Below are 57,671 nucleotides of genomic sequence, written 5' to 3' on the forward strand. Positions count from 1 at the left end.
TGGTTCCATTGATCGTAAGCCCTTCTCCTGTGGCAATGGTATTGTCGTTCTTACATAACTCTTGTTTCGAAAAATCCTTCTTATCAAATACAATCAAGTCATTTTCTTCGTGTCCGTCTTTTGTAAAATCTTTCCCAAATCCTGTTTTTTTTTTTTTTTAGGGTCGCGTGGGCTCGGACAAGTGACGAGGGCTCGTGGCGGACCCGATAGCTCGGAGGACCTGCAACTCTGGCTAACGGAGGACTCGGTAGCGAAGATGAGCCTCACTCGCGAAGGCTGATGTATCGAGGCGCTCAAGCTCGATGTGCCGCCCAAGGCCTGCGAACAGCGAGATGCCGTCGCCGAGCAGGACCGGCGCAACGTCCAGGTGGAGCTCGTCGACGAGACCGAGCCGCAGGCACTGTCGTGAGATGGTTCCTCCGAGCAGGCTGACCCAGCCGTCCCCGGCCGCTTGCGTGGCCAGCCTGACGGCCGCGATCCTCGGCGCCACCGCGCAGCTCTTCCTGGAGTTCGGGTACGACCGCACGCCACTGGCACGTGTCGCCGAGCGCGCAGGGGTGTCCAAGGCGACGCTCTTCAAGCAGTTCCCGACCAAGGCCGAGCTCTTCGAGGCAACGGTGCTCGCGGCAGGCGGATCGCCGGCTCCGGAACCGGTCGAGATCCCGACCGGCGACCTCTACGCGGGCTTGGTGGTGCTAGGTCGCGCGTATTCGGAACTGTTGACTCGTCCTCGCATGGTCGCCCTGATGCGAACCGTGATCGCCGAATCGCACCACTTCCCCGAACTGCGCGAGCGGACCTTCGACTTCGGCACGCTGCCTGTGCTGCAGGCGCGGGGGCGCTATCTGCGGGAGGCACACTCCGCAAGAAGCGCCGACATCGATGATCCGGATCTGGCATCCGAGTTCCTCGGCATGATCGCGTCCGCGATCTTCTGGCCGCGCCTCACGCACGGTACGTGGTCGATCACCAAGGAAGAGCAGTCGCGAGCGGTCGACGAAGCAGCCCGGACGATCGCCGCGCGCTTCGCAACTCCCTGACGTGATTTCCTGCGCATCGCCGGGGACGAGGTCGTCCGCCTGGCCCTCGTCTAACATACTTCTCGGGCATAGCAGACATCGGGCCATTGTGGCCCATCAGTCACGGGAGACACAGGCATACGACCTGGTTGCCGAGTTTGACTGAGATGGCATAGCCACGAACCGTAGTCACATCAGCACCGTCGGAGTGCCGCGACGCTCTCTTAGCGACCTCGAGGCGCTCTCCGCACGCCCGGCTCTTCTGGGGTCCGGGCCGTGCTTGGCCAACTTGGACTACGTGGAAGACGAGATCATCATCCTCTGACCTGCTGGAAGGGGCCTCCAACCCTAGATAACCATCGGCTCACCACTGTTCCAAGCAATTCACGTGAGCGCTACACCGGTGGTCGTGATGGTGCGGGTGCGGCCTGCAGGTAGGCCAGCACCGCCATGACGCGCCGGTTGTGGTCGTCGGACGGAGGAAGGCCGAGCTTGGCGAAGATGTTGTTCGTGTGTTTGCCGACCGCCTTGTCGGTGACCTGGAAGCGGGCGGCGATGGCCAGGTTGGACATGCCCTCCGCCATCAGCGCGAGCACCTCACGCTCCCGGAGGGTCAGTGCGGCCAGCGGCTCGTCGCGGCTGCGGCGGGTCAGCAGCTGGGAGACCACCTCCGGGTCCATCGCCGTGCCGCCCCCGGCGACCTGGCGGACCGCGTCGACGAACCGGTCGACGTCGCCCACCCGGTCCTTCAGCAGGTAACCCACCCCGCCGGAGCGGTCGGACAACAGCTCCCTGGCGTAGAGCTGCTCCACGTACTGCGAGAGGATCAGCACGGGCAGCCCCGGGATCCGGCTGCGCGCTTCCATCGCGGCGCTTAGTCCTTCGTCGGTGAAGCCGGGCGGCAGCCGCACGTCGATCACGGACACGTCCGGGCGGTGCCGGACCAGCGCCTCCAGCAGCATGGGACCGTTGTCCACGGCCTCCACGACGGTGAAGCCGTTCGCCGACAGCAGGCGGACCAGCCCGTCCCTCAGGAGTGTCAGGTCTTCGGCTATGACAACGCGCACGGGACCTCCATGGTCAGTACGGTAGGGCCGCCTTGAGGGCTGCTCACCGTGAGCGAGCCGTCGAAGGCGGACAGGCGGTCCTCGATGCCGCGCACTCCGGTGCCACCGTCACAACGCACCATGCCGCACCCGTTGTCGCCCACGGTCATGCGAAGCACGCCGGCGGTGTGCCGCAGCCGCACCCATGCGCGTGAGGCGCCGCTGTGCTTGGCCACGTTGACCAGCGCCTCTGCGACGGCGAAGTAGACAGCGGACTCCACGGGCGGTTGCGGGCGGCCGGGCAGATCGATGTCGACCTCGACCGGTATCGGGCACAGCAGCGCGGACGCCTCGATGGCGCCAGCCAGACCCCGGTCGGACAGCACCGGGGGATGCATGCCGCGCACCAGGTCACGCAGGTCCGTCAGCGCCTGGCCGGCGACCTCCCGCGCCTCGTCGATCATGCGGACCATCTCGCCCGGATCACGGGAGCCGCGGGCCAGCCCCAGGTGCATGCGGACGGCGATCAGCTTGGCCTGCGCGCCGTCGTGCAGGTCGCGTTCGATGCGCCGCAGTTCGGCGGCGCGCGCGTCGACCACCGCGGCCCGCGACGCGGTAAGCGACCGGATCCGCGCGTCCGTCGCTGTGCCGCCATCCAGCAGCCGTCGCGTCAGTCGTGCCTGCCCGATGCGGAACAGGGGCATGGCCATGAGGGCGACGGCCGCGATGGCCACGATGGAGAAGCTGAGGGCGAACGTGTTCAGCGTGCTCGTCTCCGCCGGCCGCAGCCGGAACCAGACGTAGTCCAGGGCGGCCAGCATCGCCCACACCGCCACCACCGGGACAGGGCCCGTGACGACGTGCACGGCCAGCCAGCCCAGTTCACGCAGCGTGCCGCGCCGGCGCGGTTCCGGCACCGCAGTGGCCCGCAATGGCCGGTCGGTTTCGCACCGGTGGCTCCCTGCGGCGCCGTCCCTGTCGAGCACCCGGCCCGCCCAGCGGCGCTGGTAGGCGGCCAGGCGGTGGACGAGAGCGAGCCCGAGGCCGAGCGGCGCCCGCCCGAAACCGGCCACCGGCACGAGGGCGGCGCTCACCAGCACCAGAGCGAGCACCACCAGCGCCGCAAGGCCGGTGACCGCGTTCAGCGCCAGCGCCGCCAGGCTGCTCACCCCGTTCCGCGCGTACCCCGCCAAAGCATTGACGGCCTGCCGCGCCGGCCCGCCGAACGCGGGTCGTATCCCCATCACAGGTGCAGTCTGCCCTGCCGGCGAGGAGAAGACGGTGGGGCTGGCCCTACCCCTTGAGGTGGCGATTTCCCACCCTGGCCGGTGGGCCGACGCCCATGGAGGCCAGAGCCCCGGACCGCGAGGCTGGTCCCGCCGATCGGACCGAGCTGATCGGCCTGACCTGGCGGACAAGGATGAGACGTGATCGAAGTGAGAGGGCTGAGCATGCGATACGGCCGCACGCTCGCAGTAGACGACCTGACCTTCACGGTCAAACCGGGCCTAGTGACCGGATTCTTGGGGCCGAACGGAGCTGGCAAGTCCACGACCATGCGGGCCGTACTCGGGCTGGAGATCCCCACCGCGGGTGAGACGCTGGTGGACGGGCGCCCGTACGCGTCGCTGCGCCAGCCCATGCGCACGATGGGAGCGCTGCTGGACGCCGGGGCGGTGCACGGCGGGCGTACGGCGCGCGACCATCTTGGCTGCCTGGCACGCAGCAACGGCATCGGCTTGAAGCGGGTGGCCGTCGTGCTCGACCAGGTCGGCTTGACCGACGTGGCGGACCGGCGGATCGGCGGGTTCTCCCTGGGCATGAAGCAGCGCCTCGGCATCGCGGGTGCGCTGCTCGGCGACCCGGCGGTGCTCATGTTCGACGAGCCACTCAACGGCCTCGACCCGGAGGGCATCCGCTGGATCCGCGACCTGCTGCGCTCACTGGCGGCCGAGGGCCGCACCGTCCTGCTGTCCAGCCATCTGATGAACGAGCTGGCCCTCACCGCCGACCACGTCGTCGTCATCGGGCGCGGCCGGCTGATCGCCGATACGACGACGGACGCGCTCGCCGCACGGTTCCAGCGCGACGTGCTGGTCCGCACGGCGCGCCCGGACCGGCTGGCGCAGACCCTGCGCGCGCACGGCGCGAGCGTGACCGCCGACGCCCTGGCACCCGGCGACCTGACGGTGCGGGGCATGGACGCGACCGAGATCGGCGAGCTGGCCCTGCGGGCGGGCATCGCGCTGCGGGAGCTGACGCCGCGCAGCGCCTCGCTGGAGGAGGCGTTCATGGAGCTGACCGAGGACAGCGTCCAGTACGGCGCCCGCCCTGCCACCACCGCAACCGTCTCGGAGGCGACCCGATGAGGGACGTGATCGCCTCAGAGTGGTACAAGCTCCGCTCGCTCCGCTCCAACGTCTACTTGCTGGCCGTCTCGGTCCTCGCCGTGCTGGTCTGCGCTGGGGTGGCGTACCTGGTGGGCCGGGGGTTCGACCGCCAGACGTTCGAAGAGCGGCTGCGCTTCGCCAGCAACGGCGCCGGGCTGGGCACCGGGCTGCCGGTCGCCTACTTTGTGCTGGGCACGCTGGGCGCGCTCTCGATCACCTCCGAGTACGCCACAGGGATGATCCGCACGAGCCTGGCGGCGGTGCCGCGGCGGCAGGTGTTCCTATTCGCCAAGATCCCCGGTCTGGCCGCGGTCACCCTGGTCGTCGGCCAGGTGCTGGCGTTCGCCATGCATCTGGCCGCCCAGGCCGTCCTCGGCGACCGCGCCGGTCAGATGCTGCTTGACGGGGGCACCCTTGGCACCCCGCTTTCGGAGCCGGGCGTGCTCGCCACGGTGGTCCTCGCGGGGCTGTCCATGACGGCCGCGGCGCTGATCGGGCTCGGTGTGGGCGCGGCGATCCGGTCCACCCCTGGCAGTCTGGTCGCGCTCGTCATGTTCTTCCTGGTGATCCCGATCGTCGCCCAGGCGCTGCCGTCGCCGCTGCGTTCGCAGGTGGGCTCGTACATGATGGAGAATCTGCCGTCGCAGATCGCCGGGGTGGGCGGCGGCCTGCTGCCTTCGGGGGCGGCGGCCGCGCTGCTCGTCGTCTACGTTGCCGCCGCGCTGACGGCGGGCGCGACGGTGACCGCGCCGAAGGGACGCCTAAAGGTGGCGGCCGTTGGAGCGGCCGCCACGCTCCTGACCGCTCTGGTGGCGGTGCCCGCCGCCGCAGACTCGGCCGGCTCCGGCCCGTCCTCGCTGGCCTGGGGGCCGTGTACCGACAAGGACGCCCCAAAGGACATGCGCTGTGCCTCCGTCCAGGTGCCCCTCGTCTGGACGGAGCCCGCGGGACGGAAGATCACCGTGCCAGTCGCGATGTTTCCCGCTTCCGGTGCGGCACGCCGGATCGGCACGGTGTTCTCCATCCCCGGCGGCCCCGGCGCGTCGGGCATCGATGAGCTGAAGCAGTTCCACGGGAGGTTCACCAAGCTACGTGACCGCTTCGACGTGGTCAGCTTCGACCCGCGCAACACCGTCAAGCCCGGCGGCGTGCTGCCGTACGAGTGCCTGGCCACCGGCCCTTACATCACCCTGCCGGACACCCGTGCCGAGTACGCCGCGCTCGCCCGGACCAACCGCGAACACGCGCAGCGGTGCCGGTCGGCAGACCCGGATTTCTTCGACCACATGGACTCGGCCTCCGTCGCCCGCGACATCGAGGCCGTCCGCACCGCGATGGGCGAGCAGCAGCTGAGTTTCCTCGCCACCTCCTACGGCGGACATCCCGCGATGGCCTACGCCCGCCTGTTCCCCTCCCGCATCCGCGCCATGGTCATGGACGGCACCGTCAGCCATGTTGAGGAGACGGCGGCCAGGGAGCCCTCCATGTATCAGAGGGCGGAGAAGCAACTAGAGCGGTTCGCCGCCTGGTGCCGTTCGGCCACGGCCTGCGCACTGCACGGCCCGGACGCCAGCGAGGTGTGGCGCCGGCTGGTGGTCGCCGCCGACCGCTCACCCGTGCCGGTGCACAACGACCCGACGGGGGCCGCCTACACGGGGTTCGACCTGAAGGTGACTGCTGCCCCCAACTTCACCTCGCCCGGCCCGGAACCGGACGTCCCGCGCTGGGTCGAGCTGGCCGAGACGATCAAGCAGGCCGCCGAGGGCGACGCCTCCGGCTTCGCCGAGTACGTTCGGCGAGCCACGGGCAGCCCCAAGCTCCCCTCGCTCGCCGGGCAGAACATGACCTCCTGCCTCGACGGCCGAGTGTATGAGAGCTACGCGGCCTACCGCAGGGCAGTGCGCAGGGCGCAAGAGCTGTCGCCGAACTTCGCGGGGCAGCGGGCGTGGTGGCCGCTGGGCTGCGTCGGCTGGCCCGCTCCCGTCACCAACCCGCCGGCGCCGCTGCCCCCCAGCGGCCTGGTGCCCTTCCTCGGAGTCGGCAGCTGGACCGACCACGACGAGGTCGCCAGCATCATCCGCCACGTGCCGGGCTCCTCGAGCGTCCGGTACGACGGACACGGCCACGCGCTCTACGTCTACGGCAAGGGCGGCTGCGTCACCGCCCACGTCAACCGCTACTTCACCAGCTTGAGGCTCCCGCCCCCGGGCACCACCTGCCAGGCCACCGGATGACGACCGGCCGTGCGACCTGGTTTCGCTAGTGCCGCACCCCTGGGGAATGCGGCCGCCGAACTGCCTGCTCTCCCCGCCGCCCCGCATCCCGGCCGTCAGCACCCCCACAACGACGTGCCACCGGACTTGCCTCGGCCTCGGCAGAAGTCACAGTGACCAGCCATCTTGGCCTGACGCGAACGGTCACCCCGAACGAGAGACAGAGCCCGGCCGTCGCGAGAGGCCGGGACTGTCCCACGGGTCAGGCAACTGCCTTGCTGCGGGTGGAAGCGCCGTTCTGGGCGATGATCGTCGGTTCACCGACAACAAGACCTGAACGACTCCAACCCGAGCCGCGCTCGGCGGACCTTGCCCCCTCGTTCCTGGCACCACCCGAAGCGGGCGCACCGTAGCGATTCGCCGCCGAGAACATGACGGCCGCCTACGGCACGCTCCAGCTCATCGTCCGGCTCACGCAGACCGGGCCGTAAGCACGACGATAGCCCGCGCCGCGGGGTCACACCGCAGCCGCAGTTGCCGGGCGCAGCGGTCTCCAGCCGCCGCCGTCCAGCTTGGCCAGCTCCGCCTCGACATCCACGGTGATGACGCCGAAGAAGTTGACGTTCTCGCTGTGCGCCGGAGAGATGTGGGCCAGCAGCGCGTCGTGAATGTCCCGGCCGGTCGCCCGCAGCTGCCGCACCGCCAGGGAGTAGTACTCGGTCGTCCAGTTGATGACGGCGTTGGTCAAAACGGTCAAGCACCACGCCTGGTCCGTCTGATCGGCCAAGGCCGGCTTGGTGACGGCTCCCTGCTGTGCGTAGTGCAGGTCCCGGCGCAGCGCGTGCAGGCTCTCACCTTTGTTCAGCTGGCGGGCGATCTTGCGGCGGTAGGCCGGATCCGACAGATACTTCGCCGCGTGCAGGGTACGGCGCAGCATGCCCCACTCCTTCAGCGCCGTGGCCAGGGTGTTCTGCCGGGAGGCGGCCGACCATTTGCCCACCACCAGCGAGGCGGTGGCCTGGCCGTATTTCAGCGACCCGGCCATGCGCAGCAGGTCCGGCCAGCACTCGGTGATGAGGTCTTCGTTCCAGCGGGCGCTCAGCAGGGGACCGGCGTTCGGGTAGCGCTTGACCGTGTCCGTGGGCGTCTCGTCCCGGATCAGGGTGATCTTGCCGAGGTCGCGGATGCGCGGGGACAGCAGCTTGCCCACCAGGTCGAACAGGGCAAAGTTGATTAAGGTGACGCCGTGGGTATCTGTCGCGTGTTCGAACAGCGGTAGGTCGGTGGCGTTGCCCAGGAAGTCGTCCAGCACGAAGTGCGCCTCGCGGGCGTTGGGGACGATGATTTTGGTGCCGAAGGTGGAGTGCTGGTCGGACACGTGCGTGTAGGACGACAGCACCTGGCCGCCGTGGATGGTCATGTCCCGGGCGGTCGTGCTCTTCCCACGAACCAGGAAACGCTGCCCGTCCGAGCTCGACATGGTGCCGCCGCCGAACACCTTGGCCAGGTCCAGCCCGTGGTGGTGGTTGACGATGACCGTGTTGGCCTCGCGCAGCGTCTCCTCACGCACGTACCACTCCTGCGTCCAGCGCAGCACGTCGTACGGTATGCCGCAGGCCTCCGCCATCCTGGACAACCCCAGATTCGTGGCGTTGGCGATGAGCACGCTGAGGATGTTGCGCTTGAGATCGGCCGACCGGGCTTGCTTGCGGCCGCCAGCGTGGGTGAAGCAGTCCAGGAAGTGCGTGCGCACGTCCAGCTCGATCAGCAGGGAGGCGATCGGCGCGAACGGCAGCATCCCGGCCAACTCGGCCTTCAGCTCCTTGGCCTCGGCGGGCACGTCCTCGGCCGACAGCGGCGGGATCACCAGCTTGTCGTCGTCGAGCCGGACCGCGCCGGTGTCCTCCGGCAGCGCCTGGGCCAGGGTGGCGTCCAGGTCGGTCAGCGCGGCGTGCAGCTCGGCTTTGCCCTGTTCGATCGCCTCGGCCGCATCCGCCGGCTTACGGACCAGCTTGCAGAAGTCCGCGCGCCGCGGCGCCCACTGCTCGGGCGTGTACAGGTAGGTGGCCGGGTCGGCGTAGCGTCGCGAGCCCGGCACGAACACGTCGCCGGAGCGCAGCCCGTCGCGCAGCGCCAGCACCACGCAGAGCTCCCAATAGTGACGGTAGGCGGTCTCATCACCGTCCTTGCGCGCCTTGGCCAGGTACTCGGCGTAGCGGGCCGGCACGAACGAGGTGGGGGCGCCTTCGGGCACTTTGCGGCCACCACTCTCGTTCAGCCGCTTCAAGATGGCCACCGCCTCCATCAGATCCGCGGTGCCGGTACTGCCTGGAAGGCGATCGCCGCCAGCACCTGAGGGGTGAACTGGCGCAGGTAGGTGTAGGAGGCGTGCAGCGCCGAGAGCCGGCCGTGATCGCGGGGCAGCTTCTTCCAGCCTTCGGTGACGACCTCGCGCAGCTTGCTTCCCGATCGTGTTGCGCAGCAGGCCGCCGATCTGTTCGTCGGGGATGGCTGGGTCGGCGAGCACCGGCAAGATCACGTCTAGGAGCAGCTGGCGGGCCTCACCGGCCTTGGCCCGTTCGATCAATGCCTCGTCGGTCTTGGACTTGGCTCGCGATTCCCGGGCGGACACGGCCTGGTCGAACAGCATCACCACCTCGTCGACCTGGTCGATCGCGGATTGGGTGACCACCGCCAGCAAGATCGGATAGCGGCGCTGCTCCTCGCGGCGTTCCAGCGCCTGGTTGGTTGAGCGGCGGCCCACCGAGGCTAAGAAGCGGCGCCGCTCGGCCGCCAGGACCGACATGTCCAGGATGTGGGCGTCCATGTTGCGCAAGTAGAGCAGCTTGTCGACGGCGGTCTTGACCGAGGTCGCGCTGGCGTCGGTGGCTGCCTTGATCAGCCAGGCCAGCCGGGTCATCTTCAGCCCGGCGTCATAGACCAGCAGCCGGTCCAGATCCCCGCGCCGTTCGTCGGTCAGCAGGTGCGCCACCTTCTCCCAGGTCAGCGCGGTGGCGCTGGTCCGGGCGGTGGCCACCATCTTGGCCAGCATCGTCACGCCCGGCCGGATCGTCTTGGCCGCCATCAGATATTCGGTGGCCAGGTTGAACAGCAACGTCGGCGAGTCGTGTTCCATCGCCCGGTCCAGCAGGAACTGCTCCAGTTCCTTCATCGCCGTGCTCCCGGCCGGAGCGCTCTTCCAGCCCAGATAGCCGGCCACCAACCGCAGATGATCGCTGCGTGTCTGCTCCCGCTGACCGTACACGGCGAGAACGGCCGGATCCACCCCCAGCCGCTCGGCCAACCTGGCCACGGCCACCTGCGGCGCCGAGCCCACCTCATCCGGCACGAACCCCAACCAGGGCAACGTGGCGAGCTGGACGGCAAGGCCTAATCGGTCGGTCGGGCCCCGGCCACGGCCCGGGTCGATGAAGGCGACGTCGGCAGGCGTCAGGGTGAAGTACCGGATCAGATCGTCCCGGCCGATATCAGGGTACGACCGCAACCGCTCCAGCTGGTCTTCGGAGAACATCCGGGTCGACATCGACCACCCCCACACCGCCACCGGTCAGGACCGTACGAACCGTAGCGGAAGTGATCAACAAACGGAACGGGCCCGTCAGTGCAGGTCAGGCAAATCCGTTGGAAATTTCCCCAGGACTACAGCGAGGCCAGCACGGCGCGAGGTTGTCAAATATATCGAGGGCTTCTATAATCGGCGCAGGCTTCATTCCGCAAATGGGTACCGGACTCCACTTGAGGTCCACAACGAGTACCTGAGCCGACAGCTCGCATCGTGAAGTGATCGTCAGGAAGCTGTCCGGAGGAGGCGGGGCACCTCATACTCCCTTTGAGGAACGCAGCACTAGCGATGGGCATGCGGCTGGGAGTACTGACCGCTCAGGACGCTGCCCAGAAGTACCAGCCCAGGTCATAAAAGCAGGGATGGGTCTGTGTCCCACCTGCCTGCACACCGTTCCTCCAGTATTCGCAAATTCCCTGAGTGGAGTAGGGGCCGTACCAGTGACCTGCCGTCTCCTTGGCCTGTGCGGGACTGACGGAGAGTAGAAGAGCCGTGAGGCCGCCGATGGCGGTAATGGCAATTCTTCCGGTGACGTTTCGCTTCATTTCTCCGCTTCCTTTAGTCGTTTGATCGTCATACGGCCGGCTACGTCAAGCGCGGAACCGGTATAGGCGACCACTACTTGCCCAGCAGAGAAGCGACCGCCAATTCGGTTCCACGCGATTGAGACAGACGTATGTCTGGAGGTGCCGAGAATTTCGTCACCCGTGTGTCATTCACGCTAATGTCCAAGAAGGCTTGGCGCCCAGGTAACCAGCAGGACATTCATAGGACATTTCGCCGCTGACAGGAGCAGTTCGTGAGAGCTCGTGTCGCGTACGGGTCGCAGCTTCGCCGTCGATCTGCCGGGCCATGGCCTCGACGCGCAGTACCCGCTCGCTTACCAGGCCCCCCAGGACCTCGAGGCGTGGGCGGCCGAGCCGTCCACGCTGGCCGGGGTCACCCTGCAGGACAACGTCGACATGGTCGCCGACGTGGTCCGGCGTGTGGCCGAGCACGGGCCCGTGGTGCTGGTGGCGGCCAGCCTCGGCGGCCTGACCATCACCGGTGCGGGCAACGCCATCCCCCAACTGGTGGATCGGCTCGTCTACATCTCCGCCTGGTCGTGCGTGCAGCGCGCCAACCCGATCGAGTACATGCAGGAACCCGAGTTCGCCGACAACCTGATGGGACCGCTGTACGCGTTCAACGTCGGCGACCCGTCCCAGCTCGGTGTCGGCCGGGCCAACTACCGCACCGCAGACAAGGACCTGCTCGACGCGCTCAAGGCCGCGACCCTGGCGGACGTCACCGACGAGCAGTTCCAGGCCTTCCTCAACATCCTGCAGCCCGACGAATCGATCGCGGTGATGACGGCCGACGCCCGCGTCGACGCCGGCACCTGGGGCACCATCGCCCGCACCTACATCCGCCTCGCCGGCGACCGAACCCTGCCGGTGGCCATGCAGGACAGGCTGATCGCCGAAGCGGACGCCCTGACGCCCGGTAACCCCTACGACGTGCACACCCTGGACACCTCACACGTAGGGTTCCTGTTCAGGGCCGATGAAGTGGCCGCCATTCTCGACAAGGCCGCGATCTAGCAACGGGCCGGGGACGGCCGCTACGTACGGCTCGGTGAGGAGGCCTCCGCGCGCATCACCGCCGAAACCGACCCCGCCCAGCGCCGCCGTCCCTGCTGACCTCCCCTTGCGCTGGAGTGCACCCGAGACCTCAGTAAGTACCCACCGGGACCGGTCCGCCTCCGACGACGTCGAGTTCGGCTGCCGGCCCTTCTGCGCGTTCGACCGGCCCTGCACGATGATGACGTCACCGGCGACGACGTCGACCGCGCGGCCGACGCGGTTGCCGTCGCCGCCGGCGGTGAGCGCGACAAGTTCCAGATCGGTCGACGTCAGCGCCACGGGCAGCGAGACGGTGAACGAGAACCGCGGCGCCGCCGGCGGCACGGTGGCCCGCTGGATCGTCTGCCGGCCGTCGCGGGTGGTCCGCAGCTCTACCGCGGTGACGGCCGGATCGGTTGCCACACCGCTGACCGGCACCGACACGCTGGTGGCGGTTCGGCCCGGGCGGGGGACCACCTGCCGCGAAATCGGGGCGGCGTCTACCCGGACCAGCGAGGGCCGGGCGTAGAAGGTGAGCCGACGGGCGGTGTAGTCGCCGGCGTTCTGGGCGGACGTCCAGTCGGGGATTTCGCGCGGGCCGGCGCCGATGCCGAGGTCCATCGTCTGAGGGCCGGCGGTGGTGAAGGCGTTGACGGCCAGCACCGGAGTCGCGGCAGGAGCGTCAGCGGCCTGCGGGCCGCCAGCGTCGCCCGCGTCGGCGAACGCGTGTACCTGGAACGAGCCGTACCCGTTCGCCCACGGGACCGCGTCGTCGGCATCGCGGGTGATCTCGGACGCTCCCGGGACTTGTCCGGAACCCGTCGCGTCGTACTGATGGGGCCACATCTCGACCCAGCCGGAGCCATCTTCGATCTGCTGCACGCCGGGCACGTTGGAGGCGACCGTCAGGTCGTCGACGAACTGGTGCCGCGCCTGCTCCATGCGGGGCGGCAGGCCGAGGTCGCCGGGGTCGGCGCTCAGCGCCTCCATCGACGCCCACACCCAGGTCGTACCCGCCTCGGTGGTGAGCTCCAGGCAGTAGCCGACCCGGTCGCCACCACCAGAGAGGCCGGCGGTGTCGTCGAATGTGTACGGCGGGATGGTCTCCCGCCAGTTCGCGGCGGTGGGCAGATCGAGCACGCGCATCAGCCGGTAGCCCGCAGCCTCGGCGTCGCAGGACGTCGGCCAGGCGCCTGTGGCGGCTGGTTCAGCGGCGGCGACACCGGGGGCGGCACCCGCGGCGGTGGGCTCGAGCGGACTGCCGGGTGAACCGGTGTTGTCGAAGCGCTGCTGGCCGGTGAGGAACACCAGCACAGTGGGGCCGTCGGGTGCCGTGGCGGGCCACTGATGACCTCCAGCCGTACGAGGTGTCACGGGGGGAGCTCGGCGAACGGTTCCGGTTGCCGGTTGCGTTCGGGTAGCAGCGCCTTGGTGTCGTCGAGCCAGCGTGACAGCGGTTCGCGCATCCGGGCGGCGAGCTCGGGGCGCTGCGCGGCGAGATCGATCTGCTCGCCGGGGTCGGCGACGATGTCGTACAGCCGGGCGGGGTCGCCCTCGAACGACACGATCAGCTTCCACCGGCCGTCGCGGATCGCGGCCGACGGACGCCCGCCCTGGTTGCTGTAGTGCGGGTAGTGCCAGAAGAGCGGGCCGCGTGCGAACGGCTCGCCGCGCAGGGCCGGTCCGAAGTCCACACCGTCGACGTGCTGGTCCGGTATGGGGGGCAGGCCGGTGGCGGCCAGGAGCGTCGGGTAGAAGTCGGGACTCGTGACCGGCTCGCTGATCCGCGTGCCGGCGGCCACCACCCCGGGCCACCGTACGATCAGCGGTACGCGGATACCGCCGTCCTCGGTCCAGCCCTTGCCCTGTTTCAGGGGGAGGTTGCTGGTCGATGAACCCTCCGCGGTGGACAATCCACCGTTGTCGGAGGTGAAGACGACGATGGTGTCCTCGGCGTCGCCGGTGCGATCGAGGGCGTCGAGCAGCCGGCCGATGTTGCCGTCGAGGTTCTCCACCATGGCGGCGTAGGCGGGGTCGGACTGCACCGACCGCCGCCTCACCCGCGCGTCACGCTTATCCCAGGTCGGGACAGGTTCCCCGGTCTCGAACGGGTCGATCTGCGCGAGGCCGGTGTCCCGCGCCTTCGCCTCGTACTTGGCGACCGGCTCGGGCGGCGCCTGGATCGGCACGTGTACCGCGTAGTGCCAGAGGTTCAGGAAGAACGGACGATCGCCGCGGGCCTCGATGAGGGCGATCGCTTCGTCGGTGAGCCGATCCGTGAGGTATTCGCCATCCGGCCCGTCCGGCAGGGTGGGGTTACCGTACGGGAGAACCAGCTCTGCGGGTGTCCCCGGTCGCAACCACCGATGTTGATGTCGAAACCGTGCCGGTCCGGCCAGGTGCGCCGGGGGCCCAGGTGCCACTTGCCGACATGCCAGGTCTGATAGCCGCCCGCCCGCAGCGCTCGGGCGAGGGACAGCTCGTTGACCGGCAGCCAGTGGTGGTACGGCACGTCGCCAGTTCGCCGACGCCATGCCCGCCGATGTACTGGGGGACGCCGACCCTGGCCGGGTAGCGGCCGGTGAGCAGGCTGGCCCTGGTGGGCGAACAGACCGGCGCCGCGGCGTAGGCGTCGGTGAACAGGGCTCCCTGGGCGGCCAGCGCGTCCAGGTGCGGCGTCTCGTAGAACGTGCTGCCGTAGCAGCAGAGGTCGCGCCAGCCCAGGTCATCGATGAGGATGAAGACGATGTTGGGCCGGCGCTCCGCACCACGCGCCGGCGTGGGCCGCCCGCTCACGTTGTCTCCGTGGTGGATTCCGTGGGCGGTGGCGCCTCTTCCTGCGGGTCCTCGGCGAGTTTGGACTCTATGCCGATGTAGTGGTCGTTGATCGCCGTTCGTGCCTGGTCCGGGTCGCCGGTGAGGATCGCGTCGAGGATGGTGGCGTGGCCGTGGTAGGCGTCCATCGGCGTGCGGCCTCGCGACGGTGGGACCGCCGCGTGGAACGCCAGCCAGAACTGGTCGAACAACCGCAGCAGCATCGCGTTGCCGAGATCGCGGAACAGCAGTTGGTGGAACTGCCGGTCGTACTCGGGGAAGCCCTCTCCCCCTTCGGCGAGTTCGCGCATCGTCTCCAGGGTCTCCCGCAGCGCGGTGACGCTCGCCGGCGACATGACCCGCATCGCGTCGGTGATGAGGGCGGATTCGAGGGTTTTCCGCAGCGCGGTCAGCTCGCGCAGGGTCGCCCGCTGGTCCTGGATGAGGCCGTACGGGAGGTGGTCGAGCAGCGGGGCGAAGGAGAAGTCGCGTACGAAGACGCCGCTGCCGCGGCGCGTCTCCAGGACGCCGGTGGACTCCAGCGCCTTGACCGCCTCGCGGACCGAGTTACGGCTGACTCCGAACAGCCGGGCCAGCTCGGACTCCGGCTTGAGCGGATCGCCGGGCCGCAGCCCCTGCCTGAGGATGTAGTTCCTGATCTCCTGCTGCACGATCTGGTACAGCGGAGCTGTGTTGCCGAGATGCCGGAACTCCGGCTCCACGTCGTCCTGTTGAGTCGCCACTTTCTTGATCAATCCCTCGCTCGCTCCAACTTGTAGGATATCTTGCCACTCTTGACACCCTTGATCCGCAAGCCTACGGTAACGAAATCTGTAGGACATCTTGCAGTAATGCGCAGGCCACACTAGCGCCAAGGAGGTCGTCAGGTGTCAGGTGGAGCCCTCGACGGCGTGGTCCGGGACGGGACCGCCCACAGTGGCGCCACGCCCGGCGTGCCGGATCGCGGTGCCGGGCAACCGGTGCTGAGCCTGCGCGACCTGGTCGTCGAGTTCACGACGTCGGCGGGCGTGGTGCGCGCGGTCGACGGGATGAGCTACGACGTCTTCGGCGGCGAAACGCTCAGTGTGGTGGGGGAGACCGGGTCCGGCAAGAGCGTGTCGGTGCTCGCCGCGCTGGGTCTGCTCCGGACGCCGAACCTGCGGCGGGTGTCCGGGAAGGCCATGCTCGGCGACGTCGACCTGCTCACCCTGCACGAACCGGACCTGCGGCGGAGGCTCGGGCGGGACGTTGCCATGATCTTCCAGGACGCGATTTCGGCGCTGAACCCGGTCCAACGGGTCGGGCACCAGATCGCCGAGGCGCTACGGGTGCACGACCGCACCCTGTCGGCCGCCGCGGCGCGGACCCGGGTCGTGGAGCTGCTCGACATGGTGGGCGTCCCCCATCCGGGGACACGTTATGACCAGTACCCCCACCAGTTCTCCGGCGGCATGTGCCAGCGCGTGATGATCGCGATGGCGATCGCCAACCGCCCGAAGGTCCTGATCGCGGACGAGCCCACGACCGCGCTGGACGTCAGCGTGCAGGCGCAGATCCTGGACCTGCTGCGGGTGGCGCGGCAGGAGACCGGCGCCGGCGTGGTGCTGATCACGCACGACCTGGGGGTGGTCGCGGAGACCGCCGACCGGGTCAGCGTGACGTACGGCGGCCGGATCGTGGAGGCCGGCGACGTCACCCAGATCTTCACCCGGCCGCGGCACCCCTACACGGCGGCACTGCTCGGCGCGCTGCCCCGGCTCGACACGGCGTCCGATCGCCTGCTCCCGATCCCGGGACAGCCGCCGGACCCGAGCGAACTGCCACCGGGATGCGCCTTCGCGCCCAGGTGCCCGATCTCCCGTGGCCGCGCGGTGTGCACCGAACTCAGGCCGGAGCCGGTGCCCGACGGCAGCGGCACCGGGGCGAGCGCCTGCCATTTCCCGGACGAGGCGGCGAGCCTGCTCACCGCCCGGCCGGACGGTGAGCAGGCCGAGCCGGCCGGCACGCAGGAAGGCGCCAGCGAACCAGAGGACGCCGGTGCTCCGGACGCCCCCGGCGAGCCGCCGGCCGCGCCGGTGCTCGACATCCGGGAGGCCATGGCACGCTTCCCGGTGCGTTCCGGCCTGCTCGCCCGCCCGTCCGCGTGGGTGCACGCGGTGGACGGCGTGTCGCTGCGGGTCCCGGCCGGGCGGACGCTGGGACTCGTCGGCGAGTCCGGGTGCGGCAAGACCACGCTCGCGCGGCTCGTCCTGCGCCTTGTCGAGCCGACGGGCGGCCAGATCATGGTCGACGGCGACGACGTCGGCAAGGCGGGCCGGTCCCAGCTGCGCCGGATCCGGCGGCGCGCGCAGATGGTGTTCCAGGACCCGTACGCCTCGCTGAATCCCCGGCTGAGCGTCGGCGACAACGTCGCCGAGCCGCTGCGGCTGCAGGGCGTGCCCCACGGCCGGCGCCGGCGTCAGGTCGCTGACCTGTTCACCCGGGTGGGGTTGCGGCCCGAGCACGCGGACCGCCTGCCGGCGCAGTTCTCCGGCGGCCAGCGCCAGCGGGTCGCGATCGCGCGGGCGCTGGCGTCCCGGCCGGGGCTGCTGATCCTCGACGAGCCGGTGTCCGCATTGGACGTATCGGTGCAGGCGCAGGTGTTGAACCTGCTCGCCGACCTGCAGCGGGCGTCCGCGATGGCGTACCTGTTCGTCAGCCACGACCTGGCGGTGATCCGCCAGGTCGCGGACGAGGTCGCGGTGATGTACCTAGGGAGGATCGTCGAGTCCGGGTCGGTGCGGCGGGTCTACGACGACCCGCGCCATCCGTACACGCGGGCGTTGCTCGCCTCGGTGCCGGTGCCGGACCCCGTCGGCCGCGCGGGCCGGCGGCGGGTGCCGCTGGGCGGTGACGTCCCCAGTCCGGTGGATCCGCCCTCGGGATGCCGGTTCCGGACCCGGTGCCCGATCGCGGCCGCCGTCTGCGCCGAGCAGGAACCACCGTTGCGGCTCATCGCCGGCGGCCACACCGCATGTCATTTCGCCGAGGAGACCCCTGACCTGGCCTCGGCCGAGCCGGCCGCGGGCCAGGGACCGGAGGTGCGCGGATGACCACGGCCCCGAACACCCCCGCGCCGACGCCCCGGCGGCGTCTGGCGTCGCTGCGCCGGTTCGCCCGGTCCCGGTCGGCCGTCGCCGGCGCGGCCGGGTTGCTGGTGCTGGCCGCGCTCGCGCTGTTCGCGCCGCTGATCGCCCCGTTCGACCCGGCCGCGCAGGACGGCGAGCCCCTGCTCGGCCCGTCCGGAGCGCACCTGCTCGGCACCGACCAGCTCGGCCGCGACATCCTGTCCCGGCTGATCCATGGCGCCCGCGCCTCCCTTATCGCCGCCGCCGGCGCCGCCGCGGTCGGCGCGGGCATCGGGGTGCCGCTGGGGCTGCTCGCCGGCTACCTCGGGCGGTGGGTGGACGCGGTCGCGATGCGCCTGGTCGACCTGCTGCTCGCGGTGCCGGGGATCCTCCTCGCGCTGGTCATCATCGTCGTGCTCGGCCCGGGCCGGCTCAACCTGATCCTCGCGATCGGGATCGGCGCGGTGCCGGAGTTCGCCCGGCTCACCCGGGTGGCCACGCTCGGCATCCGGGACCGCGACTTCGTGCTGGCCGCCCGGGGGATGGGCGCGAGCACGCCGGACACGATGGTGCGTACGGTGCTGCCGAACGTGCTCGCTCCGATCGTCATCCAGGTCGTCGTCACCGCGTCGATGGCGGTCGTGGTCGAGGCGGGCCTGACCTTCCTCGGCCTGGGCACCCCACCGCCGGCGCCGTCCTGGGGCGGCATGCTCCAGGACGCCCGCTCGTACCTCTATCAGAGCCCGAGCTACGGGCTATTCCCCGGGCTCTGCCTGGCCGCCACGGTGTTGTGCCTCGACAGGATCGGGCGCGGCCTGCAGCTCGCGGTGAGCGGCAGCGGCCCGAACGTGGCGACGCGCGTCACTACCGGAGGTGCGGTCTAGATGTACGGCTACCTGATCCGGCGGCTGCTGCAGTTCGCTGTGGTGCTGCTGCTCGGCTCGATCGCGGTGTGGGGCTTCACGTTCGCCCTGCCCGGCGATCCCGCGACGGTGCTGCTCGGCCCGGACGCGAGCGAGGCGGAGCTGGCCGCGACCCGCGACCGGCTCGGCCTGAGCGGGTCCATCGTGGAGCAGTACGTGTCCTGGATCGGCCACGCCGTCGCCGGCGATCTGGGCTCCTCGTACTACTCGGGCCGGCCGGTGGTCAGCGAGCTGCTCGACCGGATCCCGGCGACGGTTCAGCTGGCCGGCTTCGCGATGGCCCTGACCCTGCTCATCGCGGTGCCGGTCGGCATCGCCGTGGCGCTGTGGCCGCACTCGGTGGTCGGCCGGGCGCTGCAGGGTTACCTCACCGCGGGCCTGGCGGTGCCGGCGTTCTGGCTCGGCCTGCTGCTGATCATCGTGCTGGCCGTGCAGCTGCGGTGGCTGCCCGCCTCCAGCGACTTCGTACCGCTGTGGCGGGATCCGGGCGGCGCGCTGACCGCCACGATCCTGCCGGCGAGCGCCATCGCCGTGCACACCTCCAGCGTCACCGCCCGCTTCCTCGCCACCTCCCTCGGCGAGGTCATGGGCAAGGACTACATCCGCACCGCCCGCGCCAAGGGTGTGCCGGAACGGGAGGTGATCCGCCGCCACGCGCTGCGGAACGCGTCTCTGCCCACCGTCACCATCGTCGGGCTCCAGCTCGGCGGCTTCCTCGGCGGGACCGTCGTCATCGAGGCCGTCTTCAACTACCCCGGTCTGGGGCGCCTGCTCTACACCGCGATCGGCGAACGCGACTACTCCCTCGTACAGGGCGGGGTGCTGTTCGTCGTCGCCGCCTTCCTCCTGCTCAACCTGCTGGTGGACGTCTTCTACGCCGTCCTCGACCCGCGTATCCGGCTTACCTGAGATCCACCCCCTCTCACCCCCTCAGGCGGCAACACCATGACCCTTTCACCGATTCAATCGCGCCTCATCGCCCGCCGTACGCTGCTGCGGACCGGGTTCCTCGCGGCCGGCGCGCTCGCCGGTGCGCCGCTGCTCAGCGCCTGCGGCTCTGACAGTGGAGAGAGCGGGGGCGGCACGGCCGGCAAGATCACGCTCGGCACGACGAAGATCATGCAGTTCGATCCGTACCTCACGAACACCGACATCCACATCCACTCGTTCTACACGTACCTGATCGACTACCCGTCCGACGGCACCTACAAGCCCAACCCTGCCGGGGCCGAGAAGTGGGAGTTCGCCTCTGACCACAAGTCAGTCACCATCACCCTGCGGGAGGCGAAATACCACTCCGGGGCGCCGGTGACCGCCGGCGACGTCGTCACCGGGGTCAAACGGGCGCAGGACCCGGATGCCGGGTTCACCCTCGCCCAGCCGACCAGCTTCATCGACTCCGCGACCGCGGTCGACGACCGGACCGTGCGGCTGAACTTCAAGCAGCCCACGCCCGAGCCGCTCGTGCTCGACTGGATGTTCGCTTTCCCGCTGGTCACGGCGGCCGGCAACACCCCGGCGAAGCTGGAGCACGAGCCGGCCGGCTCCGGCCCGTTCCGGCTCGCGGAGTTCCAGCGCAACCAGCGCCTGGTGCTGAAGAAGAACCCCGACTTCTACGACGCCGGCAAACCGTTCCTTGACGAGGTGGAGTACCGGTTCTTCACCGACGAGGACGCGCTGGTCGCAGCGCTCGAGTCGGGGTCCGTCGACGGCGCCGCGTACATCGCCTTCCGGCACGCGGACCGGCTGCGGGACCGGTTCTCCCTGGTGGAGGGCAACGGCCGGATGTCGCTTTTCTTCATGAACGCCCTCATCCCGCCCTTCGACAACAAGCTCCTGCGGCAGGCGCTGGCGCGGGCGATCGACCGGGAACGCATCCTCAAGCAGGTCAACTTCGGCATCGGCGACCCGGTGTACACGGCGTTCATGCCGTCCTCGCCCGCGTTCGACCCGGCGTACCTCGGCTCGCACGGGTTCGACCTGGACGCGGCCGCGGCGCTGCTGGAGCAGTCGGGCGGCGCCCGCAAGGCCGTCGCGGGCGTGACCTCGGGGACCCCGTCCGTCTCGACGCTGGAGATCATCCAGGCGGACCTGAAGAAGATCGGGTTCGAGTTGGAGATCGCCCCGCAGGAGGAGGCGGCATATCTTGAGGCGCTCTTCGCCAGCAAGCTGCAGTGCACCGTCGCGGCGCAACCCAACAACATGCAGAGCCCGTCGCTGGTCGCCCGGGGCCGGCAGATGCTGACCACCAAGGCGAACACCACGTTCGGCGACAAGGTGCCGCCCGCGTACGTCGAAGCGGTCGACGCGGCCGCCTCCGCCATCACGCCGGAGGAGCAGAAGACCGCCTACGCCGCGCTGAACACCATCCTCGTCGAGGAGGCGTGGGCGATCGGCATCACCACCATGCCGTCGCTGTTCGCGCTGGACAAGCGCATCACCGGCCTGGTCACGGACGTCCGCGACTACGTCAACCTCACCGAGACCAAGGGCTGACCTGCCGGTAGGCAGCGGAGCTCGTCCGCCGGCAGGCAACGAGAAAGGATCCGTATGACCGGGTTGCGCTACTCCACCGATGGACCGGACATGGCACTGCTCACCGCCGTGTTCACCCCGTTCACCGATACCGGTGAGCTCGACCTCGACACCGTATCGAAGCAGGCGGACGACCTGGTCGCGTGGGGTTCGGCGGCGGCGTACGTCGGAGGTACCGCCGGCGAGGGGGCGTCCCTGTCGACCGCGGAGCGGACGGCGCTGGTCGAGCGGTGGTGCGAGGTCGCGGCAGGCCGACTGGACGTCATCGTCCATGTGGGACACTCCAGCGTCACCGAGGCACGTCGGCTGGCCGCGCACGCCGAGTCGGCGGGAGCGAGGGCGATCTCCGCCGTCGCGCCGTACTTTCACCGTCCGGGGACGGTGGACGCGCTGGTCGACGCCTGCGCGGCCATCGCCGACGCCGCACCGGCGCTGCCGTTCACCTACTACCACATCCCCTCGATGACCGGGGTCGACCTGCGGGCCAGCGACGTGCTGCTGGCCGCCCGGGAGAGGATCCCGACGTTCGCCGGCGTCAAGTTCGCCCACAACGACATGGTCGACCTGCAACGGTGCCTGCACCTCGCCGGCGGGCAGCAGGAGGTCTTCGTCGGCGTCGCCAAGCTGGTGCTCGCCGCGTGGCAGTGGGGGGCCCGCGCCGCGATCGGATCGGTGTACAACTTCGCCGGTCCGCTGTTCCGGCAGTTGCTCGACCACGCGGCCCGCGGCGAGCTGGCCAAGGCGCGGGAATGCCAGATGCTGGCGCAGCAGGTCATCGACGCGGCCGCGCGGTATGGCGGCGAGCTGGCCGGCTTCAAGGCGCTGGGCTCCCTGTCCGGTGTCGACTGCGGAGGGTGCCGGCCGCCGCTGGTGTCACCCGGCCCGGAGCAGGTGGCCGCGTTGGGCGCCGAGGTGACCGGGCTCGGGTTCGCCTGCACGGGCCGTTGATGGCGACGAACGTGCTGGTCATCCAGGCTGACCAGTTCCGGGCGGACTGCCTCGGCGTGGCGGGGAACCCGGATGTGCGTACTCCGCACCTGGACCGGCTCGCCGCCGACGGCGTGCGCTACCGCAACGCGTACTGCCCCTTCCCGGTCTGCACCCCGTCCCGATATTCGCTGGTGTCCGGCCTGCACGTCCGCCAGCACGGCGGCTGGACGAACCACTGCACCCTCGCCCCCGGCATCGACACCTTCCCCCGGGCGCTGCGCCGGGCCGGGTACCGGACGGCCGCGGTCGGCAAGATGCACTTCACGCCGACCTACCTCGACGTCGGTTATGACCACCTGGAGCTGGCCGAGCAGGACGGCCCCGGCCGGTACGACGACGACTACCACCGGGAGCTGGCGGCGGCCGGGCTGGCGCCGGTGACCGACCTGATCGACCAGGAGCGAGAGTTCCGCGCGCTGGCCCCACAGTCCTACTGGGACACGTACGGCAGCGGCCGATCGAACCTGCCGGAGGAGTGGCACTCCACCGCCTGGATCGGCGAGCGGGCGCGACGGGTGCTCGCAGGCTGGTCCGATTCCGGTGGCCAGTTGCTGCACGTGTCATTCGTCAAGCCCCACCACCCGTTCGACCCGCCCGCCGGCTGGGACGAGACCTATGACGCGGCGGCGCTGACCCCGCTGCCCGGCTGGACGGAGGGGATCCCGGCCGCCGACCAGCGGCACCGGCGGGAGTATTTCGACTACGGGCGGCTGGACCTGCCACGGCTGCGGCAGGTGATGGCACACTACTACGCCACCATCACACACCTGGACCACGAGGTCGGGCGCATGCTCGACCTGCTGCGGCAGCGCGGGTTGTACGACGACACCATGATCGTCTTCACCGCCGACCACGGTGAATACCTCGGCTTCCACCACCTCCTGCTCAAGGACGGGCCGATGTACGACCCGGTGGTGAAGGTGCCGCTGCTGGTCAAGTTCCCCGGGCGGCAGCGACCCGGCGAGGCCGCCGACGCGCTGGTCTCGCTGATCGACGTCGCCCCGACGGTCCTTTCCGCCTGCGGGCTGCCACCGGCGACGCCGTTGCCGGGCAAGGACCTGGCCGATCCGGCCGCCGGGCACGACTGCGTCTTCGCCGAGGACCGCCGGCACGGCATCGCGGGAATGGCCCGTACCGACCGGTACAAACTGCTGTGGTCGGACGTCGCCGGGGAAGCCCTCTTCGACCTGACCGCCGATCCGCACGAGCTGGCGAACGTCGTCGACGACCCGGCACACGGCGACGCGCTGCGGCTGATGCGCGAGGCCGTCGCGCGGTGGGCGTTGTACGACGCGACCCCACCCACCTATCTGGACCCCGCCGCCCGGCACCAGCTGTTCGCCGGCGCGGTGGCCGAGCACCGCACCGGCGGCTGACGCCCGGCTCCTGCCCCCCGAGGAGAGGAACGACGATCGTGACCACTCATCGTTCGCCCCGATATCGCGCGGTGCTGATCGCCGCCCTGGTGAGCGCGACGGCGGCGTTGTTACCGGTCCAGAACGCCCCCGCGGAGGCCGGTGTGGCCGGCGCCACGGTGGACCCGTTCCGGCACAAGACCACCGTGTTGTACTCCAGCCCGAACGTGCCGTCCGGCTGCTACCGGATCCCGGCGACGGTCAGGGCGGTGGACGGGTCGCTGCTGGCGTTCGCCGAGCGGCGGCTCCACACCTGCGCCGACAAGTCCAACATGAACGTGGTGCTGCGGCGGCTGCCCGCCGGGGCCACCGAGTGGCTGCCGGAGCAGACGGTGGCACGCGGCGAGGACGACGATCCCGAGGCGCCGGCGACCCGGGGCAACCCCGGCCCGGTGGTGTACCGGCGGCTGCCCGGCGCCCCGCCGTCCGGCGCGCCGGACGGCCGGATCCTGCTGATGGGCACGCACAACCCGGTGGACCCGGCCACCCCCGGCTCGAACCACCGCGACGCGCCGCGCACCCCGTACCTGCAGCACAGCGACGACAACGGGGCGACCTGGAGCCCGCCGCGCAGCCTGTACGAGGAACTGGACGACCCGACGTGGGGCCACATGCAGACCGCGCCGGTGCACGCCATCCAGCTCACGCGCGGCGAGCACGCCGGCCGGGTGGTGGCCGGTATCAACTACCGCGCCGGCCAGCAGTTCGGCGTCATGATCGCCTATACCGATGACGGCGGCGACACCTGGCACAAGGGCGCCCGGGTCGAATATGCTCCCGTGGAGCGGCAGAACCTCGGCGAGCTGAGCCTCGTCGAGCTGGTCAACGGCGACATCCTCGTGTGGGCCCGGCAGAACACGAACGCAGGAACCCCCGAGGAGCAGGCCGACCCGTACGTGATGCCGCACCGGTCGATCGCGATCAGCAGGGACGGCGGCGAGACCTACCACCGCGGCTACGCCAACCTGCCGGGGTTCGAAGCTCCGCCGATCCAGTCGGCCACGCTGCGGCTGCGGGCCACCGACGAGGGCGACGCGTACAACCGGATCCTCACGTTCGCGCCCTCGGTGAACGTGCAGCCGCGGATCCGGCCGGTGATCCGCTCCACGTTCGACGAGGGGCTGAGCTGGCAGTCCGTCGACACCCCGCTCGACTCCACCGACGAGGGCGTCCAGGTGTGGGGCACCAACGACCGCAACACCACTGTGGAGGAGTGCGCCTGCTACGGTGGCTACTCCGACATGGTGGAGCTGCCCCGCGGCGACATCGGGCTGCTCTACGAACGCGGCGCCACCGACTACCGCTCGGAGATAACCTTCGTCCGGCTCGACGACCGCGACCTGCACACCCCGTCCACGACTCCCGACCTGCCGGGCCGATCCGCACTGGTCTTCGACGGAGTCACCACCACCCAGGGCCGGCACGGCCGGGCGCTGAGCTTCGACGGCCGGCAGGGCCGGGTGCAACTGCCGTACCGGACGACCCCCGTGCTCGGCTCGGATGACTTCACCGTCGCCACCTGGGTCAAGTACGACGACACCGGCCACGACCAGGCCATCTTCTCGGCGTACGGCACGAACGGCGAACCGCGGGTGTCGCTGCGGGCCGAACCCGGCGGCGACCGCATCCGCGGCACGGTGACCACCTCCGACGGCCCGAAGTCCGTCACCTCCGCCGGCGCGTACGCCGACGGCGCCTGGCACCACGTGGCCCTGCGCCGGCAGGGCGGCACGGTCACGCTGCTCGTCGACGGAGTCGAGGTCGCCTCTGCGTCCGGCGACGCCGGCGACGTCCAGACGGGCGACCCCACGCCCATCTACCTCGGACAGCGGCTCGACGGGGCGGACCGGTTCCACGGCGCCATGGACGAGTTCCGCGTCTACGACCGCGCCCTCACCGGCGACGAGCTGACCCGGCTGCGCACCCGCAACACGAATGGCATCCCAGGTCTCACCGCGCGCCTGCCGATGAACGCCGTCATCCCAGCCGGGGCCTGAGAGCGGTGCCCACGATGCCCCCTGCCCCGGGACACCGCCGTCCACGGGCCGTCCTGGCCGTGGGCTCCATCCTCGCGACTGGCCGAGTTCGCCGTCTACGCAGGCCCAGCCATCGCCCCAGGAGCTCGACGATGACCCTCGCCACGAGGCACCGCTCCACCCTGGCCGGGGCCCAGGTGGTCAAGGAGACCAGCGCGGACACGGGGACGGAGTCGGGCAGGCCGAGTCACCCTCTCGGCGGCGGGCGCCGAGCTGGGCGGACACGATCCGACGGGTGTCCGTGTGATGGAAAGGCCGGAGACCACGGTAGCGATCTCGCGGAGGTCGAAGGCCCTGGTCGCCGAGACGGCGCGCAGCCTCTGCGCCGGCGTCGCCTGGCGCCATGACGGCGGCGCCACCGAACCGCACCTCCACCCACTCATCGCCACCGGGCAGCGATGGACGATCGCCAGGGTGTTCACATCCTGGCTGGTTTGTCTTGGCCTGCCACCAGGTCTTCGGTGGCCAGGTTGAACGGCGACGCAGGCGACATCGTGCCCCAGCCCGGTCCAGCAGGAACCGGTCCGGTTCTCCACGCTGCAACGACAGACCAACCACCTCGGGGTGGCCGGCTGGCGCGCGGGTTCCACCCCGGGCTTGAGACTTCCGTGTGCCCGCCCGCTGGCCGTAGCCATGACAGGAGACGAAAGTCTCCGGGATCGGTTCAAGGACAACCTTGATGTCATGAGTGTTCATGACAACGAGCAGCTCGGCGCGGAGCCTGCCATCGAGGCCTGTGGCTCCCGGCCGATCGGGCTGCACGACGGTTCTCCGGCCGAGGCGGGCGCATCCGGCCCCGCGAGGTGCACCGTGCCCGGCGAGCGGATGTGAGCGCCGCCGAGGTTCCCGCCTCAGCCTCGTGGCGGGAGCTGCTGGGGCCGGCGCATGCCGGCGTGGCGATCGTGCTGGCCGTGGGAGTGCTCGTCGGCGCGGTCAACATCTATCTGGCCTCGAGTCTGCTGCCGACGGTGGTGGCCGATATCGGCGGCGACGGCTTCTACGCATGGAACATGACGATCTATCTCGTCGCGATGGTGATCGCGACGATGCTGGTCAGCCGCCTCCTGGCCCGTTGGGGGAACGTCGGCGCCTACCTGCTGGGCTTCGGCGTGTTCCTCGTGGGGTCGCTGGTTTGCGCGGTGAGCCCGGTGATGCCGGTGCTGCTGGCCGGCCGCGGCGTCCAGGGGCTGGGGGCGGGGCTGCTGTCCGGGCTGGGCTTCGCCGCCGTCCGGTCGGCCCTGCCGCGCAGGCTGTGGACACGGGGCAACGCCCTGATGTCGGCGATGTACGGTGTCGGCAACTTCGTCGGCCCTGCGGTCGGAGGGCTGTTCGCTCAGTTCGGCGGCTGGCGGCCGGCGTTCGTGACGATGGCGGTGATCGCGGCGGTGTGCGGTGTGCTCGTGCCCCGGGCGCTGCCGCAGGGCGAGCGCGGCGGAGTGCGGGCGCCGGTCCCGGTCGTGTCGTTGCTGCTGGTCACGGCGGCCACCGCCGCGGTCAGCGTGGCGGGGGTGCTGCCCGGTGCCGCGGCCATGACGGCCGCCATCGCGGTGGCGCTGTTGCTGGTGACCGTCTTCGTCGTCCATGAACGGCGCAGTGAGCTGCGGGTCTTCCCACGCACCACCTATCGGCCGGGTTCGCCGCTGAAGTGGCTGTACCTGACGCTGGCGCTGCTGGCGTTCGGTGTCGCGGTGGAGTCGTTCCTGCCGTTGTTCGGACAGCGGCTGGGCGGGCTGGCCCCGGCCGTGGCCGGGTTCTTCGGCGCGGCCATCTCGCTGGGCTGGTCGGCGACCCAGCTCGTCAGCTCCTCGGCGGTCAAGGCGCGCACGGTCGGCCGGTTGCGCCTTCTCGGCCCGCTGCTGCTGGCACTCGGCTTCCTCATCCAGGGGCTGCTGCAGCGGCAGGACGCGCCGCTCTGGCTGGTGCTCGTCTGGGTGCCGGTGCTGTTCGTCGCCGGTGCCGGCATCGGGCTGGCCTACCCACACCTGTCGGTGGCCGTGATGTCCAGCACCCAGGACCCTGAGGAAGGCGGCCGGGCCGCCGCCGCGATCGCCACGGTGACGAGCCTGTCGATCGCGTTCGGTACGGCGGTCGCCGGTGTGCTGGTCAACCTGGGCGGCCGCTCGATGCTCGATTCGGCCCGGTACATGCTGTTCGGGTTCGCGATCATCTGCGCGCTCGGCGCCGTCACCGCCCGCGCGGCATCTCGTACCAGCTCTCCAGCACCAGCCGGCCAGCCTGGCTCGTGACCGTCACATCCCGCCCTCGGACCGCGAAGCCCACCGCGGGTTCTCGGCCGCCTGCCCTAGCTCGACCATGACCGTGTTCGTCCCGAAGGAGATGCCATGACCGATGCCCTGCAAGAGACACCGATGTTCCCGATGGCCCGTGTGGCGGGATGTCCATTCGATCCGCCGCCGGAGCTGAGCCGTCGCAGCGAGCAGGCGCCGGTGTCGCGCGTGCGACTCTGGGATGGCAGCACCACATGGATGGTCACCCGGTACGCCGACGTACGCGCGCTGCTCGCCGATCCGCGCGTCAGCGTCGACGTCGCCGAGCCGGGCTTCCCGCACACCAACGCGGTGAGCAAGGCGCGCGACGCGCAAATGAAGACGCTGATGCAGATGGACGCGCCTGAGCACACCGTGCATCGGCGTCGGCTGACCGCGGATTTCATGGTCAAGAAGATGGAGGCGCTGCGGCCCACAATCCAGCGGATCGTCGACGGTCTCATCGATGACTTGCTCGCCGGTCCGAACCCAGCCGACCTGGTGGAGACGTTCGCGCTGCCGGTTCCGTCGCTGGTGATCTGCGAGCTGCTGGGGGTGCCGTACGCCGACCGCGCCTTCTTCCAGCGCGTGGCGGGCAAGCTCGTCATGGACGAGTGCGATCCCGCCGAGGCCATGGCCGCCAGTGAGGAACTGAACGGCTACCTCGAGAAGCTGGTGGAGGAGAAGAACGCCGAGCCGGGCGACGACGTCCTCAGCAGGCTGGCCGTCGAGCAGTACCGCACCGGCGCGATGACCCGGGGCGAGATCGCCACCATGGGGCAGCTCCTGCTGGTGGCCGGGCACGACACCACGGCGAACATGATCGCGCTGGGCACGACCGCGCTGCTGACGAACCCCGAGCAGCTGAGCGCGATCCGCGATGGCGCCGACCCGGCCCTGGTCGCGGGTGCCGTAGAGGAACTCCTGCGCTACCTGTCCATCACCCACACCGAAGCCCGCCGCGTCGCCCGCGACGATCTCGTGATCGGCGGAGAGGTGATTCGCCGGGGCGAGGGCATCATCGCGGTGAAGAGCACCGCCAACCGCGACCCTGCCGCCTTCCCCGACCCGGACGCGCTCGACGTTCATCGCAACGCCCGCCACCACGTGGCCTTCGGCTACGGCGCCCACCAGTGTTTGGGCCAGCCGCTGGCCCGCGTGGAACTCCAGGTCGTCTTCGGCACCCTGTTCCGGCGTGTTCCCACGCTGGCTCTGGCCGTGCCGCCGCAGGACCTGACATTTAAACCCGACGCGGTCTTCTACGGAGTCCGCGACCTGCCCGTCACCTGGTAGAACGCGAAGGAGAACGCAGATGAAGGTCACCGTCGACCAGGACGCCTGCACCGGCTCGGGCCAGTGCGTGCTCAGCGCCCCCGAGGTGTTCGACCAGCGCGACAGCGACGGCATCGTCGTGCTCTTGAACGACGGCCCGGACCCTCGGCTGCACGAGAAGGTCCGTGAGGCCGCGCGCATCTGCCCGGCCCTGGCCATCACACTGACCCGGCCGTGAAGCAGCCGTCCAACATCGTGGTCGTAGGCGCCTCCGCGGCGGGACTGACCGCCGCCGAGGCCCTGCGCCACCACGGATACACCGGCGCCTTGACCATCGTCGGCGCCGAGCCACGACCGCCCTACGATCGGCCGCCACTGTCCAAGCAGATCCTGCGCGGCACGTGGCACTCCGACCGCGTGACGCTGCGGCGTCCCGACGCGCTCACCGATCTGGGCGCGGACTGGCGGCTCGGCGTGGCCGCCACCTCCCTCGACACCGACGCCCGCAAACTCACCCTCGCCGACGGCACCGCCCTGCCCTACCACGGGCTCGTGATCGCCACCGGCGTCGTACCCCGGAAACTGCCCGCAGGACACGAACTCGGTGGCGTGCACCTGCTGCGCACCCTCGATGACGCCCTCGCCCTGCGCGACGGACTGCTGACCGCCACCTCGGTGGCCGTCGTCGGCGCGGGCTTCCTCGGGACGGAGGTCGCCGCGGCCGCCCGCGAACGCGGCCCGGACGTCACCCTGATCGATCCACTGCCCGCCCCGCTGATCCGGCCATTCGGCGACCATGTGGCCCGGCTGTGCGCCGGGTTGCACGCCCAGCACGGCGTACGGGTCCGCTCCGGCACCGCCGTGAGCGCACTGACCAGCCGCGATGGCCGTGTCACCGGGCTGAACCTGGACGACGGCGACCATGTCACAGCCGACCTGGTGCTGGTGGCCATCGGCTCGACCCCGGCCGTCGACTGGCTGACGGGCAGCGGGCTGAACCTGGACGACGGCATCCGGTGCGATCAGACGTGCCGGGCCGCCCCCGGCGTCGTCGCCGCTGGCGACCTCGCCTCATGGCCCCACCCGTGGCTCGGCCGCATGCGCGTCGAACACCGCATGAACGCCACCGAACAAGGCACCGCCGCCGCGCGAACCCTCCTCGGCGCGGCCATCCCGTACGCACCCGTATCGTACTTCTGGACCGATCAATACGACGTGAAGATCCAGGCCTACGGCCGCCCCAGCGGCGACGCCGAACTCCATATCATCACCGACGACCCCGCCACCCACCAGTTCGCCGCCCTGTACAGCACTGATGGCCATGTCACAGGAGCCGTGACCTGGAACCTCTCCCGGCAAGCACGCGCCCTGCGCCACCATGTCGCCGAGCGAACCCCCTGGCGGCATGCACTCCGAGCCTGCCGCAGCTGATGGCGACGCCCCGGTCGAGCCCCGGCGGGTCCACGCCAAGTAGCCACCGAGCGCCGGTCAGTCGGCCGGCCGCGGTCGATCGATCAGGAATCGAGAAGCGTTGGCCAACCGACTCGCCATAGCGTGACGAGCGCGCCGCTCGAAGACAAGCAATGCCTGTCCGAGCGCAATCAACAGCGTCAGTCGACAAGGAGCGAAGCGATATGGCCGGCAGCCGAAAGATCATCTATTGGCTTTCCACCATCGGGCTCGCATCGGGGCTGGTCGGTTCCGGGGCTCAACAATTGTTGCGAGTCGAAGGCGAGGGGGCATTGGCGCCACCCTATGCTTGGGGCATTGTGGAACTAGGCTACCCTGTCTATATTCTGACAATGCTGGGCATATGGAAACTCTTGGGGGCGGTGACGATCGTGCTCCCCAAGTATCCGCTGCTCAAGGAATGGGCGTATGCAGGGCTCTTCTTTCTCCTCACAGGAGGGATGTTCTCGCACATCGCCTCAGGAGACCCCTGGTATCAATTGCTTCCGGCGCTCTTTCTTCTCATTCTCACGATAGTGTCATGGCACTTCAGGCCAGCCGACAGAAAGCTGCTGACACAATAGGCACCTGGCTCCAGGCGGTCTCGGTCCTTTCCTTCTCCGTCCGTAGGGCCGCAAGGGACAGAAAGGTCGAAGCGCACACATGATGGCTGGCCGATGCACCCGCAGCCTCGAATTCAGCGACGACGTCATTGTCAGGTTCTAAATCTCATGGGGGCGAAGAGAGCCCCCCACCGGGAATGGGCGGCGCTCACCCTGCTCGCCGAACACGCGGATCAGAACCACGTCCACAGCCACCGCACGCAGGGGGCCGCCAGCCGCCGCCGTCCAACCGGGGCTGATCCATGCAGTCAGCGAGGCCGTTCCCGCTGGTTCTGACCGTGGTGGAGGTGATCTTTCGCCATGAGGTGGGGGCAGCGTCGGGGTGGTGGAAGGCCTTGGTGCCGGCATGGTGGAGGCGGACGTTGTGGGCGGCCCAGCGGGCGCGGAAGTCGTCGCTGCGGGTGGACAGCTCCCCAAACAGGTCGGTGAAGTCCTTGTTGTAGGGGTCGCGGCCGGGCAGCCAGGTCACCACCGTCAAGCCGGGCCAGTTCGTGGTCGGCTCGTTCTGGGCCACCGACAACACCTGCGAGATCTGCCGGGCCGGCTACCAGAGCGGATGCGTGCACCGCGTGCTCATGGGCACCATCGGCACTCAGACCCAGCTCGCCCGGATTCCGCTCGCCGACGGCACCCTGGTCGCCACCCCCGCCATGCCAGACGCGGACCTGGTGCCGAGCCTGCTGGCCGCCTCCGACGTGCTCGGCACCGGCTGGTTCGCCGCCGTCGCCGCCGCGGCCGGCCTCGGCAAGACCGTCGCCGTCGTCGGTGACGGCGCCGTCGGCCTGTGCACGGTCCTGGCCGCCAAGCAGTTCGGCGCCGAACGTATCATCGCGATGAGCCGCCACGCCCCGCGCCAGGAACTCGCCCGCTCCTTCGGCGCCACCGACATCGTCACCGAACGCGGCGCCGACGGCGTGGCCGTGATCAAAGAGATGACGGGTCCTCGACCTCAGCCTTCCCCTGGATGAGGCGGCCGAGGGATACCGGGCGATGGACGAACGCCGTGCCATCAAGGTCCTCCTGCACCCCTGACCGGCAACGCCGGCCCGGCCCATCGAGCAGGACACCTTCCCGTCCCGCTACCGCACCCCCGGGCGGGCGCCTGGGGGTGCGGTAGCCAGCCGTGAACCTGAGCGGGTCCGGCTCAGGGGATCGTGCGCCGCGGCTCTAGCACCCGGCCATCACGGTGTAGGTGAACCCGGCGCTCGTCGGACGGCGCAGCGGAATGTCGCACTTGATCCGGCGCAGCACCTCGTTCCTGCTGAGGCCGAGCCCCTGCGCGATGAGCCGCTCCGGGCGCACCGGCACCGGAGCCTCGAAGACGACCTCCACCTGAACCGGCCACCCCTCGTCGAGCCATGCCGACGGGGTGTCCAGCCGCCAGGCCCCCTTCCAGTCCAGGGTGACGCGGTTGCGCCGGGCGAACATCGGATCCAACAGCCTGGAAGCCACCAGCTCCGGATCGTTGGCGTGGTAGCCGTCGAGCTCGGCCGGATCGAAGGATCTGACCGGCGCTCGCTCGTGCACGGTGAGCTTGCTCGTCCGATCGCAGGACACGCAGCGGACCAGCAGCCACACGTCCAGCAGCTTGGCGTTGGCGTTGACGCGGAACCTGCCCTTGGCGGTGGTGGCCGACTCCGACCGGCAGGCCACGCACCGCAACGACAGCAGAGGCAGCCTGGTCCGACGGACGACCCAGGGCAGCACAGTATGAGGTTGTGAAGACATGATCTCTCTAGACCTGACACGAGGCCGATTGCGCGCGGCCTCAAGCGCTGTATGACCGGGCGCACACGGGCAGCCCGGCAGAGCCGACGGCAGGGTCGGCCTGAAGGTGAGCGGAAGAAGGTGTCAGGTCTGAAGAGCAGGCGGCGTCACGCGGTGTTGTCCTCTGTCCTCACTGCGACGGGGGTCGCCGGGGAATCTACTGCAACGCCGGAGGACGGCTCAACCGGTTTTCCGGCGGCCGCGCCCCCTACTGGGCGGCCGACGTATAGGTCGCGATGATCACGCCGCTCTTCATCACCTTGGTGGCGGCCAGGGTCAGCGTGGTCTGGATGTCGCTCAGCGGCGCCGAGATCGACGGGCCCCCCACGAACACGGGGGTGATCCAGAACCGCACCTCGTCGACCAGGCCTGCCTTGACCAGGGCGTGGGTGACCGTGCCGTAGCCGTACGTCAGGATGTTCTTGCCCTCCTGGGCCTTGAGCCGGGTGACCTCCTCGATGAGGTCGCCCTGCAGCACCTCGCTGTTCTTCCACTCCGGGTCGGTGAGGGTGGTGGAGGCGACGTACTTCTTGACGTTGTTGAAGTAGGCCGCGCCGGTGCTCGGGTCGCTCTCGTCCTGGTTGGGCCAGGCGGCCGCGAAACCCTCGTAGGTGCGGCGGCCCATCAGCAGCGCGTCGGCCGAGTCCGTCTGCTCGCCGGCGAACGTGGAGGCCTCGTCGTCGAAGTACGGCATCGTCCACGACGGGTCCTCGATGACGCCGTCGAGGCTGATGTAGGTCGAGTTGATGATCTTGCGCATTCCGGGTTCCTCCTGATGTCAGTACGCGTTCCGCCGATCGTGACGGGAGCCGCTCAGCGCGCCGTCCCGCTGTGACTCTCATCCTGGAGGGTGCACCTTACGATCCGCTTCAGGTCGCCTTCCGGCAGGGCCCGCGGGACACGCGCAGGTCGGCCCGGAGCGGCGACCATCCTGGCCAGGCGGCGGCGCCCGCAGTCCTGGATCGCGGGGTCGGGGAGCTGCCGGCTGTCGTCCCGCTCAGCCTCGCCCTCGCGCGCTGACGGGCGCAGGGCGGTCGGTCGACGGCGTACGAGGTGATGAGGCAGGAAGGCGCTCTTCGACTGGGAGCCAGGCCAGCAGCACGTCGGCCTCCCTGGCACGCAGCGGCTCGCAGGGGGGCGGTGGGCCGCGAACGCGTCGAAGAGGGGACGGAGCTCGGCGGTGCGCCCGAAGTGCAGCTCCTCGGCCAGCGTCAGGAAGATCTCGACGTCGCTGACCTCCCGCGTGTCCTCCCTGTCGTTAGGTCTGCGGATAACGCAGCGTTGCAAGATCCGACATTGCCCCGGCCCGGCCATACCCGCAACCCTGATCACGGATGGATCACCGCATTGGGGGAAACCGTGCTAGGCAACCGCATACGCCATGACCCTTCTCGCCTCAACGGTCGTCTTCACCGTCGACGATCTGGCAAGCTCCCGCCACTTCTTCACCACCCATCTGGGCTTCCGCGAGGTGCTGGACACCCCGGATTTCACCTGGCTGAGCCGCGACGATGCGGCCGCCGACCCACCCGGCGGCCATCCCGGCGGTGGCTGACCTGTGCTATGCCTGTGCACGCTGGTGCTGGTGGTCGACAACGGGGTGCTGACGGTGGCGATCCCGCTCCTCTGAGATGGCCTGCAAGATCACCGGAGCCCTCGACTAGCTGACCATCCCTGGCGCTCGCCGTTGACCATGCGGTGTCGTGTCAACGGCGGCGTCAGGACGGCAACGGCCCGGTATCAGAACGGTCGGCGATCGTGGATGCCACGAACGGTTCAGCGATTGCAGTCTCGCAAGATCGAACACTGGTGGTAAGGAGATTCATGATGGAAAGAAGCAACAGCGGCTTCTCCGAAGCAGGGCTGCGCAGGTTGCGTGAGGTGCTGGTGCGGCATGTCGAGTCCGGGAACATTCCCGGGCTGGTCGCCCTGGTTGGCCGGGGCGGTGAGACGCATGTCGAGGCGATCGGGACGATGCGTCATGACGGTGGCGCGCCGATGCGGCGGGACACGATCTTCCGGATGGCGTCGACGTCGAAGCCGGTGGCGATGGCGGCGGCGATGGTATTGCTGGATGAGTGCCGGCTGCGGCTGGATGACGTGGTGGATCCGTGGCTGCCGGAACTGGGGGACCGGCGGGTGCTGAAGCGGATCGACGGCCCGCTGGACGATACCGTGCCGGCGCGGCGGCCGATCACCGTGCGGGACCTGCTGACCTCTACGTTCGGGCTCGGCATGGATATGACAGCGCTGGGCGCGCCGATCATGGGTGCGATCTTCGAGCAAGGGCTCACGCCTGATCTGCCGGAGCCGATGCCCGGGCCGGATGAGTGGATGCGTCGCCTGGGCACGCTTCCGTTGATGTACCAGCCCGGGGAGCGCTGGCAATACCAGATCAGCCACGATGTGCTCGCCGTGCTGGTGGCCAGGGTGACGGGCCAGTCGTTCGAGGAGTTCCTGCGGGACCGCATCTTCGATCCGCTGGGCATGACCGACACCGGTTTCCACGTGCCCGCCGACAAGATCGACCGGTTGCCCACCCTGTACGCGCCCGACCCGCAGAGCGGCGAGTTCCTGGTGTGGGACGAAACCAAGGGGGGACGGTGGAGCCGGCCTCCGGCGTTCCAGGGTGGCGGCGGCGGGCTGGTCTCCACCGCCGACGACTACCACGCCTACTTCCGGATGCTGCTGAACGGCGGCATGCACGGCAATCAGCGGATCTTGTCCCGGCCCGCCGTCGAGTTGATGACCACCAACCGGCTCACGCCCGAGCAGCAAGCCGCCCGACACGCCATGGCAGTCAACAACGTCCACCTCTCCTTCGGCCAAGGCCAGCACGGCGGCTGGGGCCTCGGGATGGCGGTGCGCACCTACCGCGGAGACTACGCCTCCATCGGCCAGTTCGGCTGGGACGGCGGAAGCGGCACCTCGACCTACGCCGACCCCTCCCTGTCGGAAGGACCGCGCGGTGGACAGCGGGTGGATGACGAGCTGCTGCCCGATGGCCGGCGGCTGTTCGACGTGATCGCGGGCCGCATGCCGCCCGAGCCGGGCAGCGTCGAAGCTGCCTTCGCCGACGCCGGCCTCGGGCTCAGCCTCGCCGACCTGCGCCGGGCCGGGAAAGGTCACGCGCGCGAGCCGTGCCGGGCAGCCGCCGCCCATACCGCGGCGGGTGTCAGCGGCATGTCGATGTGGTCGACGTCGAGGGCGTCGCACACGGCGTTGACCACGGCGGGCGGGATGCCGATGCAGCCGGCCTCGCCCGCGCCCTTGGCGCCCAGCGGCGTGCTGGGGTTGGGCGTGACGGTCTCCACCAGGGTGACCGGCGGCATGTCGGCGGCGGTGGGCAGGAGGTAGTCCAGCAGGGTGCGCGCGTACGGCATGCCGTCGGCGCCGATGACCGCCTGCTCGTAGAGGACCTGCCCGAGGCCCTGGGCGATCGAGCCCTGGCCCTGGCCGTCGACGATCATGGGGTTGACGACCACCCCGTAGTCGTCCGCGGCGACCAGCCGCAGCACGTGGACCGTACCGAGATCCGGGTCGATCTCCACGACCGCCACGTGCGCGCCGTACGGGAAGGCCTGCGGCGGGGCCAAGACCTCCTCGGCGCACAGCGGGCCGGTGCGGGCGACCAGCTCGCCGAGGGTCAGCCCGGTGATCGGGCCCGTGTCGAGACCGGCGCCCGGGGCGTCCTCTGCGCGCGGGCATGGCGGCTCCGAGGCGCCGGCCAGCAGCCGGCCCTCCGCGTAGGAGACGTCGTCCTCCTGCAGGCCGAGCAGGCCGGCGCACCGGCGGCGCGCGGCGGCGACCAGCGACTCGGCGGCCCGCCACAGTGCCGCCCCGCCCACCTGCATGGAACGGCTGCCGAAGGTGGCGAACCCGTAGGGGATCTCGCCGGTGTCGCCTTCGACGACGCGGACCAGGCCGACGTCCACGTCCAGCACCGACGCCACAACCTGCGCGAACGCGGTGAGGTGGCCCTGCCCGGTGGATGTGGAGCCGACGCGGGCGATGAACGTGCCGTCCGCGCATGCCTCCACGCTGCCGAACTCGTCGCTGTCCGGAGGCCCTCCCGAGCGCTCGACGTACGTGGCGATGCCCACGCCGATCGGCAGCCCGCCCTCCTGGCGGCGTCTGGCCTGCTCGGCGCGGATGTCGTCGTAGCCGGCGGCGGCCAGCGCCTGGTCCAGCGTGGCGGCGTAGTCGCCCGAGTCGTACGTGCGTCCTGTCGGCGTGAGATAGGGGAACTGCCCGGGGCGGACGAAGTTGCGGCGGCGCAGCTCGGCGGGGTCCATGCCGAGCCGCCGGGCGAGCCGGTCCACGGTGCGTTCGAGCGCGTACGCGGCCTCCGGGCGGCCGGCGCCCCGGTACGACGCGGTCGGGGCAGAGGTGGTGAGCACGCACCGGACCCGGGTGTGCACCCGCGGCGTGCGGTAGGCACCGGTGCTCATCGCCCCGGTCATCATGGGGACGAAGGCTCCGGTGTGCGGGTAGCCGCCGACGTCGGCGTCGACCAGCAGCTCGTACGCGAGGAAGGTGCCGTCGTCGTCGGCCGCCAGCCGTACGCGCTGGTTCTGGCCGCGGCCGCGCGGGCCGGCCAGCATGGCCTCGGCGCGGTCCTCGCACCAGCGCACGGGTCTGCCGAGGTGGATCGCGAGCAGGGCGGCGACCACGTACTCGGGGTAGGTCTGGCTCTTGGCGCCGAAGGCGCCGCCGGTGGCCGGGACGATGACCCGGATGCGCTCCCTGTCCAGGCCGAGCGCCTCGGCGAGGGAGTCGCGCAGGCGGTGTTGTGCCTGGTGGGAGGCCCACACGGTCAGGCCGCCGCCGTCGCCGGGGTCGGCCAGGACGGCCCTCGGCTCCAGGGAGGCGGGCAGCAGGAGCTGCTCGCGGTAGGCGGCCTCGACGACTACGGGGGCGGTGGCGAACACCTCGCCGGCCGGCTCGCCGAAGGTGCGTTCGGCGACCACGTTGCCACGATCGCCGGACAGCGGGGGTGCTTCCTGGGCGGCCATCGGGTCGCAGACGGCGGGCTGCGGTTCGAGGTCCAGCCGGACGGTCTCCGCGGCGTCCTCGGCGCGGGCACGGGTGTCTGCGGCGGTCACGGCCAGCGCCTCGCCCGGGTAGCGGACGCGGCCGGTGGCGAGCAGCGGCCACGGCGGCGCGTCCCCCGCACCGGGCACGGCACGGGCGGCGAGGTAGGGCAGCTCGGCGGCGGACCACGCGCCGGCCACCCCTTCCTCCTTGAGCGCGGCGGCGACGTCGACGCCGCCGATCAGCGCGTGCGGCACCGGGCTGCGGGTGAAGGCGAGCTCCAGGGTGCCGGAGAGATCGAGGTCGGCGACCCGGCGGGCCCGCCCGGTGAGCAGGTCGGGGTCCTCGCGCCGCGCGAGCGGCATCCCGATGTACCGCAATGTTTGCGCACCCCCGCGTTCGGTACCAACGTGGATATCGGATGCCCGGGATGAGGGACATGAAACCGCCACAATTCGACTACGTAGCGCCCGCTTCCGTGCCGGAGGCGGTGGCCGTGCTGGGCGAGCGAGGGCCGGAGAGCCGCGTGCTCGCCGGCGGGCAGAGCCTGCTCGTCGAGCTGCGTTACCGGACCCAGCGCCCGGCCCTCGTGGTCGACGTCAACCGCATCCCCGGGCTGTCGCACATCGCGGTCGAGGACGGCTCCGTGCACATCGGGGCGCTGGTCCGGCACGCCCAACTGGAGCGCGCCCGGTTCAGCGACCCGCTCGCCGAGCTGTTCCGCCAGGTCGCGCCGTACGTCGCCCACCCGCCCATCCGCGCGCGCGGCACCTTCGCCGGCAGCCTGGCCTGGGCGCATCCGGCGTCGGAGTGGTGCGCGCTGGCCATGGCGATCGACGCCGGGATCGAGCTGCACGGCCCGTCCGGCCGGCGTACGGTGCCCGCCGGCTCGTGGTTCCGCGGCCCCTTCACCACCGCCTGCCTGCCGGAGGAACTCGTCACCGGCGTACGGCTGCCGCGCCCGCCGGCGGGGACCGTCGCGGCGTTCGCGGAGCACCGCCGCACCCACGGCAGCTTCGCGCTCGCCGCCGCCCTGGTCATGCTGCGCGTGTCCGAGGGCCGCGTGGCCTGGGTCCGCATCGGGCTCGCCAACGCCGCCGACATCCCCTTGCGCGCCGTCGAGGCCGAGCGCCTCATGACGGGGGAGCGGCCGGAGCCGGACCTGCTCGCGCAGGCCGCGGCACGAGCCGCCACCGAGGCCGACCCGGCCGACGAGCCGCACGCGCCGGCCGCCTACCGCAGGCACGCGCTGGCCACCCTGGTGCGGCGCTGCCTCGCCCGAGCCGTCGAGAACACGGGAACATCATGAACGTCGAGCTCACCGTCAACGGCAGCGCCCACCGGCTCGACGTCGAGCCGCGCACCAGCCTCGCCGACGCGCTACGCGACGGGCTCAGGCTGACCGGCACGACGCTGGGATGCGAGCACGGGGTCTGCGGCTCGTGCACCGTGCTGGTCGACGGCACCGCCATCCGCTCCTGCCTCGTCCTGGCCGTCCAGGCGGACGGCGCCGACATCCGTACGGTCGAGGGGCTCGCGGGTGACGGCGAGCCGCATCCGCTGCAGGAGGCGTTCGCCGCCGAGCACGCCCTGCAGTGCGGGTTCTGCACGCCCGGCTTCCTCATGCTGCTCGCCGGTGCGCTCGCCGAGGAACCGGACCTGGACCACGACGAGCGGCGGCTGGACGAGGTCCTCGCCTCCAACCTCTGCCGCTGCACCGGGTACGCGGGCATCCGCCGCGCCGCGGCCCGCGCGGCGCGGCGGATGCGGGGGGACGTCGCTCCGGCTGACCATGCCGCCGACCCTTACGAGCCGGAGCGCGGCTCCTGGTCGTAGACCCCGATCGACCAGAGCCCCCGCCGGGGGCCGGTCTCGGCCGCCAGACGCTCCGGCATCGCGGTGATCGCCTCGCGATCCCACTGTCCGTCACACGTCCCTGCCCGCCGGTCGGCGAGGGCGCACCTGTCGGCCTGCGTGGGCGATCCGATCGGCGCGTCGGCGGGGAAGACCCAGACCTCCAGACTCTGCGGTGCCCGCAGCCAGTCCGGTGTCACGGACCGCTCGTCGTACTGGACCTGGAGGCCCTGGCCCAGCCGTACGCAGGGGGCGAGATCGTCCCACGTGCCCCGCGTGTCCCGGACCAGCACCCACGCCTCCGGGTCCGCGCAGCGGAGCGCGACCCCGGTGTGGCCGCTGGTCGGCCGGAACGTGATCCGTACCTTCTCGCCCACGGACTGATAGGTCTGACCGAAGATCAGCGAGACGGGCCCGTACCTGCTCTCCAGGGTCCGCGGCAGTTCGACTCCCGCCTGGAAGCGCGCGGGGACGCCCGTGGCCGCCTCGCCGGACCACGCCACCATGGCTCCGGTCAGGGGCACGGCCGTCGCGGTGGCCCCCGCCAACGCCGCCACGGCCGCCCCCGCCATCACCCGCCGGCGCGCCCTGGTTCCCCGTCGCCTGATCTCGCTCACCCGGGGAGGTGACCCGACCTCGCGGACGCTGTTCTCGGCGAACACCGCACGCAGGTCGTCCTCTGTGAATCCGGGCATCAGAGCACCTCCAGCTTCAGGTCGTGCAGGGCGGGATCCACGCGAAGCCGCGCCAGCGCCCTGCTCAACTGCTTCTTTACGCTGCCGACCGAGCATCCGAGCGCGTCAGCCACCTGCTGCGGGGTCAGATCGTCGAAGTAGCGCAGGACGAGCGCCGCGCGTTGCCGGGGCGGCAGGGCGCCGACCGCCGCCCACAGGGCCGAGCGCCGCGCGACGCCCGTCTCGAAGTCAGGCCCTGCCGGGCCCTCGGGCAGCGCCTCGGTCGGCACCTCGCCCCGCCAGCGCCGCCACCAGGAGGCGTGCGTGTTGACGAGGATCCGGTACACGTACGGGTCGGGGTCGGCCTCGATCCTGCGCCACGCCGTCCATGCCTTGACCAGCGCCGTCTGCGCCAGGTCCTCGGCGACCTGCCAGTCGCGGGTCAGCAGGTACGCCGTACGGCACAGCCGCTCGTGGCGTTGCCCGACATATTCGGCGAACCCATCCGCCATCACGTCCTCCCGATCCGTTCCGTCTCACGGTGTACTACCGGTCGGGGAGGCGGTCCGGGTGACCGGGCCGGATCATTGAGGCCCGCGGTCAGGCGGCCAGGCTCGATTCGCGTACGACCAGCTCGGTGGCGAGCTCGACGTGACGGGACTCGATCTCCTCGCCGGCGGCCAGGCGCAGGGCCGTGCGCAGGGCGACGGCCCCCATCTCACGCAGCGGCTGGCGTACGGTGGTCAGCCGCGGCGAGGACATGAAGGCGACGTCCGTGTCGTCGAAGCCGACGACGCTGAGATCTTCGGGGACGCGCAGGCCGCGGGCCCTGGCGGCGTGGATCGCGCCGAGGGCGGCCTCGTCGGAGGCGACGAAGACGGCCGTCGGCGCGGGGGACAGGTCGAGCAGGGTGGCGCCTCCCCGCACCCCGTCGGGATAGCAGTAGCCGCGTGTGACCACGTATCCGTGCAGGACGGGCACGTCCGCGGCCTCCATGGCGGCGCGGTAGCCGTGCATGCGGGCCTGGTTGGAGGCCGCGGTGGCGGGGCCGCCGAGGTAGGCGATGCGGCGGTGGCCGAGGGCCAGCAGGTGCTGGGTGGCGGACAGGCCGCCGGCGAAGTTGGTGGGGCCCACGCTGGTCACCGAGGCGCCGGGGAGGCCGAGCGGGTCGATGACGACGACCGGCAGGCCGGCCCGCGAGAGCGCGGCGAGCTGTCGCGGGGCCGGCTCCTCGAAGAGAGTGATCAGCGCCCGCCGTCCGGCGGTCACGCCGAGGGGCCCGGTGGCCCTTCTGGTGATGACGACCGACACGCCTGTCGCGCTGCCCGCCTCGATCACGCCCTTGATGATCTTGGATGAGTAGGCGCCGAGCTCGTCCACCTGCACCTCGACGGTGGTGGGCTCGGTCTGGCCATGCCGCGGCGGGACGTAGGCGTGCTCCTGCAGCAGGGACCGCACCAGGGCCCGGGTGGCCGGTGCGACGTCGCTGCGGTCGTTGAGCACCTTGGACACGGTGGCCACCGACACGCCGGCCGCGGCGGCAACGGTGGCCAGCGTGGCACGTCTGCGACTTACCTGCATCGCCCCTCCCCGATATCCGACATTCACCTTATCTGGCCCAGAGCTGGACATGCGCGTCTCACAGTCCAGCGGCGATCGGGTACGCTATAAATGTAGCGATACATTCGTAGCGAAACGAGGAACTCATGGACGACGTCGTCATCGTGGGCGCGGGCCCGACCGGGCTCATGGCCGCCTGCGAGCTGGCTCTGGCCGGCGTACGCTGCAGAATCGTCGAAAAGCGGAACGGTGAGACCGGGGTCACCCGGGCGTTCGGCCTGCACGCGCGGGCCCTGGAACTGCTCGACGCCCGGGGCCTGGGAGACGAGCTGGTCGCGCGGGGAAACCCGCTCCGCACGGTGTACCCCGCCTACGCCTCCCGGGTCGACTTCGAACGGCTCGACACGCGCTACCCGATGCTGCTGATCGTGCCGCAGAGCGGCACCGAAGAGGTGCTGCGCAAGCGCGCCGCCGAGCTCGGCGTGGAGATCGTCAGGAACGCCGGCGTCGTCGGCCTCTCCCAGGACGCCGCGTCCGTACGGCTCGCGCTGGAGGACGGCACCGAGGTGCCGGCCCGGTACGTCATCGGCGCCGACGGCGCGCACAGCACCGTGCGCGAACTGCTGGACGTGGGCTTCGCGGGCGAGACCTACAGCCTGCCCATGCTGCTGGCCGACGTCCGCATCCCCGGGCCGGACCTGCCGCCCATCACCCAGGTCGGCTCGGCGGGCGCGGTCGTGGCCATCCCGTTCGGCGACGGCTGGTTCCGGGTCGGCGCGTGGCTGCTGGACGGGGACGACCCGGGCCGGGAACCGGCCTTCGAGCAGATCCGCCGCGCGTTCGAGGACATCGCCGGCACCGACTACCGGATGAGCGAGCCGCGCTGGTTCTCCCGCTTCGCCGCCGAGCGCCGCCAGGCCCGCGCCTACAGAGCGGGACGGGTGTTCCTGGCCGGCGACGCCGCACATGTGAACTCTCCCATAGGCGGCCAGGGCATGAACACCGGCATCCAGGACGCCGTCAACCTCGGCTGGAAGCTCGCCGCAGACCTGCGCGGATGGGCTCCGTCCTGGCTGCTCGACACCTACCACGCCGAGCGGCATCCGGTGGGCGCCGCCGTGCTGGCGCTGACCGACCATCTCACCCGGCTGGTCCTGACCGGCTCGCGGCTCCGGCTGCGGATGAACCGGCACGTCATGGCCGCCCTGCTGCACACCGGGCCCGGCCGCCGCCGCATCCTGGGGCTGATGTCCGGGCTGGAGATCGCCTACCCTCCCGGCGACGCGCACGCCCACCAGCTGGCCGGCCGCCGCGCGCCCGACGGGCCGACCACCGGCGGACGCCTCTACGAGGTCCTTCGGGAGGGCCGGTTCGTCCTGCTGGCCTCCGGTGACACCGCCGCCGCGCGGCCGTGGGCCGACCGGGTCAGGCCGGTGCGCCCGCTCGGTGGTCTGCGGCCGGAGGCGGCGCTGATCCGCCCCGACGGATACGTGGCATGGGCCGGAGATCGCGACGGCATCCGGCAGGCTCTGGTGAAATGGTGCGGCCCCACAGACCACTCCGACCGGGGAGATCGACCCGACCGTGCCACGCCCTAACCCCCAGCGCCGCGACCACCTCGCCGGCGCCGCCATCGCGGTGCTCGCGGAGAAAGGCTCCCGCGGGCTGACCCACCGGGCCGTCGACGCCGCCGCCGGCGTCCCCGACGGCACCACCTCGCGCTACTTCCGCACCCGCGACGCCCTGATGGACGCCATCATCCAGCGGATCGGCCGGCGCCTGTCCGAACGGGTCGACGCCCACGTGGTGCGCCCGCTCGACCCCGCCCACCTGGAAGAGGCGCTGGTGGAGGTGCTCACCCTGATGGCGGCCGACGAGCGCGGCGAGCCGCTGGCGCTGTTCGAGCTGCACCTGGAAAGCACCCGCAACCCCATCCTGCAGGGCATGCTGGCCGATGCCCTGCGGGAGCGGCGCGACCTCATCGTGCGCCAGTGCCGGGCCGCCGGCATCGCCATCACGGAACAGGACGCGATGTTGCTGGAGACGAGCGTCCTCGGCATCCTGTTCACCGCGCTGACCACCGGCGTGCCCGACGATCCCGGCCCGTCGATCCGCGCCGCCACGCGCACCGTCCTCGACCGCTACGTCCGCACGTGAGCCGTCAGGGCCGGACCGCGCCGGCCAGGCGGCCCCGCCAGTAGTCGTCGAGGTCGACCACCTTGATCACGTCTCCGGTCTGCGGCGCGTGCACCATCTTCCCGTCGCCCGCGTACATCCCCATGTGCCCCAGCCCTTTGCTGAAGAGCAGGTCACCGGGCTCCACGTCGTCCAGGGGGACGCGGCGGGCGGCGCCCCAGCTCCACTGGCTCCACGTGGTGCGCGGCAGCTTGACCCCCGCGACGCGCCAGGCGGCCTGGACGAGACCGGAGCAGTCGAAGGAGCCCGGGCCCGTGCCACCGTACTGGTAGGGCTTGCCGACCTGGGCGAAGGCGAATTCGAGCGCCTCGCGGGCGTTGCCCGAGGCCGCCCCGGTGTACGGGATGCCGGGGCTGCTCGGGTTGCCCTTGTTGTAGATGCCCAGCCGGCGCAGGAGCTTGGTCTGCTGGTCGACCAGCTTGTCGGCCTTCGCCTTCTCGCCGCGCACCTTGTCGCGTGCGGCGTCGGCCTTGCGCAGGACGCTCCTGGCCTGGTCGCGCCGGTCACGCAGGTCCTTGGTCGCGACCTCGAAGGCGTGCACCTTCGCCGCCTCGGCCTGTGCGATCTGGTCGAGGGAGGCCATGGAGCCCAGGACCGCCTCGGGGTCGCTCCGGCCGGTCAGCCCGCTCCAGGCGGGGAAGGACCCGAGCCGGTAGTCGCGGGCCGCCAGCGCGGCGAGGTCCCGGCGCAGGCCATCGGCCCTGGCCGACCGGCGCCCGAGTTCGGCGTTGAGGGTGTCGTACGCCTTCTTCGCCTTCTTGTGGGCCTCCGTGGCCTGGTTGTACCGCTCGACCACCTGGTCGGCCTGCTCGTTGAGTTTCACCAGCCTGGCCCTGGCGGGAGACGGGTCGGCGGCGGCCGTGCCGGGAGCGCCGAGCATCGTGGCCGCCGCCAGCGCGACGGCCGTCACGGTCCGCCCGGTTCCTGCGGGAACGGCCACGGTGGACGCCTCCTCACGATCGGCAGGTCATGAGGAGATACGCGGGCCGCCCCGGAGGTGTTCAGCGACGCCGCGCGCGCGTCCCGGCGTGGCCGGTCAGCCGGATGCCGGCTCCGGCCACCGGTAGTCGACGCCGGTGAGCTTCTCGGACAGGTGCCACAGCCGCTGAGCGGTGGTGGCGTCGTGGAGTCCGGGAGCACGCGTGCACCGGGTGGGGGAGCCGTACGCGTGGAACGGCCCTCGCGGCACGATGAAGCTGCCTCCAGGCAGGTCCGCGGCGGTCGCCGCGTGAAGGGAAGGCTTGGCGCCGCTCTCCGCGGGGCGGAAGGCGACCCGCAACATCATGCGGACCAGCGTCCGGTAGAGCCGGCCCTTGCTGCTGTGGACGCCGGCCTACGACGTGGGCCATGACGGGCCAGTTCGCGGGCCGTGACGTAGCCGATGCCGCTGTTGGCGCCGGTGACCAGCGCCAGTCGGCCTGACTGGTCCGGGAGGGAGGGCTCAGCGCTGAAAGTCATGATCATTACCTCGGTGTGATCATGTGAGCACAATTCGGGCAGCGCAACCCTTGGGGCGCCGGGTCCTTCGCCCGCGACGATTCCAGCCAGGCCCGCGACTGGAGCCGGAACAAGTTCCGCAGCCCCTGCGCGTCCGCCGCCCACATGGTCATGTGCGTGTACAGGCCCGCGCCCCGAGACGTCATCCCCTCGCCGGTGTCGTCATTCGACCTGCGCAGGGCGAGGTTGTCGCTGTAGAACACCGGCTGCCGACGACGCCGGAAAGCGGGGGCGACGTAGGCTTCGATGCCGATGATCGGCTTGACGCCCGCCTTGCGCGCCGCATGGTAGAACTCGTACGCGCCGTGCACGTTGCCGTGGTCGCTCATGGCTACGGCGGGCATGCCTTGCTGCGACACCTCGCCCGGGCCACCAGTGGCTCCCCGAACCCGACCGCGCCGCGTTCTCCCTCAATTGATGTCCACCCTCGTGTCGATTCCGGGCTGTCCCGGTCGACGCGTCAGCAGAGACACCGGAACCCAGAAGAGAGACGACCATGCGAAAGATCATCGAGCAGGGTGTGGTGACGCTGGACGGCCAGATCAGCACCCCGCAGAACTGGCTGGGCACGTTCTGGGCAGGGGAGTTCGAGCAGCGCTCCCGCGACCTGATGTTCTCCGTCGACGCCCTGCTGTACGGGCGGCTCAGCTACGAGGCGCACGCACCGGTCTGGCCGCGGCTGGAGGAGGAGTTCGGCGACTACGCGGTGCGGCTGAACACCATCCCCAAGTACGTCGCCTCGACCACGCTGAAGGAGACCACCTGGAACGCCACCCTCATCGAGGGAGACGTCGTCGAGGAGGTCGCCAAGCTGAAGGAGCAGCCCGGCCGCGACATCCTGAAGGTCGGCACCGGCGGCTCGCTCAGCCGCACCCTGCTCAAGCACGGGCTGGTCGACGAATACCTGTTCTGGTTGTTCCCTGTGATCGCGGGCAGCGGCGGACGCCTGTACGACGGCATCGACACCACGTACCTGAAGCTCGCCGACGTCATCAGGCTGGACAACGGCATCCTGGGCCTCACGTACACCCCGAAGTGAGCCCCGCAGCCGATCGACCGCGCGGCGCGCCGGGAGCCCGCACGCCCCGGTGGCCGCCGCCGGACCCGCGTCAGATCCAGCCGGCCTCGGTCGCGATGCGGATGGCGTCGACGCGGTTCCTGGCGTTCAGCTTGGTGACGATCTTGGTGAGGTAGTTGCGCACGGTCCCCACCGACACGTGCATGGCGGCCGCGATCTCCGGCGGCTCCGCGCCGTCCGCGGCCAGCCGCAACACCTGGACCTCCCGCCCCGACAGCGGCATCTCGCCGACGTCCCACGCGGTCAGTGCGAGCTGCGGGTCCACGATGCGCCGCCCGGCCGCCACCTCGCGGACGGCCTGGGCCAGCCTGTCGGAGGGCTGGTCCTTGAGCAGGAAGCCGGAGACCGACACCGACAACGCGCGGCGCAGCGTGCCGGGGCGGCCGAGGCCGGTGAGGATCAGCGTGCGGCAGGTCGGCAGCTTCGCGTGGAGTTCCTCGGCCGCGGACAGGCCGTCGAGCACCGGCAGGTCGACGTCGATGATCGCCACGTCGGGACGGGTCTCCAGCGCCACGGGCACGATCTTGTCACCGGTGTCGACCTGGGCCACCACGGTCAGATCGTGCTCCAGGTCGAGCAGTGCGGCCAGCGCGCCGCGCACCATGTGCACGTCCTCGGCGAGGAGGATCTTCAGCGACAACAATGCCCATTCCCCTTGTTCACGCCCCAGCGGTAACGAGGGTCCCCGCCATCGTGCGACCGGGTGCGGCGCCACACGCCGAAATGCCCCTATCCGCCATCGGATCAGGCCACAGGTCCAACCGTCTGCTGCCCCGAATCGTACTCATCCTCGGGGAAGAGGCAATGCCACCGGCTCCTTACCCTCAGTCAGCCCTGGCTGTCAACCCGCGGTCTGAGAGCACCGGCGGGCGCGGTGGCCACCAGGTGGAATGTCCCGTCGTGCGCCTCGGCCGTGAGCCGCCCGCCGATCGCCCGCAACCGCCCTGCCAGGTCGCCCAGGCCGGTGCCGCTCTCCAGCACGGGGACCGGGCTCTGCCGGGCGCCGTCGTTGACCACCCTCAGGCACACCTCACGCCCGTCCCCGTCAGCCGTGATCCGGCACTCGGCGCCGTCGCTGTGGCGCAACACGTTGGCGACGGCCTCGCGCAGCACCATCGCGAGCACCGCGTCGAGCTCGTCGGGAATCGTGTCCGCTGCGACGTCCACGCGGGCGTCGATTCCGGCCGCGGTCAGCGTGGACAGGGCCGAGTCGACCTCCGCGGCCAGCGACATGTGCCGGTAGCCGCTGGCCACCGAGCGCACGCCGGCGACCGCCCTGCGGGCGATGTCGAGCACGTCCGCGATCTCCGACTTGGCCCGCCCGGCGAGCCGGGGCAGCAGGCGGAAGGCCAGCTCGGACTTCACGGTCATCGCCGACAGGTCGTGTCCGAGCAGGTCGTGCAGGTCGCGGGCGACCCGCAGGCGCTCGCGCGTCACCGCCATCCTGGCCAGCTCGCCGCGGGCCTGGTCGACCTGCTTCACCAGGCCGGCCAGGGAGCTGACGCCGAACACCACCAGCCCGGTCAGCAGCGTCGAGATCGTCAGATAGGCGCTCCATTCCAGCGGCTCGCCATAGGCCAGGGACAGCAGGAGCACGCCCACGCCGGCCGCCGCGTACAGGACCCACCGCCGCCACCCGGCCAGCGTGAGCAGTAACGACCCAGCCAGGAAACCGCCCATCGACCCCCATGGCATGGCGATCCACACCAGCGGCAGCACCGTGACCACCGCCTGCAGTGCCAGCGTCCCGGACCGGGCCCACACCGGCCACGAACGCGAGTCCCGCAACGACATCACGATCTGCGCGCCGACCAGGATCGCGACACACCCGACGAAGCTGGCCAGATTCACCGGCGGTTGCTCCAACGCGAGCACGTTGATCAAGAGCAGCAGGCCGTATCCGGCCAGCACCACGACGGTGACCAGCCGGGCCATCCGCAGGTGCCACGGCTGGGAGGCCACCTCGCCGGAGGAAGCGGTCTCACCCGGCGGACGCTCGGCCGTCCCTGACCGCAGCGGCGCCTCCGCCGTCAACTCGAACCATCCGTGCTCGACCCGGACCGCCTCCAGCGTGCCGCCGATGGCCGTCAACCGGGCCTCGAGGTTGCCCAGCCCGGAGCCGTTTCCGTACGGGGCCGCACCGGGTGACGGCTCGGCCCCGTCGTTGGCCACGCGCAGCCGCACCCGGCAGTCGTCCACCGCCACCTCGATCACGCAGCGCTGCGCCTTGCTGTGCCGCAACACGTTGGTGACGGCTTCGCGCAACACGACCGCCAGCACGGTCTCCAGCCTTTCTGACAGGCCCTCCACGGAGCTGCGGACCTGTACCCGCATCTCGGCGGCCGCCAGCATGGACTCGGCCGAGGCCAGCTCGGCGGCCAGCGACATGGGCCGGTAGTCGCCCACCACCGCCCGGACGTCCGCCAGCGACCGGCGGGCCACCTCCAGGACGTCCTGGAGCTCCTCGCGGGCCCGCTCGGCGGCGGCGGGCAGCAGCCGGTAGGCCAGCTCGCTCTTCACCGTCACCGCCGACAGGTCGTGTCCGAGCAGGTCGTGCAGGTCGCGGGCGACCCGCAGGCGCTCCTTGACCACGGCCATCCTGGCCAGCTCGCCGCGCGCCGCGTGCAGCATGTCCACCAGCGTCGCCAGGGAGCTGACGGCGTACACCATGAGCCCGGTCAGCAGCGTGAAGTACGCACCGTAGAACAGGCCCACCGCGTCGACCTGGCCGGGCGACAGGGCGAGCAGAACACCGCCACCGACCAGCGCGTAGAGCGCCCACCGGAACGGGCCCGTCACGGTCAGCAGCATGGACCCGGCAAGGAAGCCGGCGATGGTCCCGGCCTGCGGGCCGACCCAGAGAAAAGGGGCGAACGTCACCACCGCCTGGGCCGACAGCGTCAGAACCCGCGTCCGGGCAGGCCACGCCAGGCTGTCACCCGTCGAATGCGCGAGCTGCAGCAGGAACAACACGGCCAGGCACATGCCGAAACCCGTCAGGCCCAGCCCGCGCAGACCGTCGACCCAGACGAAGAACGAGACGTTGGCGACATAGCCGAGCAGCACCGCGATCGTCACCGCCCGAGCCATGCGCAGCGCGCCGAGCCCGCCTGTCCTGAGCTCCCCCTGTGACCTGGGAACCAGCCGTGCCAGCCAGCGCTGCGCGAAACCGGCCTCTCCAGGCATCGACTTCTCCTCCGAAGCCCGACGGGGCCCCCTCGTCGGCAGCCGGGGTCCGCACGCAATGTACAACAGATCCACGATCAGGTCAGCATGGCCCGCGCCCTGGCGGCCCAGTCGTCGTCGTTGACCGCGTACCGCTCCGCCGGGCCCTCGACGTCGGGCCCGGCGTGGTGGCCGATGACGAAGCCGCCGACGCTCGACTCCACGCGCCAGTCGAGGCCGAACACGCGGGGCGCGGTGTCGGTGTCGCCGTTGTCCATCCGGCAGACGGACAGCCTCATGGCGGTGCTGACCAGGGAGAGCGTCTGGCTCAGCGCGCCGACGTTCTTGAGCACCAGCGCATAGCTGATCCCGTCGTACTTCCACGACACCCTGCGGAAACGCGCGGTGATGAAGAGGAGCGCGGACGGCGTGCCCGCCAGGTTGGCCGCCACCCTGCTGGTCTGCAGCAGCTCGTCCGCGCCCGCCGGGTCGGCGGGGATCGGTTCGAGCCGGTGGCCGAAGGGGTCGTAGTGGAAGACGCCGCGCGGGATTCCGGCGCATCTGTCGATGATCGCGTACAACTCCAGCTCGTAGCGGCCTCCACTGCTCGCGTAGGGGCGGTCGCTGGTCGCGGTGGCCGAGCTCTCCAGCGACGAGCCGATCAGCGCCCGCACCCGGGCCGTCCGATACAGCAGCTCGCCGAGCTCCTCCGCCGTCAGCGGCCGCTCGGCGTGGCGATAGCCGGGTTCGGCGGCCTCGACCGCGGTGGTCAGCCGCGGGTCCGCCGCGGCCAGCCGGTCCCAGGAGGGGCGCGCCAGCGGGATGGCGGCCTCGGCGGAGCTCGGCTTCACCACGGGCTCGACGGCCCGCTGCTCACCCACGGGATAGGTCGCCCCGAAGTCGTGATCGTGCCGGCCCAGCGTGGAGCGGGTGTGGAACATGAGGTCGAACGGCGACCAGGCGACCAGAGCGGGGTCGCAGTCCTCCGCGAAGCGCACCGGCTGGAACGGATCCCCTTCCTCGGCCTGCACCGCCATGCCCGCGGCCATCAGGTAGGTGATCACCGAGTCGGGCTCCTGCTCGGCCGGGACGGCCGGCCGCATCAGCTCGCCGAGCTGGGCCATGGCGTCCGGCCGGTGCAGGATGACCCGGTGCAGCGACAACGGGGACTCGATGGAGCAGTGGTTGCCGTCGGTTCTGATCAGCGCGAACTTGGACAGCCGGACCGGGTGCACCAACGGCGTCTCCGGAAGCCGGAAGCGCGCCTGCTGGGTGAGCGGGATCACGGAGATCAGCGGTTGCTCCGGGTCGAGGCCGAACGAACGCACCACGAGATGCTGTAGCCGGTCGAGGAGCGCGGCCAGCTCCCGCCTGTCCGCGTCCTCGCGGATCACGTTGCCGAGAGAGATCGGCCCCAGGCTCATCCGCCGCATGGCCTCCAGCACGGCGGGTCGGGGACTCGGCAGGGTCGTGTCCTCCCAGCGGCTGTGCACCACCACGACACTGCGTTGAGGCACCGGCTCGACGTACACGTCCTCGCGGAAGGACCACAGGGGGAAGGGCCCTCTGGACATATCGCTACTCCATACTCGGATGGTTCACAGGAACAAGGGGATGGGATTGAGGTCCTCGTACGCCGTGGGCGCGGCGAGCCGGCCGAGGCGGACCGGCACGTCGTACAGCCGGCCGGGGGCGAACCGCGCCCAGAAGTGGCGCAGGCCAGGGACGATGACCTTGACCACCGGCATGCCGATGTCGGGGCGCGTCTGGTCGAGGACGAGAACCTCCAGGCCCTGCCTGCGGGCCAGCCCGAGCAGGTGCTCGATGTCGTCGCGCAGATCGTCGCGCGGTGTGTACGCATAGTCGGTCAGGTCCTTAGGGGGCCTGCGCCCGTCGGGGCGCAGGTAGGGCTGGTTCGTCGTCGTCGCCGTCCACCACCAGTGCCGGATGTGGTGGTCGGCCGGCCCGTAACCGGTGCCGTCGGCGCGGGCGCCCACGACGGACGGCAGCAGCTGCCCCAGCTCCGTCAGCGCGCGGCGCGCTGCCACCCGCGGGTCGAAGTGGGCGCCGAAGCCGAGCATGATGTCCTCGGCAGGCTTGTCGACGCGCCGGGAGACCGCCGCCATGACCGGCACACCCAGGTCTGAGGTGATGTCGAGAACCCAGAGCTCGCGGTTGAGACCGCGGTAGCGCCGCTGGAGGTCGGCGATCCACGGGTCGTCGAACGAGTCGAGGTCCACGGCGGGGTGGCTGGTGCGGTTGTACCACCACAGTGCTACCCCGTCGCGCTCGACCAATTCGAGGAAACCCTGGACGATCGCGTCCTCGACGCTGGCGCCCGCGGCGTTGCCGTTGGAGTCGGCGCGCAGCGATCCGTGGCCGTTCCTGGTGAAGTAGAGCAGGTCGGTGGGGAGCAGGCGGTGGCAGTTCGCGGTGAGCGACCAGACCGGGGTCCAGTCGATGACCTCCGTGCCGTCGAAGGGTTCCGGGACACGCTGGAAGGCCATGTTCGCCGCGTTCCAGGCGTCGCGGTCGTGGAACTGCCGGCGGTGGAAGAGCTGGCACGCGTCGGGATGCACGGCCCGGTCCGCGCCCAGGTCGTGGTAGCTGCCCCGCACTGTGGGCTCGTCACCGAGACGCGCGCCGCTATACCGCTCCACCGCCTCGCACAGCGCGCCGACCCTGGCCTCGAGGTCGGTGCTTCCCTTGCCGCCGCTCTGCTGGCGCAGGCCCATCCTGATCGCCGGGAGGCTGTCGTCGGCGAGGGCCAGATTCGGTCCTGACAGGTAGCAGTGCACGAAGGACGGGCTGCGGGGGTCGCGCTGGATCTCCTCGGTGATGCCGGTGACGGTGTCGGCCAGGTGCCGATACCGCTCCCACACCTGCTCGGGGGCCAGCGCGCGGTGACCGTTGCCGCCGGCGGCCGTCTTGTCCCTGGAGACGACGGCCACGGGCCTGGCGACGCGGGCCGCGACGAGGCCGGCGTCACCGCAGGCCGCGCACTGCGGGCGCCGGTCCACGCGGTGGCGCCCGCTCTCCAGCGACAGGGTGTCGAGCGTCCACACGGCGCTCTGTCGTTCGTCGCGCGAACCGGCCAGCCACTTGGCCGTCTCCAGCGCCGCGAGGTGCAGGCCCAGCGCGCGGGTGAGCGGAAGCGAGGCCTCCGGCGGGGCGACCAGGTCGCTCAGCGCCTCGCGCAGCCACCGCTCACCACGCCGGTGCCCGCGCAGCCTGGTCGCCAGGCAGGACCAGCAGGAGCCCGTCCCTGGCTGGAAGACCGGGCCGATCCACAGGTCGGCGCCCGTCGGCTTGGCCAGCAGCCAGGGACGTCCGTCCGCCAGCATGTCCGCGTTGACCCGCTCGAGTTCGGGGTCGAGATAGTCGTCGCAGAGCACCAGGGAAAAGGTCGCGGGCGCCTCGCCGACGGTGACGTCCATGGACCGCAGGGTCTCGGCCGCCTGGGCGGCGTCGACGCCGCCCAGCGCGAGCAGCCGGACGGTCGCCCGCGCCAGGTTCGAGACGGCCTGGTCGGCGTCCATGTGGGCCAGGTCCCAGTACGCCTCGGCCGCGGCGTCGCCCGTGGTGGCGGCGGGCCGGCGGGGCCCGACCAGGTTGGCCCGCGCCAGCTTGCCGATGAGCTGTCCCAGCTCGATCGGCGAGAGTCCTCCGTGCTCCTGCACCTCGGCCAGGCTGCGGCTGCCGTCGAGCAGCGGGGCGAGCGCCTGGATCCGCGGCCCGGACAGTGCGATCGTCTTCCGTGCCGAGGTGAGGTAGACGGCCTCCCCGGGAACGGTGGTCGCTCGCAGGTGGCGTTTGAAGCCGATCAGCGGAGGATTCGCCCGGTCCATGACATTCACCCGGTGTAGCTGGGAAGCGCGTAGAAGCCGGGGGCGGGGCGGTCGAGGTCGTCGATGCGGACGAGGTCCTCGACGTGGGTGATGGCACGCGGCTCCGTCCAGGAACCCATGACGAACTCGGTGACGCGCCAGTCGGTGTAATCGAGTGTGGTGGTCATCGCAGCCCCCTCGGGGTCAGGTGTGGTGTTCCGACGCACCAAAGTCTGGAGCGGCGGCCCCGGCGGGCATAGTTTTCGCGTCACTTCCGGAGTGTGAAAGATTCACACTCCGCCCGTGGCCATATGTGTAGGCTCCTCAGATTTTCTCGACCTAGGCTCGCCGCATCCATATCGAAAGATTGGGGGAGACGTCATGCGACAGCTCCAGATCAGCAGATCCCAGAGAAATCGCACGATCCGCCGGTCGAAGAAGACCTGCATCCGAAACTCTCTCGACCTCGACACACGCACCCCGAGCGGCGTTCCCCTGCCGTACTGACCGGCGAGGACCCCGATGCCGCCGCCGGCGGCAGCCCGTTGAACGGGGTTCGCGCCGGGAGGGACGGCGGATTCGCCACGGGAGGTGATGTGGACGAGAAACCGGGAAACTCCGGGGGCCGGCCACGCCGCTCCCCGGCGGTTTCCGCTTTCACATCCGCAACGGTAATTCGCTGGAACGGAAGGGAAAATGTATCACGATCTGCAGATAAACCGCCTGAGGGCTCTGGTGACCGTCGTCGACCTCGGCGGTTTCCGGCGGGCGGCGGAGGCGTTACACGTGACCCAGCCCGCCATCAGCCAGCAAATCCGTCAGCTCGGCAACCTCGTCAAAGGGCCCATCTTCATCTCCACCGGGCGGGAGCTGCGGCTCAGTCACCAGGGCGAGGAACTCCTCGGGTACGCCCGCAGGATCGTCTCCCTCAACGACGAGGCCGTCGACCGGTTCGTGCCGCCCGCGGGGAACGTACGGGTGTCGATCGGCATCGGCGACCAGCTCGCGGAGGCGCTGCCCGACATCCTGCGGCTGCTCACCAGGGGCATGCCGCACGCGCAAGTCAGCGTGCGGACCGGACTGAGCGAGTCGCTGGAGGGCCAGGTGATCACCGGCCAGCTGGATCTGGCGCTGCTGCTGCAGCCGCGTTCGCCGCGCGCCTCCGCCACCGGGTACGAGCTCGGCCACATGCGCATGGACTGGTTCGGCCAGCCGGCGCACGGCGAGGGGGCGGCGCTGCCGCTGACGCTCTTCACCGAGCCGTGCACGCTGCGCAGCCGCATCCTGGAGGCGTTCGACGCCTCCGACGTTCCGTGGCGGGTCGCGTACGAGGGGTCGGAGCTGGTCGGGTTACGCGCGGCGGCGAAGGCCGGACTGGGCGTGGCCTGCCTCATCGCGAACGGCGACGAGCTGTGGGGCCTGCCGCGCACGGTCAGGTTCTCGCTGCCGGACCCGCCCGGCCCCATCCCGGTGACCCTGGCCATCTCCACCGGGGCGGCGACGCCCAGCTTCGTCAAGATCGCTAAAAAGGCCCTCCAGAACGCCCTGCGCGGCTACCCGTTCGCCGAGTGAGGCCCCTCCTCGCGGCCGGGCACCGTCGCGGGGACCCGTACGAGCACGTGCCCGGGTTGTGCGGGCACGCCACTATCGGTGAAGGAGAGACCCGTTGAGCAGACTGCGCTGGCTGACCGCCGGAGAATCGCACGGCCCGGCCCTCGTGGCGACGTTGGAAGGACTTCCTGCCGGGGTGCCCATCACCACCGGCATGGTGGCGAGGGCGCTCGCCCGCAGAAGGCTGGGCCACGGCCGGGGCGCCCGGATGAAGTTCGAGATGGACGAGGTGACCTTCATCGGCGGGGTGCGGCACGGGCTGACCCTGGGCTCGCCGGTGGCCATCATGGTGGGCAACACGGAGTGGGCGAAATGGGAGCACGTCATGGCGGCCGACCCGGTGGCCGCGCACGTGCTGGCCGGGGTGGCCCGCAACGCCCCGCTGACCCGCCCCCGCCCGGGCCATGCCGATCTCGCGGGCATGCAGAAATATGGATTCACCGAGGCCAGGCCCGTGCTGGAAAGGGCGAGCGCGCGTGAGACCGCGGCCCGCGTCGCGCTGGGGACCGTGGCTCGTTCCTATCTCATGGAGACGGCGGGCATCGAGATCGTCTCCCACGTCGTGGAGCTGTCCACCGTCAGGGCTCCCCACGGCCTCCTGCCCGCCCCCTGCGACGCGGGGGCGCTGGACGCCGATCCGGTGCGCTGCCTGGACGCACGAGCGAGCGAGGCGATGGTGGCCGCGATCGACAGGGCACGCAGGTCCGGCGACACGCTCGGCGGCGTGGTCGAGGTCCTGGCCTACGGCGTCCCCGTCGGGCTCGGCTCCCACGTGCACTGGGACCGGCGGCTCGACGCCCGGCTGGCCGCCGCTCTCATGGGCATCCAGGCGATCAAGGGCGTGGCGCTGGGAGACGGGTTCGGCCTGGCCAGGGTGCCGGGCTCGCGGGCGCACGACGAGATCGTGCCGACCCCTGAAGGCGTCCGCCGTACGTCGGGGCGTTCCGGCGGCACCGAGGGCGGGCTGAGCACCGGTGAGCCGCTGCGGGTACGCGCGGCGATGAAGCCGATCGCGACCGTGCCCAGGGCGCTGGCCACCGTGGACGTCACCACCGGCGGCCCCGCCCAGGCGCACCACCAGCGTTCGGACGTGTGCGCCGTCCCCGCCGCCGCAATCGTGGCCGAGGCCATGGTGGCCCTGGTGCTGGCCGACGCCGTTGCCGAGAAGTTCGGCGGCGACTCGGTGGCGGAGACCCGCCGCAACGTCCAGGGCTACCTGGCCCACCTGCCCATCGCCTGACCCGCCAGGCCGGCAACCGATGGACGGCGCGCAGGCGGAAGCCGGGACCCCGTCGCGCGGGTCCCGGCTCGCGGACACGTCAGCCGCGGACGACCCCCGCGGCGCGGGTGGAACCGTCGTCCGGATCGATCAGCAGGCAGGCGCCGGTCGTGCGCGACTCGGCGTACGGGTCGACCGCCAGCGGCGCCGCCGTACGCAGCAGCACCTCCCCGATCTCGTTCACCGCCAGCACGTCCGCCGCCGGGTCGCAGGTCAGGTCGTCCAGCCAGGCGCAGGGCGAGATGTCCTCGACGACGGCCTGGACCGTGCGGGTGCCGTGCTTGACCAGCACCCGCTCTCCGAGCGCCAGCGCCCGATCGTGCAGGTGACACACGGTGACGTCGAGCTCGCACGTCAGCTCGGGAGCCGCGTTGGCGGCGACGATGAGGTCGCCCCTCGACACGTCGAGATCGGCGTCGAGGGCGACGGCGACCGACTGTGGCGCCCACGCCACGGGCGCCGACGTGCCGAGCACGTCGATGCCCGACACGGTGGCGCTGCGCCCGCTCGGCAGTACGGTGACCCGCTCGCCCGCGCGCAGCACGCCGCCCGCGATCTGCCCGGCGTAGGCGCGACGGCCGCCGGCGCGGATGACGTACTGGACGGGCAGCCGCAGCGCGGCGCGCGCGGGATCGGCGCCGGCGGGCACCGTCTCCAGCAGCTCCAGAACGGTGGGGCCGCCGTACCAGTCCATGTTGGGCGAGGGCGTGGCCACGTTGTCGCCGGTGAGTGCGGAGACGGGGATCGCCGTGACCTCGTGGATGCCGAGCCTGGTGGCGAGCGCGGTGAACTCTTCCGCGATGCCCGCGAAGGCGTCCTCGGAGAACCCGGCGAGGTCCATCT

The 57,671-nt window shown here is 70.8% G+C and carries 50 protein-coding genes and 2 pseudogenes (1 of these 52 running past the window's edge); 27 read left to right on the top strand and 25 right to left on the bottom strand.

What is annotated here, in order from left to right:
• Window positions 1-232: 232 nt before the first annotated feature.
• Window positions 233-526 carry a dihydrofolate reductase family protein gene (locus E1294_RS57970; protein WP_425465201.1) on the bottom strand — a complete coding sequence of 98 codons (294 nt, stop codon included), beginning with the start codon at window positions 524-526 and terminating at the stop codon, window positions 233-235.
• Here E1294_RS57970 and E1294_RS11155 point away from each other — a divergent pair.
• Window positions 456-1,040, top strand: coding sequence for a TetR/AcrR family transcriptional regulator (locus E1294_RS11155; protein WP_246082943.1), 585 nt, complete (start codon window positions 456-458; stop codon window positions 1,038-1,040). The two genes, E1294_RS57970 and E1294_RS11155, sit on opposite strands and share 71 nt — an antisense overlap.
• Window positions 1,041-1,414: 374 nt before the next feature.
• Here the strand turns inward: E1294_RS11155 and E1294_RS11160 are convergent, their stop codons facing one another.
• The gene (locus tag E1294_RS11160; RefSeq protein WP_132507536.1) at window positions 1,415-2,086 is read right to left on the bottom strand and encodes a response regulator; all 672 of its coding nucleotides are present in this window, start codon (window positions 2,084-2,086) and stop codon (window positions 1,415-1,417) included.
• Complete coding sequence (locus tag E1294_RS11165) at window positions 2,071-3,309, bottom strand: sensor histidine kinase (RefSeq protein WP_132507629.1); 1,239 nt, start codon at window positions 3,307-3,309, stop codon at window positions 2,071-2,073. The genes E1294_RS11160 and E1294_RS11165 overlap by 16 nt, the downstream gene beginning before the upstream one ends.
• Window positions 3,310-3,492: 183 nt before the next feature.
• Here E1294_RS11165 and E1294_RS11170 point away from each other — a divergent pair, with 183 nt between their 5' ends.
• Both E1294_RS11170 and E1294_RS11175 read left to right on the top strand, forming a co-directional pair.
• Entirely contained in the window at window positions 3,493-4,434 is a 942-nt protein-coding gene (locus tag E1294_RS11170; RefSeq protein WP_132507538.1) for an ABC transporter ATP-binding protein, read from the top strand.
• A complete protein-coding gene (locus E1294_RS11175) occupies window positions 4,431-6,689 on the top strand; it encodes an alpha/beta fold hydrolase (RefSeq protein ID WP_132507540.1) in 2,259 nt (752 codons plus the stop codon). The genes E1294_RS11170 and E1294_RS11175 overlap by 4 nt, the downstream gene beginning before the upstream one ends.
• Before the next feature lie 496 nt (window positions 6,690-7,185).
• On the opposite strand, the gene E1294_RS11180 is transcribed toward E1294_RS11175, so the two are convergent.
• Window positions 7,186-10,212, bottom strand: a complete 3,027-nt coding sequence (locus tag E1294_RS11180) for a Tn3 family transposase (protein ID WP_220447666.1) — start codon at window positions 10,210-10,212, stop codon at window positions 7,186-7,188.
• A gap of 848 nt (window positions 10,213-11,060) precedes the next feature.
• Between E1294_RS11180 and E1294_RS11185 the strand changes: the two genes are divergently transcribed.
• The gene (locus tag E1294_RS11185; RefSeq protein WP_132507542.1) at window positions 11,061-11,834 is read left to right on the top strand and encodes an alpha/beta fold hydrolase; all 774 of its coding nucleotides are present in this window, start codon (window positions 11,061-11,063) and stop codon (window positions 11,832-11,834) included.
• On the opposite strand, the gene E1294_RS11190 is transcribed toward E1294_RS11185, so the two are convergent.
• The 4 genes from E1294_RS11190 to E1294_RS11205 are packed head-to-tail and all read right to left on the bottom strand — an operon-like array spanning window position 11,769 to window position 15,412.
• Window positions 11,769-13,229, bottom strand: a complete 1,461-nt coding sequence (locus tag E1294_RS11190; RefSeq protein ID WP_132507544.1) for a hypothetical protein — start codon at window positions 13,227-13,229, stop codon at window positions 11,769-11,771. The genes E1294_RS11185 and E1294_RS11190 overlap by 66 nt on opposite strands.
• Window positions 13,226-14,215: a sulfatase-like hydrolase/transferase gene (locus tag E1294_RS11195; protein ID WP_165977225.1), complete on the bottom strand. Its 990-nt coding sequence runs from the start codon at window positions 14,213-14,215 to the stop codon at window positions 13,226-13,228. Before E1294_RS11195 ends, E1294_RS11190 begins: the two co-directional genes overlap by 4 nt.
• Window positions 14,172-14,651 carry a sulfatase-like hydrolase/transferase gene (locus E1294_RS11200; RefSeq protein WP_246082944.1) on the bottom strand — a complete coding sequence of 160 codons (480 nt, stop codon included), beginning with the start codon at window positions 14,649-14,651 and terminating at the stop codon, window positions 14,172-14,174. The genes E1294_RS11195 and E1294_RS11200 overlap by 44 nt, the downstream gene beginning before the upstream one ends.
• Window positions 14,648-15,412: a FadR/GntR family transcriptional regulator gene (locus tag E1294_RS11205; RefSeq protein ID WP_220447667.1), complete on the bottom strand. Its 765-nt coding sequence runs from the start codon at window positions 15,410-15,412 to the stop codon at window positions 14,648-14,650. Before E1294_RS11205 ends, E1294_RS11200 begins: the two co-directional genes overlap by 4 nt.
• 144 nt (window positions 15,413-15,556) lie before the next feature.
• Between E1294_RS11205 and E1294_RS11210 the strand changes: the two genes are divergently transcribed.
• From E1294_RS11210 to E1294_RS11265, 13 genes are all read left to right on the top strand, one after another.
• Complete coding sequence (locus tag E1294_RS11210) at window positions 15,557-17,761, top strand: dipeptide ABC transporter ATP-binding protein (protein ID WP_246082945.1); 2,205 nt, start codon at window positions 15,557-15,559, stop codon at window positions 17,759-17,761.
• Window positions 17,758-18,660 (top strand): ABC transporter permease, encoded by a 903-nt coding sequence (locus E1294_RS11215; protein WP_132507552.1) that lies wholly within the window; start codon window positions 17,758-17,760, stop codon window positions 18,658-18,660. The genes E1294_RS11210 and E1294_RS11215 overlap by 4 nt, the downstream gene beginning before the upstream one ends.
• On the top strand, window positions 18,661-19,608 hold the full coding sequence (locus E1294_RS11220) for an ABC transporter permease (RefSeq protein ID WP_132507554.1): 948 nt from the start codon (window positions 18,661-18,663) through the stop codon (window positions 19,606-19,608). It begins immediately after the preceding gene.
• A gap of 36 nt (window positions 19,609-19,644) precedes the next feature.
• The gene (locus tag E1294_RS11225) at window positions 19,645-21,195 is read left to right on the top strand and encodes an ABC transporter substrate-binding protein (protein WP_132507556.1); all 1,551 of its coding nucleotides are present in this window, start codon (window positions 19,645-19,647) and stop codon (window positions 21,193-21,195) included.
• 54 nt (window positions 21,196-21,249) lie between these two features.
• The gene (locus tag E1294_RS11230) at window positions 21,250-22,182 is read left to right on the top strand and encodes a dihydrodipicolinate synthase family protein (protein WP_132507558.1); all 933 of its coding nucleotides are present in this window, start codon (window positions 21,250-21,252) and stop codon (window positions 22,180-22,182) included.
• Window positions 22,182-23,600 carry a sulfatase-like hydrolase/transferase gene (locus E1294_RS11235; protein ID WP_132507560.1) on the top strand — a complete coding sequence of 473 codons (1,419 nt, stop codon included), beginning with the start codon at window positions 22,182-22,184 and terminating at the stop codon, window positions 23,598-23,600. The genes E1294_RS11230 and E1294_RS11235 overlap by 1 nt, the downstream gene beginning before the upstream one ends.
• 38 nt (window positions 23,601-23,638) lie before the next feature.
• Window positions 23,639-25,636, top strand: a complete 1,998-nt coding sequence (locus tag E1294_RS11240) for a sialidase family protein (protein WP_165977226.1) — start codon at window positions 23,639-23,641, stop codon at window positions 25,634-25,636.
• A gap of 723 nt (window positions 25,637-26,359) precedes the next feature.
• On the top strand, window positions 26,360-26,506 hold the full coding sequence (locus E1294_RS52605) for a hypothetical protein (protein WP_165977227.1): 147 nt from the start codon (window positions 26,360-26,362) through the stop codon (window positions 26,504-26,506).
• Complete coding sequence (locus E1294_RS11245; protein WP_181958486.1) at window positions 26,503-27,921, top strand: MFS transporter; 1,419 nt, start codon at window positions 26,503-26,505, stop codon at window positions 27,919-27,921. Before E1294_RS52605 ends, E1294_RS11245 begins: the two co-directional genes overlap by 4 nt.
• A gap of 96 nt (window positions 27,922-28,017) precedes the next feature.
• Entirely contained in the window at window positions 28,018-29,235 is a 1,218-nt protein-coding gene (locus E1294_RS11250) for a cytochrome P450 (RefSeq protein WP_132507564.1), read from the top strand.
• A gap of 19 nt (window positions 29,236-29,254) precedes the next feature.
• On the top strand, window positions 29,255-29,452 hold the full coding sequence (locus tag E1294_RS11255) for a ferredoxin (RefSeq protein WP_132507566.1): 198 nt from the start codon (window positions 29,255-29,257) through the stop codon (window positions 29,450-29,452).
• Complete coding sequence (locus tag E1294_RS11260) at window positions 29,449-30,645, top strand: NAD(P)/FAD-dependent oxidoreductase (RefSeq protein ID WP_132507568.1); 1,197 nt, start codon at window positions 29,449-29,451, stop codon at window positions 30,643-30,645. Before E1294_RS11255 ends, E1294_RS11260 begins: the two co-directional genes overlap by 4 nt.
• 203 nt (window positions 30,646-30,848) lie before the next feature.
• Window positions 30,849-31,247, top strand: a complete 399-nt coding sequence (locus E1294_RS11265; RefSeq protein ID WP_132507569.1) for a DoxX family protein — start codon at window positions 30,849-30,851, stop codon at window positions 31,245-31,247.
• A 187-nt stretch (window positions 31,248-31,434) separates the two neighbouring features.
• Here the strand turns inward: E1294_RS11265 and E1294_RS57720 are convergent, their stop codons facing one another.
• Window positions 31,435-31,809 (bottom strand): MmyB family transcriptional regulator, encoded by a 375-nt coding sequence (locus E1294_RS57720; protein WP_342775044.1) that lies wholly within the window; start codon window positions 31,807-31,809, stop codon window positions 31,435-31,437.
• Here E1294_RS57720 and E1294_RS11275 point away from each other — a divergent pair.
• Window positions 31,769-32,318 (top strand): annotated as a pseudogene (locus tag E1294_RS11275) (zinc-binding dehydrogenase); the annotation flags it as partial. The gene E1294_RS57720 and the pseudogene E1294_RS11275 sit on opposite strands and share 41 nt — an antisense overlap.
• A gap of 135 nt (window positions 32,319-32,453) precedes the next feature.
• Here E1294_RS11275 and E1294_RS11280 read toward each other — a convergent pair.
• The 3 genes from E1294_RS11280 to E1294_RS11290 form a co-directional block, all read right to left on the bottom strand.
• Entirely contained in the window at window positions 32,454-32,993 is a 540-nt protein-coding gene (locus E1294_RS11280; RefSeq protein ID WP_246082946.1) for a DUF1062 domain-containing protein, read from the bottom strand.
• Window positions 32,994-33,261: 268 nt separating this feature from the next.
• The gene (locus E1294_RS11285) at window positions 33,262-33,813 is read right to left on the bottom strand and encodes a dihydrofolate reductase family protein (RefSeq protein ID WP_132507571.1); all 552 of its coding nucleotides are present in this window, start codon (window positions 33,811-33,813) and stop codon (window positions 33,262-33,264) included.
• Window positions 33,814-33,866: 53 nt separating this feature from the next.
• On the bottom strand, window positions 33,867-34,340 hold the full coding sequence (locus tag E1294_RS11290; protein WP_132507572.1) for a hypothetical protein: 474 nt from the start codon (window positions 34,338-34,340) through the stop codon (window positions 33,867-33,869).
• 94 nt (window positions 34,341-34,434) lie between these two features.
• On the opposite strand from E1294_RS11290, the gene E1294_RS11295 reads away from it, so the two are divergent.
• The gene (locus tag E1294_RS11295; RefSeq protein WP_181958487.1) at window positions 34,435-34,608 is read left to right on the top strand and encodes a VOC family protein; all 174 of its coding nucleotides are present in this window, start codon (window positions 34,435-34,437) and stop codon (window positions 34,606-34,608) included.
• Window positions 34,609-34,877: 269 nt separating this feature from the next.
• Entirely contained in the window at window positions 34,878-36,410 is a 1,533-nt protein-coding gene (locus tag E1294_RS11300; protein WP_246082947.1) for a serine hydrolase domain-containing protein, read from the top strand.
• 29 nt (window positions 36,411-36,439) lie between these two features.
• On the opposite strand, the pseudogene E1294_RS11305 reads toward E1294_RS11300, so the two are convergent.
• Window positions 36,440-38,452 (bottom strand): annotated as a pseudogene (locus tag E1294_RS11305) (xanthine dehydrogenase family protein molybdopterin-binding subunit); the annotation flags it as partial.
• Window positions 38,453-38,526: 74 nt separating this feature from the next.
• Here E1294_RS11305 and E1294_RS11310 point away from each other — a divergent pair.
• Both E1294_RS11310 and E1294_RS11315 read left to right on the top strand, forming a co-directional pair.
• The gene (locus tag E1294_RS11310; RefSeq protein WP_132507573.1) at window positions 38,527-39,396 is read left to right on the top strand and encodes an FAD binding domain-containing protein; all 870 of its coding nucleotides are present in this window, start codon (window positions 38,527-38,529) and stop codon (window positions 39,394-39,396) included.
• Window positions 39,393-39,923: a (2Fe-2S)-binding protein gene (locus tag E1294_RS11315; protein WP_132507574.1), complete on the top strand. Its 531-nt coding sequence runs from the start codon at window positions 39,393-39,395 to the stop codon at window positions 39,921-39,923. The genes E1294_RS11310 and E1294_RS11315 overlap by 4 nt, the downstream gene beginning before the upstream one ends.
• Here the strand turns inward: E1294_RS11315 and E1294_RS11320 are convergent.
• The 3 genes from E1294_RS11320 to E1294_RS11330 all read right to left on the bottom strand — a co-directional run bounded on the left by E1294_RS11320 (window position 39,893) and on the right by E1294_RS11330 (window position 42,196).
• Window positions 39,893-40,636: a hypothetical protein gene (locus E1294_RS11320; protein WP_132507575.1), complete on the bottom strand. Its 744-nt coding sequence runs from the start codon at window positions 40,634-40,636 to the stop codon at window positions 39,893-39,895. The genes E1294_RS11315 and E1294_RS11320 overlap by 31 nt on opposite strands.
• On the bottom strand, window positions 40,636-41,127 hold the full coding sequence (locus E1294_RS11325) for a SigE family RNA polymerase sigma factor (RefSeq protein ID WP_132507576.1): 492 nt from the start codon (window positions 41,125-41,127) through the stop codon (window positions 40,636-40,638). Before E1294_RS11325 ends, E1294_RS11320 begins: the two co-directional genes overlap by 1 nt.
• A gap of 88 nt (window positions 41,128-41,215) precedes the next feature.
• Window positions 41,216-42,196, bottom strand: coding sequence for a LacI family DNA-binding transcriptional regulator (locus E1294_RS11330; RefSeq protein WP_132507577.1), 981 nt, complete (start codon window positions 42,194-42,196; stop codon window positions 41,216-41,218).
• A gap of 125 nt (window positions 42,197-42,321) precedes the next feature.
• On the opposite strand from E1294_RS11330, the gene E1294_RS11335 reads away from it, so the two are divergent.
• Together E1294_RS11335 and E1294_RS11340 are read left to right on the top strand one after the other, a co-directional pair.
• Window positions 42,322-43,773, top strand: coding sequence for an FAD-dependent monooxygenase (locus E1294_RS11335; protein ID WP_132507579.1), 1,452 nt, complete (start codon window positions 42,322-42,324; stop codon window positions 43,771-43,773).
• Entirely contained in the window at window positions 43,760-44,332 is a 573-nt protein-coding gene (locus E1294_RS11340) for a TetR/AcrR family transcriptional regulator (RefSeq protein WP_165977228.1), read from the top strand. Before E1294_RS11335 ends, E1294_RS11340 begins: the two co-directional genes overlap by 14 nt.
• Window positions 44,333-44,336: 4 nt before the next feature.
• On the opposite strand, the gene E1294_RS11345 is transcribed toward E1294_RS11340, so the two are convergent.
• The 3 genes from E1294_RS11345 to E1294_RS11360 form a co-directional block, all read right to left on the bottom strand.
• Window positions 44,337-45,311 (bottom strand): C40 family peptidase, encoded by a 975-nt coding sequence (locus E1294_RS11345; protein ID WP_246082948.1) that lies wholly within the window; start codon window positions 45,309-45,311, stop codon window positions 44,337-44,339.
• 96 nt (window positions 45,312-45,407) lie between these two features.
• On the bottom strand, window positions 45,408-45,656 hold the full coding sequence (locus tag E1294_RS11350; protein WP_132507583.1) for a Rossmann-fold NAD(P)-binding domain-containing protein: 249 nt from the start codon (window positions 45,654-45,656) through the stop codon (window positions 45,408-45,410).
• A gap of 178 nt (window positions 45,657-45,834) precedes the next feature.
• Window positions 45,835-46,212, bottom strand: a complete 378-nt coding sequence (locus E1294_RS11360) for a PHP domain-containing protein (protein ID WP_220447669.1) — start codon at window positions 46,210-46,212, stop codon at window positions 45,835-45,837.
• A 152-nt stretch (window positions 46,213-46,364) separates the two neighbouring features.
• Here E1294_RS11360 and E1294_RS11365 point away from each other — a divergent pair, with 152 nt between their 5' ends.
• The gene (locus E1294_RS11365) at window positions 46,365-46,907 is read left to right on the top strand and encodes a dihydrofolate reductase family protein (protein WP_132507585.1); all 543 of its coding nucleotides are present in this window, start codon (window positions 46,365-46,367) and stop codon (window positions 46,905-46,907) included.
• Window positions 46,908-46,977: 70 nt separating this feature from the next.
• On the opposite strand, the gene E1294_RS11370 is transcribed toward E1294_RS11365, so the two are convergent.
• From E1294_RS11370 to E1294_RS52615, 5 genes are all read right to left on the bottom strand, one after another.
• Window positions 46,978-47,586: a response regulator transcription factor gene (locus E1294_RS11370; RefSeq protein ID WP_132507587.1), complete on the bottom strand. Its 609-nt coding sequence runs from the start codon at window positions 47,584-47,586 to the stop codon at window positions 46,978-46,980.
• A 188-nt stretch (window positions 47,587-47,774) separates the two neighbouring features.
• Window positions 47,775-50,132, bottom strand: a complete 2,358-nt coding sequence (locus E1294_RS11375) for a histidine kinase (RefSeq protein ID WP_132507589.1) — start codon at window positions 50,130-50,132, stop codon at window positions 47,775-47,777.
• A 77-nt stretch (window positions 50,133-50,209) separates the two neighbouring features.
• Window positions 50,210-51,685, bottom strand: a complete 1,476-nt coding sequence (locus E1294_RS11380; protein ID WP_132507591.1) for a SagB family peptide dehydrogenase — start codon at window positions 51,683-51,685, stop codon at window positions 50,210-50,212.
• Between the two features lie 24 nt (window positions 51,686-51,709).
• Window positions 51,710-53,959, bottom strand: a complete 2,250-nt coding sequence (locus tag E1294_RS11385; protein ID WP_132507593.1) for a TOMM precursor leader peptide-binding protein — start codon at window positions 53,957-53,959, stop codon at window positions 51,710-51,712.
• A 5-nt stretch (window positions 53,960-53,964) separates the two neighbouring features.
• Window positions 53,965-54,126 (bottom strand): hypothetical protein, encoded by a 162-nt coding sequence (locus E1294_RS52615; protein ID WP_165977229.1) that lies wholly within the window; start codon window positions 54,124-54,126, stop codon window positions 53,965-53,967.
• 508 nt (window positions 54,127-54,634) lie between these two features.
• On the opposite strand from E1294_RS52615, the gene E1294_RS11390 reads away from it, so the two are divergent.
• Both E1294_RS11390 and aroC read left to right on the top strand, forming a co-directional pair.
• The gene (locus E1294_RS11390; RefSeq protein WP_132507595.1) at window positions 54,635-55,510 is read left to right on the top strand and encodes a LysR substrate-binding domain-containing protein; all 876 of its coding nucleotides are present in this window, start codon (window positions 54,635-54,637) and stop codon (window positions 55,508-55,510) included.
• 103 nt (window positions 55,511-55,613) lie between these two features.
• Entirely contained in the window at window positions 55,614-56,789 is a 1,176-nt protein-coding gene (gene aroC / locus E1294_RS11395) for a chorismate synthase (protein ID WP_220447678.1), read from the top strand.
• A 79-nt stretch (window positions 56,790-56,868) separates the two neighbouring features.
• Here aroC and E1294_RS11400 read toward each other — a convergent pair whose 3' ends face one another.
• On the bottom strand, window positions 56,869-57,671 hold the 3' portion of the coding sequence (locus E1294_RS11400; RefSeq protein ID WP_132507599.1) for a sulfate adenylyltransferase subunit 1. The gene runs 433 nt beyond the window's last position; 803 of the gene's 1,236 nt are visible here — the last part of the coding sequence; the start codon falls outside the window, past its right edge; its stop codon occupies window positions 56,869-56,871.

Origin of the sequence: Nonomuraea diastatica, assembly GCF_004349015.1 — a bacterium.
Lineage (GTDB): Bacteria > Actinomycetota > Actinomycetes > Streptosporangiales > Streptosporangiaceae > Nonomuraea > Nonomuraea diastatica.

Coding starts and splice junctions, on each gene's coding strand:
- E1294_RS11165 (WP_132507629.1), bottom strand. CDS start 3,309: ATGGGGATACGACCCGCGTTCGGCGGGCCGGCGCGGCAGGCCGTCAAT.
- E1294_RS11175 (WP_132507540.1), top strand. CDS start 4,431: ATGAGGGACGTGATCGCCTCAGAGTGGTACAAGCTCCGCTCGCTCCGC.
- E1294_RS11180 (WP_220447666.1), bottom strand. CDS start 10,212: ATGTCGACCCGGATGTTCTCCGAAGACCAGCTGGAGCGGTTGCGGTCG.
- E1294_RS11215 (WP_132507552.1), top strand. CDS start 17,758: ATGACCACGGCCCCGAACACCCCCGCGCCGACGCCCCGGCGGCGTCTG.
- E1294_RS11220 (WP_132507554.1), top strand. CDS start 18,661: ATGTACGGCTACCTGATCCGGCGGCTGCTGCAGTTCGCTGTGGTGCTG.
- E1294_RS11225 (WP_132507556.1), top strand. CDS start 19,645: ATGACCCTTTCACCGATTCAATCGCGCCTCATCGCCCGCCGTACGCTG.
- E1294_RS11230 (WP_132507558.1), top strand. CDS start 21,250: ATGACCGGGTTGCGCTACTCCACCGATGGACCGGACATGGCACTGCTC.
- E1294_RS11235 (WP_132507560.1), top strand. CDS start 22,182: ATGGCGACGAACGTGCTGGTCATCCAGGCTGACCAGTTCCGGGCGGAC.
- E1294_RS52605 (WP_165977227.1), top strand. CDS start 26,360: ATGAGTGTTCATGACAACGAGCAGCTCGGCGCGGAGCCTGCCATCGAG.
- E1294_RS11250 (WP_132507564.1), top strand. CDS start 28,018: ATGACCGATGCCCTGCAAGAGACACCGATGTTCCCGATGGCCCGTGTG.
- E1294_RS11255 (WP_132507566.1), top strand. CDS start 29,255: ATGAAGGTCACCGTCGACCAGGACGCCTGCACCGGCTCGGGCCAGTGC.
- E1294_RS11265 (WP_132507569.1), top strand. CDS start 30,849: ATGGCCGGCAGCCGAAAGATCATCTATTGGCTTTCCACCATCGGGCTC.
- E1294_RS11285 (WP_132507571.1), bottom strand. CDS start 33,813: ATGCGCAAGATCATCAACTCGACCTACATCAGCCTCGACGGCGTCATC.
- E1294_RS11295 (WP_181958487.1), top strand. CDS start 34,435: ATGACCCTTCTCGCCTCAACGGTCGTCTTCACCGTCGACGATCTGGCA.
- E1294_RS11300 (WP_246082947.1), top strand. CDS start 34,878: ATGATGGAAAGAAGCAACAGCGGCTTCTCCGAAGCAGGGCTGCGCAGG.
- E1294_RS11310 (WP_132507573.1), top strand. CDS start 38,527: ATGAAACCGCCACAATTCGACTACGTAGCGCCCGCTTCCGTGCCGGAG.
- E1294_RS11315 (WP_132507574.1), top strand. CDS start 39,393: ATGAACGTCGAGCTCACCGTCAACGGCAGCGCCCACCGGCTCGACGTC.
- E1294_RS11320 (WP_132507575.1), bottom strand. CDS start 40,636: ATGCCCGGATTCACAGAGGACGACCTGCGTGCGGTGTTCGCCGAGAAC.
- E1294_RS11325 (WP_132507576.1), bottom strand. CDS start 41,127: ATGGCGGATGGGTTCGCCGAATATGTCGGGCAACGCCACGAGCGGCTG.
- E1294_RS11330 (WP_132507577.1), bottom strand. CDS start 42,196: ATGCAGGTAAGTCGCAGACGTGCCACGCTGGCCACCGTTGCCGCCGCG.
- E1294_RS11335 (WP_132507579.1), top strand. CDS start 42,322: ATGGACGACGTCGTCATCGTGGGCGCGGGCCCGACCGGGCTCATGGCC.
- E1294_RS11350 (WP_132507583.1), bottom strand. CDS start 45,656: ATGATGTTGCGGGTCGCCTTCCGCCCCGCGGAGAGCGGCGCCAAGCCT.
- E1294_RS11360 (WP_220447669.1), bottom strand. CDS start 46,212: ATGCCCGCCGTAGCCATGAGCGACCACGGCAACGTGCACGGCGCGTAC.
- E1294_RS11365 (WP_132507585.1), top strand. CDS start 46,365: ATGCGAAAGATCATCGAGCAGGGTGTGGTGACGCTGGACGGCCAGATC.
- E1294_RS11375 (WP_132507589.1), bottom strand. CDS start 50,132: ATGCCTGGAGAGGCCGGTTTCGCGCAGCGCTGGCTGGCACGGCTGGTT.
- E1294_RS11380 (WP_132507591.1), bottom strand. CDS start 51,685: ATGTCCAGAGGGCCCTTCCCCCTGTGGTCCTTCCGCGAGGACGTGTAC.
- E1294_RS11385 (WP_132507593.1), bottom strand. CDS start 53,959: ATGGACCGGGCGAATCCTCCGCTGATCGGCTTCAAACGCCACCTGCGA.
- E1294_RS52615 (WP_165977229.1), bottom strand. CDS start 54,126: ATGACCACCACACTCGATTACACCGACTGGCGCGTCACCGAGTTCGTC.
- E1294_RS11390 (WP_132507595.1), top strand. CDS start 54,635: ATGTATCACGATCTGCAGATAAACCGCCTGAGGGCTCTGGTGACCGTC.